This is a genomic window from Polynucleobacter sp. MWH-Jannik1A5, assembly GCF_018881795.1.
Classification (GTDB): domain Bacteria; phylum Pseudomonadota; class Gammaproteobacteria; order Burkholderiales; family Burkholderiaceae; genus Polynucleobacter.
Genome location: NZ_JACVPQ010000001.1, coordinates 1274721 through 1332004 on the forward strand (window position 1 = coordinate 1274721; position 57284 = coordinate 1332004).

At 45.6% G+C, this 57284-nt stretch carries 57 protein-coding genes and 2 tRNA genes (1 of these 59 only partly in view); 32 read left to right on the forward strand and 27 right to left on the reverse strand.

Features of this window, described 5'->3' with window-relative positions; all coding sequences use genetic code 11:
* The 4 genes from ICN23_RS06535 to ICN23_RS06550 all read left to right on the forward strand — a co-directional run.
* Window positions 1-338: CDP-alcohol phosphatidyltransferase family protein (locus ICN23_RS06535; RefSeq protein WP_370624760.1), on the forward strand; the 338-nt coding region annotated here is incomplete at its 5' end.
* 105 nt (window positions 339-443) lie between these two features.
* Window positions 444-519: transfer RNA gene (locus tag ICN23_RS06540), tRNA-Gly, on the forward strand.
* A gap of 49 nt (window positions 520-568) precedes the next feature.
* Window positions 569-642 (forward strand) — tRNA-Cys (locus ICN23_RS06545).
* 92 nt (window positions 643-734) lie between these two features.
* Entirely contained in the window at window positions 735-1196 is a 462-nt protein-coding gene (locus tag ICN23_RS06550) for a hypothetical protein (RefSeq protein ID WP_216231408.1), read from the forward strand.
* A 65-nt stretch (window positions 1197-1261) separates the two neighbouring features.
* Here ICN23_RS06550 and lexA read toward each other — a convergent pair whose 3' ends face one another.
* Complete coding sequence (gene lexA / locus ICN23_RS06555; protein ID WP_216231409.1) at window positions 1262-1981, reverse strand: transcriptional repressor LexA; 720 nt, start codon at window positions 1979-1981, stop codon at window positions 1262-1264.
* A 59-nt stretch (window positions 1982-2040) separates the two neighbouring features.
* On the opposite strand from lexA, the gene ICN23_RS06560 reads away from it, so the two are divergent.
* The 6 genes from ICN23_RS06560 to dnaB all read left to right on the forward strand — a co-directional run bounded on the left by ICN23_RS06560 (window position 2041) and on the right by dnaB (window position 6193).
* Window positions 2041-3117 carry an asparaginase gene (locus tag ICN23_RS06560; protein ID WP_216231410.1) on the forward strand — a complete coding sequence of 359 codons (1077 nt, stop codon included), beginning with the start codon at window positions 2041-2043 and terminating at the stop codon, window positions 3115-3117.
* Between the two features lie 134 nt (window positions 3118-3251).
* Window positions 3252-3626: a 30S ribosomal protein S6 gene (gene rpsF, locus ICN23_RS06565; RefSeq protein WP_215361101.1), complete on the forward strand. Its 375-nt coding sequence runs from the start codon at window positions 3252-3254 to the stop codon at window positions 3624-3626.
* Window positions 3627-3685: 59 nt separating this feature from the next.
* Window positions 3686-3979, forward strand: coding sequence for a primosomal replication protein N (gene priB, locus ICN23_RS06570; RefSeq protein WP_072583120.1), 294 nt, complete (start codon window positions 3686-3688; stop codon window positions 3977-3979).
* Between the two features lie 13 nt (window positions 3980-3992).
* Window positions 3993-4265 carry a 30S ribosomal protein S18 gene (rpsR, locus tag ICN23_RS06575; RefSeq protein WP_011902267.1) on the forward strand — a complete coding sequence of 91 codons (273 nt, stop codon included), beginning with the start codon at window positions 3993-3995 and terminating at the stop codon, window positions 4263-4265.
* Window positions 4266-4278: 13 nt separating this feature from the next.
* Window positions 4279-4731 (forward strand): 50S ribosomal protein L9, encoded by a 453-nt coding sequence (gene rplI, locus ICN23_RS06580; RefSeq protein ID WP_216231411.1) that lies wholly within the window; start codon window positions 4279-4281, stop codon window positions 4729-4731.
* Between the two features lie 64 nt (window positions 4732-4795).
* Window positions 4796-6193, forward strand: a complete 1398-nt coding sequence (gene dnaB / locus ICN23_RS06585; protein WP_216231949.1) for a replicative DNA helicase — start codon at window positions 4796-4798, stop codon at window positions 6191-6193.
* A gap of 108 nt (window positions 6194-6301) precedes the next feature.
* On the opposite strand, the gene ICN23_RS06590 is transcribed toward dnaB, so the two are convergent.
* The 11 genes from ICN23_RS06590 to ICN23_RS06640 all read right to left on the reverse strand — a co-directional run bounded on the left by ICN23_RS06590 (window position 6302) and on the right by ICN23_RS06640 (window position 16717).
* On the reverse strand, window positions 6302-6568 hold the full coding sequence (locus ICN23_RS06590) for a hypothetical protein (RefSeq protein WP_216231412.1): 267 nt from the start codon (window positions 6566-6568) through the stop codon (window positions 6302-6304).
* 103 nt (window positions 6569-6671) lie between these two features.
* Window positions 6672-7205: a C40 family peptidase gene (locus ICN23_RS06595; protein ID WP_216231413.1), complete on the reverse strand. Its 534-nt coding sequence runs from the start codon at window positions 7203-7205 to the stop codon at window positions 6672-6674.
* Complete coding sequence (locus ICN23_RS06600; protein ID WP_216231414.1) at window positions 7186-8844, reverse strand: PhoH family protein; 1659 nt, start codon at window positions 8842-8844, stop codon at window positions 7186-7188. The genes ICN23_RS06595 and ICN23_RS06600 overlap by 20 nt, the downstream gene beginning before the upstream one ends.
* A gap of 233 nt (window positions 8845-9077) precedes the next feature.
* On the reverse strand, window positions 9078-9545 hold the full coding sequence (locus ICN23_RS06605) for a peroxiredoxin (protein ID WP_216231415.1): 468 nt from the start codon (window positions 9543-9545) through the stop codon (window positions 9078-9080).
* 40 nt (window positions 9546-9585) lie between these two features.
* Entirely contained in the window at window positions 9586-10503 is a 918-nt protein-coding gene (locus tag ICN23_RS06610) for a polysaccharide deacetylase family protein (RefSeq protein WP_216231416.1), read from the reverse strand.
* 16 nt (window positions 10504-10519) lie between these two features.
* Window positions 10520-11566 carry a bifunctional UDP-4-keto-pentose/UDP-xylose synthase gene (locus ICN23_RS06615; protein ID WP_216231417.1) on the reverse strand — a complete coding sequence of 349 codons (1047 nt, stop codon included), beginning with the start codon at window positions 11564-11566 and terminating at the stop codon, window positions 10520-10522.
* A gap of 25 nt (window positions 11567-11591) precedes the next feature.
* Window positions 11592-12461 carry a formyltransferase gene (locus tag ICN23_RS06620; protein ID WP_216231418.1) on the reverse strand — a complete coding sequence of 290 codons (870 nt, stop codon included), beginning with the start codon at window positions 12459-12461 and terminating at the stop codon, window positions 11592-11594.
* Window positions 12462-13424: a glycosyltransferase gene (locus ICN23_RS06625; RefSeq protein ID WP_216231419.1), complete on the reverse strand. Its 963-nt coding sequence runs from the start codon at window positions 13422-13424 to the stop codon at window positions 12462-12464. It lies immediately after the preceding gene.
* Window positions 13425-13466: 42 nt separating this feature from the next.
* Complete coding sequence (locus ICN23_RS06630) at window positions 13467-14633, reverse strand: DegT/DnrJ/EryC1/StrS aminotransferase family protein (RefSeq protein WP_216231420.1); 1167 nt, start codon at window positions 14631-14633, stop codon at window positions 13467-13469.
* Between the two features lie 24 nt (window positions 14634-14657).
* Window positions 14658-16340 carry a glycosyltransferase family 39 protein gene (locus ICN23_RS06635; protein WP_216231421.1) on the reverse strand — a complete coding sequence of 561 codons (1683 nt, stop codon included), beginning with the start codon at window positions 16338-16340 and terminating at the stop codon, window positions 14658-14660.
* On the reverse strand, window positions 16340-16717 hold the full coding sequence (locus tag ICN23_RS06640) for an Mth938-like domain-containing protein (protein ID WP_216231422.1): 378 nt from the start codon (window positions 16715-16717) through the stop codon (window positions 16340-16342). The genes ICN23_RS06635 and ICN23_RS06640 overlap by 1 nt, the downstream gene beginning before the upstream one ends.
* A gap of 79 nt (window positions 16718-16796) precedes the next feature.
* On the opposite strand from ICN23_RS06640, the gene ICN23_RS06645 reads away from it, so the two are divergent.
* Genes ICN23_RS06645 through ICN23_RS06675 form a run of 7 tightly spaced genes read left to right on the forward strand, consistent with a single transcriptional unit; the run spans window position 16797 to window position 24535 of the window.
* Window positions 16797-18053: a pyridoxal phosphate-dependent aminotransferase gene (locus tag ICN23_RS06645; protein ID WP_215348581.1), complete on the forward strand. Its 1257-nt coding sequence runs from the start codon at window positions 16797-16799 to the stop codon at window positions 18051-18053.
* Complete coding sequence (locus ICN23_RS06650; protein ID WP_216231423.1) at window positions 18050-19360, forward strand: homoserine dehydrogenase; 1311 nt, start codon at window positions 18050-18052, stop codon at window positions 19358-19360. Before ICN23_RS06645 ends, ICN23_RS06650 begins: the two co-directional genes overlap by 4 nt.
* 19 nt (window positions 19361-19379) lie before the next feature.
* On the forward strand, window positions 19380-20822 hold the full coding sequence (gene thrC / locus ICN23_RS06655; protein ID WP_216231424.1) for a threonine synthase: 1443 nt from the start codon (window positions 19380-19382) through the stop codon (window positions 20820-20822).
* Between the two features lie 55 nt (window positions 20823-20877).
* Window positions 20878-22101, forward strand: a complete 1224-nt coding sequence (gene glp / locus ICN23_RS06660; protein ID WP_216231950.1) for a gephyrin-like molybdotransferase Glp — start codon at window positions 20878-20880, stop codon at window positions 22099-22101.
* Between the two features lie 18 nt (window positions 22102-22119).
* Window positions 22120-22377, forward strand: coding sequence for a molybdopterin converting factor subunit 1 (gene moaD, locus ICN23_RS06665; protein ID WP_216231425.1), 258 nt, complete (start codon window positions 22120-22122; stop codon window positions 22375-22377).
* 1 nt (window position 22378) lies between these two features.
* Window positions 22379-22843, forward strand: a complete 465-nt coding sequence (moaE, locus tag ICN23_RS06670) for a molybdopterin synthase catalytic subunit MoaE (protein ID WP_216231426.1) — start codon at window positions 22379-22381, stop codon at window positions 22841-22843.
* A 33-nt stretch (window positions 22844-22876) separates the two neighbouring features.
* Window positions 22877-24535 carry a carboxylesterase family protein gene (locus ICN23_RS06675; RefSeq protein ID WP_216231427.1) on the forward strand — a complete coding sequence of 553 codons (1659 nt, stop codon included), beginning with the start codon at window positions 22877-22879 and terminating at the stop codon, window positions 24533-24535.
* A gap of 29 nt (window positions 24536-24564) precedes the next feature.
* Here the strand turns inward: ICN23_RS06675 and ICN23_RS06680 are convergent, their stop codons facing one another.
* On the reverse strand, window positions 24565-24819 hold the full coding sequence (locus ICN23_RS06680) for a GIY-YIG nuclease family protein (protein ID WP_068322262.1): 255 nt from the start codon (window positions 24817-24819) through the stop codon (window positions 24565-24567).
* Window positions 24820-24912: 93 nt separating this feature from the next.
* Between ICN23_RS06680 and clpB the strand changes: the two genes are divergently transcribed.
* The 4 genes from clpB (at window position 24913) to ICN23_RS06700 (ending at window position 30933) form a co-directional block, all read left to right on the forward strand.
* The gene (gene clpB / locus ICN23_RS06685) at window positions 24913-27516 is read left to right on the forward strand and encodes an ATP-dependent chaperone ClpB (RefSeq protein WP_216231428.1); all 2604 of its coding nucleotides are present in this window, start codon (window positions 24913-24915) and stop codon (window positions 27514-27516) included.
* A gap of 52 nt (window positions 27517-27568) precedes the next feature.
* Entirely contained in the window at window positions 27569-28804 is a 1236-nt protein-coding gene (locus tag ICN23_RS06690; protein WP_216231429.1) for an MFS transporter, read from the forward strand.
* A 282-nt stretch (window positions 28805-29086) separates the two neighbouring features.
* A complete protein-coding gene (aceA, locus tag ICN23_RS06695; protein WP_215333544.1) occupies window positions 29087-30385 on the forward strand; it encodes an isocitrate lyase in 1299 nt (432 codons plus the stop codon).
* A gap of 107 nt (window positions 30386-30492) precedes the next feature.
* Window positions 30493-30933, forward strand: a complete 441-nt coding sequence (locus ICN23_RS06700) for an HIT family protein (protein WP_216231430.1) — start codon at window positions 30493-30495, stop codon at window positions 30931-30933.
* On the opposite strand, the gene ICN23_RS06705 is transcribed toward ICN23_RS06700, so the two are convergent.
* From ICN23_RS06705 to ICN23_RS06725, 5 genes are read right to left on the reverse strand one after another with little or no spacing between them, the layout of a single operon-like run.
* Complete coding sequence (locus tag ICN23_RS06705) at window positions 30930-31355, reverse strand: DUF1841 family protein (protein WP_216231952.1); 426 nt, start codon at window positions 31353-31355, stop codon at window positions 30930-30932. The two genes, ICN23_RS06700 and ICN23_RS06705, sit on opposite strands and share 4 nt — an antisense overlap.
* A complete protein-coding gene (nth, locus tag ICN23_RS06710; protein ID WP_216231951.1) occupies window positions 31348-32004 on the reverse strand; it encodes an endonuclease III in 657 nt (218 codons plus the stop codon). The genes ICN23_RS06705 and nth overlap by 8 nt, the downstream gene beginning before the upstream one ends.
* Window positions 32004-32690: an electron transport complex subunit RsxB gene (gene rsxB / locus ICN23_RS06715; RefSeq protein WP_216231431.1), complete on the reverse strand. Its 687-nt coding sequence runs from the start codon at window positions 32688-32690 to the stop codon at window positions 32004-32006. Before rsxB ends, nth begins: the two co-directional genes overlap by 1 nt.
* Window positions 32691-32744: 54 nt before the next feature.
* Window positions 32745-34025: a polyhydroxyalkanoate depolymerase gene (locus tag ICN23_RS06720; RefSeq protein WP_216231432.1), complete on the reverse strand. Its 1281-nt coding sequence runs from the start codon at window positions 34023-34025 to the stop codon at window positions 32745-32747.
* A 31-nt stretch (window positions 34026-34056) separates the two neighbouring features.
* Complete coding sequence (locus tag ICN23_RS06725; protein ID WP_216214096.1) at window positions 34057-35256, reverse strand: amino acid aminotransferase; 1200 nt, start codon at window positions 35254-35256, stop codon at window positions 34057-34059.
* Window positions 35257-35427: 171 nt separating this feature from the next.
* Here ICN23_RS06725 and uvrB point away from each other — a divergent pair, with 171 nt between their 5' ends.
* The 9 genes from uvrB (at window position 35428) to ICN23_RS06770 (ending at window position 43562) form a co-directional block, all read left to right on the forward strand.
* A complete protein-coding gene (gene uvrB, locus ICN23_RS06730) occupies window positions 35428-37569 on the forward strand; it encodes an excinuclease ABC subunit UvrB (RefSeq protein ID WP_370624761.1) in 2142 nt (713 codons plus the stop codon).
* A 152-nt stretch (window positions 37570-37721) separates the two neighbouring features.
* Window positions 37722-38291, forward strand: a complete 570-nt coding sequence (locus ICN23_RS06735) for a Fe-S cluster assembly transcription factor (RefSeq protein ID WP_216231433.1) — start codon at window positions 37722-37724, stop codon at window positions 38289-38291.
* A 28-nt stretch (window positions 38292-38319) separates the two neighbouring features.
* Entirely contained in the window at window positions 38320-39579 is a 1260-nt protein-coding gene (locus ICN23_RS06740; RefSeq protein WP_370624762.1) for an IscS subfamily cysteine desulfurase, read from the forward strand.
* A 37-nt stretch (window positions 39580-39616) separates the two neighbouring features.
* A complete protein-coding gene (gene iscU / locus ICN23_RS06745; protein ID WP_216231434.1) occupies window positions 39617-40003 on the forward strand; it encodes a Fe-S cluster assembly scaffold IscU in 387 nt (128 codons plus the stop codon).
* 12 nt (window positions 40004-40015) lie between these two features.
* Entirely contained in the window at window positions 40016-40339 is a 324-nt protein-coding gene (gene iscA, locus ICN23_RS06750; protein ID WP_216231435.1) for an iron-sulfur cluster assembly protein IscA, read from the forward strand.
* Complete coding sequence (hscB, locus tag ICN23_RS06755) at window positions 40317-40844, forward strand: Fe-S protein assembly co-chaperone HscB (RefSeq protein WP_370624763.1); 528 nt, start codon at window positions 40317-40319, stop codon at window positions 40842-40844. The genes iscA and hscB overlap by 23 nt, the downstream gene beginning before the upstream one ends.
* A 28-nt stretch (window positions 40845-40872) precedes the next feature.
* Window positions 40873-42738, forward strand: a complete 1866-nt coding sequence (gene hscA, locus ICN23_RS06760; RefSeq protein ID WP_216231437.1) for a Fe-S protein assembly chaperone HscA — start codon at window positions 40873-40875, stop codon at window positions 42736-42738.
* A gap of 38 nt (window positions 42739-42776) precedes the next feature.
* Window positions 42777-43115 carry an ISC system 2Fe-2S type ferredoxin gene (gene fdx / locus ICN23_RS06765; RefSeq protein WP_215348652.1) on the forward strand — a complete coding sequence of 113 codons (339 nt, stop codon included), beginning with the start codon at window positions 42777-42779 and terminating at the stop codon, window positions 43113-43115.
* 9 nt (window positions 43116-43124) lie between these two features.
* Window positions 43125-43562: a cupin domain-containing protein gene (locus ICN23_RS06770; RefSeq protein WP_216231438.1), complete on the forward strand. Its 438-nt coding sequence runs from the start codon at window positions 43125-43127 to the stop codon at window positions 43560-43562.
* A 171-nt stretch (window positions 43563-43733) separates the two neighbouring features.
* On the opposite strand, the gene ICN23_RS06775 is transcribed toward ICN23_RS06770, so the two are convergent.
* The 3 genes from ICN23_RS06775 to ICN23_RS06785 all read right to left on the reverse strand — a co-directional run bounded on the left by ICN23_RS06775 (window position 43734) and on the right by ICN23_RS06785 (window position 47498).
* Window positions 43734-44726, reverse strand: coding sequence for a tripartite tricarboxylate transporter substrate binding protein (locus tag ICN23_RS06775; protein WP_216231439.1), 993 nt, complete (start codon window positions 44724-44726; stop codon window positions 43734-43736).
* 23 nt (window positions 44727-44749) lie between these two features.
* A complete protein-coding gene (locus tag ICN23_RS06780; RefSeq protein ID WP_216231440.1) occupies window positions 44750-46447 on the reverse strand; it encodes a hypothetical protein in 1698 nt (565 codons plus the stop codon).
* A 73-nt stretch (window positions 46448-46520) separates the two neighbouring features.
* Entirely contained in the window at window positions 46521-47498 is a 978-nt protein-coding gene (locus tag ICN23_RS06785; protein ID WP_216231441.1) for an AAA family ATPase, read from the reverse strand.
* 142 nt (window positions 47499-47640) lie between these two features.
* On the opposite strand from ICN23_RS06785, the gene xsc reads away from it, so the two are divergent.
* Window positions 47641-49449, forward strand: coding sequence for a sulfoacetaldehyde acetyltransferase (xsc, locus tag ICN23_RS06790; RefSeq protein ID WP_216231442.1), 1809 nt, complete (start codon window positions 47641-47643; stop codon window positions 49447-49449).
* 54 nt (window positions 49450-49503) lie between these two features.
* Here the strand turns inward: xsc and ICN23_RS06795 are convergent, their stop codons facing one another.
* Genes ICN23_RS06795 through ICN23_RS06820 form a run of 6 tightly spaced genes read right to left on the reverse strand, consistent with a single transcriptional unit; the run spans window position 49504 to window position 56328 of the window.
* Window positions 49504-50079: a nitroreductase gene (locus ICN23_RS06795; protein ID WP_216231443.1), complete on the reverse strand. Its 576-nt coding sequence runs from the start codon at window positions 50077-50079 to the stop codon at window positions 49504-49506.
* Between the two features lie 9 nt (window positions 50080-50088).
* Window positions 50089-51024, reverse strand: a complete 936-nt coding sequence (locus tag ICN23_RS06800) for a DmsC/YnfH family molybdoenzyme membrane anchor subunit (protein WP_216231444.1) — start codon at window positions 51022-51024, stop codon at window positions 50089-50091.
* Entirely contained in the window at window positions 51024-51683 is a 660-nt protein-coding gene (locus ICN23_RS06805) for a 4Fe-4S dicluster domain-containing protein (RefSeq protein ID WP_216231445.1), read from the reverse strand. The genes ICN23_RS06800 and ICN23_RS06805 overlap by 1 nt, the downstream gene beginning before the upstream one ends.
* Window positions 51680-54568, reverse strand: a complete 2889-nt coding sequence (locus tag ICN23_RS06810) for a molybdopterin oxidoreductase family protein (protein ID WP_216231446.1) — start codon at window positions 54566-54568, stop codon at window positions 51680-51682. The genes ICN23_RS06805 and ICN23_RS06810 overlap by 4 nt, the downstream gene beginning before the upstream one ends.
* A gap of 11 nt (window positions 54569-54579) precedes the next feature.
* Entirely contained in the window at window positions 54580-55488 is a 909-nt protein-coding gene (locus ICN23_RS06815) for a bifunctional enoyl-CoA hydratase/phosphate acetyltransferase (RefSeq protein ID WP_370624764.1), read from the reverse strand.
* 39 nt (window positions 55489-55527) lie between these two features.
* Window positions 55528-56328, reverse strand: coding sequence for an IclR family transcriptional regulator (locus ICN23_RS06820; RefSeq protein ID WP_255532726.1), 801 nt, complete (start codon window positions 56326-56328; stop codon window positions 55528-55530).
* Between the two features lie 191 nt (window positions 56329-56519).
* On the opposite strand from ICN23_RS06820, the gene ICN23_RS06825 reads away from it, so the two are divergent.
* Window positions 56520-57284: the 5' portion of a tripartite tricarboxylate transporter substrate binding protein gene (locus ICN23_RS06825; RefSeq protein WP_216231447.1), read on the forward strand. The gene runs 222 nt beyond the window's last position; the window shows 765 of its 987 coding nt (coding positions 1-765); its start codon is at window positions 56520-56522; its stop codon lies off the right edge, out of view.

Here is a 57284-nt window from a genome sequence, read left to right on the forward strand (position 1 = left end):
TTGCGGCAGCATTATTGGTATTGCTCAATATGGATCGAGTACAAGTTTGGGTAGCACTCATCATTATTGGACGTGAAATTACTATTTCTGCTTTGAGGGAATGGATGGCTTTGTTAGGCGCAGGGAAAAGTGTGGCCGTTCATATGGTTGGTAAGCTGAAAACGACTGCTCAACTTATAGCGATTCCATTTTTATTGCTCAATGACACCTTATTTGGTTGGTTAAATTGCGCGCAAGTAGGTACTTGGTTAATTTGGATTGCCTCATTTTTAACGCTCTGGTCGATGTTCTATTACATGAAAAAGGCGTTGCCGCAGTTAGCCGGAAAAATCGACTAGGTATTCAAAAGCCCAGCTGGATAGGGTTTTCAAGGTAATTACATCCCCCCATTTTTGGGAATAATGCTTTCTTTGCGATTGTTTGTTAAACTATCGCCCTGTTATGCGGGAATAGCTCAGCTGGTAGAGCGATACCTTGCCAAGGTATAGGTCGGGAGTTCGAACCTCCTTTCCCGCTCCAAGTTCGATGGGAAGCCCTAAAAAGCTTCCCATTTTTGATTCAAGAGTATGGCGCGTTGGCCGAGTGGTTAGGCAGGAGCCTGCAAAGCTTCGTACGGGGGTTCGATTCCCTCACGCGCCTCCAGTAATTTGTCTTGACGAATTAGGGGCATCACCTAAAATGCTTTTAACTATTGCAAGTAAAAGCGATAACTACCTTAATCAAATTAAACACACATGATCACAACCCAAACTCTCAAAGTTAGTGCCCTAGCATTATTTATGGCAGCGATCTTAGGTGCGTGCGCTAGCTCAGGTGACTCTCCTTCTGGCTCGCCTCAAGAGGTGCAGGAAGTTCAATCACAGTTATTGGGCGATATGCTCTTGCCACAAGGTGCGCGATTGAATGGCACTGATTCGATCATTATCGGTCGTGGGAATGAGTGGGTTGGTAGAGCAATCGTTAATGCATTGCAAGGCTCAACAGATGTTTATGCTTTCTTCCAATCGGAATATCCAAAGGCTGGTTGGACAACGGTTACTGCTGTGAAAGCAAAAACTAGCATCTTGGTTTTCACAAAAGGTGATAGAACTGCAACTATTGAAATAGTAGATGGATCTTTAGGCGGACCAAAATCAGTGATCGTGATCACTTCTTCGCCTAAAAATGCAAACGTGGTTGCTCCAACTCGTAAGTAATTCGTTCGGTAGTGCAAATAAAAAAAGGCCTCTTAAAAGAGGCCTTTTGCTTTAGGGGCTCTAGCTTAAAGCCCTTCAGCCCTAATGAGACCAACTGCTTGACCTTCAATCGCAAAGTTAGGTTGACGGCTATCCACCAAAATATTTTTGAAGTCTGGATTCTCTGCTTGTAACTCAATGACCATGCCATCAGCAGTTTTCTTTTGCTGCCAACGCTTCACCGTGACTTCATCATCAAGACGAGCAACAACAATATCGCCATTGCGAACTTCAGTTGTTTTTCTGACAGCCAAATAATCGCCATCCAAAATTCCCGCATCGCGCATGCTCATCCCTTTTACTTTTAATAAGTAATCAGCGCCTTTACTAAACAGACTTGGATCAATTGGAACTTGTTTCTCAATATGTTCAACCGCCATGATTGGAGAGCCAGCAGCAACTCGTCCGATCAATGGCAGAGTCAGTTGTTGCAAAGCGCCTGATGGCAAAGAAAGTTGGCGATATTTATTGCTGTGGTGTGATTGATTAAATCGCTGTGGAATACGAATGCCGCGTGAAGTGCCCGGGGTTAATTCGATATAGCCTTTCTTCGCTAAGGCACGCAAATGTTCTTCAGCGGCATTGGCAGAAGCAAAGCCAAGTTGTGTTGCAATTTCTGCACGAGTTGGAGGTAAGCCACTCTCATCAATGGCTTTTGTGATCAACTCCAAAATCTCATTCTGACGTGGAGTGAGCTTGGGGAGGGCAGTCAGCTCCTCCGGAAAATCGACTGTGTTTATGTCCATACTGGGATTGTATACAGCAGTATTTGATATATCAAGCAATTTAGAGGGGATAATGGGGTATGAGCTCAATTGAAAACCATTTAGAAACTTCACCCCATATCCTGGTGCTAGGCATGGGCGGCACAATTGCAGGTTTGGCGCCGCACCCAACAGAAAAGCCAATGGAGTATGAAGCGGGCCAAGTTGAAATTACTTCCTTGTTAGCCCAAATCCAATCTGCGGTGCCCGAAGGCGTCAAGCTCGTTTCTAGGCAGTTAGCCAACATCAATAGTCGCAACTTGACTGAAGCCTTGTTAACGCAACTTGGTGATGCTGTTCAGGAGTCCCTTGCTCATACCTTGGTTAAAGGCATAGTGGTCACTCACGGAACTGACACTATCGAAGAAACAGGCGTCTTTTTACAGCTGACTTGCGGTAAAAATGCTCAAAATTTAGGCAAGAGGGTCATCTTGACCGGCGCCATGTTGCCGGCAAATGCGCCTAAAGCAGATGGCCCATCCAATTTGCTGGACGCTATTCGCTGGGCATCTACCCCAATCGATAACTGCCCCGGTGGTATTTATGCCGTTATGGATGGCAGAGGCTGTTTAGCTATGGATTTAGCCAAACGACACGGTAGCGCCTTAAATGCACCCATTCAGGGGTCTCCAAGCAGCTCAGTTGGGTTGATTAATCCTTCTTGGCTTTCTGGGGTAAAGGCGGTTCAAGCCCTTTGGGTAGAGGATTTGCCGATTCCTAAGGAGAATGAATGGCCTTGGGTAGAAATATTGACTAGTCATGCTGGCGCTCGTGCAGAGACGATTACCCAATGGCTAAGCTCCAAAGTAAAGGGTCTAGTGCTTGCCGGTACAGGCATGGGGGGCTTTCATGATGCCTGGAGGGATTCTCTGGTGGCGGCAGTCAAGCATGGGATTGCTCTGGTGCGAACTACAAGAACCGGGGCGGGAGAAACCGTTCCCAATCTCCCTGAAAAGGATATCTCTGGATGCTTGGCGTCCGGCAGTCTTTCGGCACCCAGAGCCAGAATTGCGCTTCAATTAGCTCTCAATGCTGAAAAACATGCTCAGGCCGCTGGTAAATCCCTGACTTGGCAGGATTTTTTTGCTAGAATAGCGGTCTTGCCTGTTATTCGGTAAGCGCTGAAAAGCGGCTGTAAAAGTGTTGTAAGTACTACCTACAATTTGTTACTACCTTGTCACACTGGCGCTGAGTTCACAACCATCAGAACTTAGCAAGACGCCCAGGTGACTTAATCCTTAAGGAGTGTTTGATGCGTCATTATGAAATCGTCTTTATCGTCCATCCGGACCAAAGCGAGCAAGTGCCAGCGATGATCGATCGTTACAAAGCTACATTAGCAGCTGCGGGCGGCAAAATTCATCGTATGGAAGACTGGGGTCGTCGTCAGATGGCTTACATGATCGACAAGCTTGCTAAAGCCCATTACGTTTGCATGAACATTGAGTGCGACCAGAAAACTCTGGAAGAGCTCGAGCATGCGTTCAAATTTAACGATGCTGTTTTGCGTCACCTCATTATCAAGACTAAGAAAGCTGAAACAGAGCCTTCCATCATGATGAAAGAAGTGCAACGCGAAGAAGCGCGCAAATCAGCTCAAGCCGACGCTCCTGTAGCGGCAGCCTAAGTTAGAAATTTGAAGAGGAATACACAGACTAGAAAACGTATCAGAGAAGCGGAGCGGCGTTGAATCATTTCACCCTAACTGCAATCTTGGTATCTAAAGACGCGATTCGATTTACACCAGCAGGAATACCGGTGATGCATTGTCAGCTAGAACATAGCGGCCAGGCAAACGAGGTAGGAGTAGCGAGGAAAATTCAGATGAACGTTGAAGCCATCACAATCGGTCCGATACAAAAGGATCTAGAGCGAATGGATTTAGGAACTGAGGCAGTGTTTGAGGGATTCTTAGCACCCAAGACTCTACGTAATCAAAGACTTGTTTTCCATATTACCCATATTCAATTGAAAAATTAAAGAGGAAATCATCATGGCGTTTGGAAAGAAACCCGATTTCAAAAAGAAACCAGCTCAGAACCCATTGTTCAAGCGTAAGCGTTATTGCCGTTTCACTGTTGCTGGCGTAGAACAGATTGATTACAAAGATGTAGATACATTGAAGGACTTCATTGGCGAAAACGCCAAGATCACTCCTGCTCGTTTGACAGGCACAAAAGCAAAGTATCAGCGTCAATTAGACACTGCTATCAAGCGTGCTCGTTACTTGGCTTTGTTGCCATTCTCCGATCAACACAAGAAATAATTAGGAGCCCTCAATGCAAATCATTCTTTTAGAAAAAGTAACAAACCTGGGCAACCTCGGCGACATCGTTCGCGTTAAAGACGGTTTCGCTCGTAACTTCTTAATCCCACAACGTAAAGCTCGTCGTGCGACTGAAGCAGCCATTGCTGACTTTGCAGTACGTCGTGCTGAGTTGGAGAAATTGGCTGCTGAGAAATTGGCTGCTGCTGAAGCAGTTGGCATCAAGCTCAAAGACTTGGTTCTCGAAATCGGTCAAAAAGCAGGTGTTGACGGTCGTTTGTTTGGTTCTGTAACCAATCATGACATCGCTGATGCTTTGAAAGCTAAAGGCTTCACAATTGAGAAGTCTTCAGTTCGCATGCCTACTGGCCCATTGAAAATGGTTGGTGATCACCCTGTAGCGGTTGCTGTTCATACCGACGTAGTTACAGACATCACTATTCGTGTAGTTGGCGAGCAAGCTTAAGTTAAGTCTGTAAACTAGCCTCATGGCTGAATCCCGTTCACGTTCCGTTACGCTGAATCCCGGCATGATAGGTTCTGGGGATGCAGTCGTGCAGGCTTTAAAAGTTCCACCGCATTCAGTAGAAGCCGAGCAATCTCTGCTCGGCGGTCTACTTATTGATAACTCCTCTTGGGACAACCTTGGCGGAGTATTAAACGATAAAGATTTCTATCGCCCTGAGCATGCTCTGATCTACAAGGTTATTGCTCGTTTAGTTGGCGACAATCATCCTGCTGATGTAATTACTGTTTACGACGCTGTGAAGTCTGAACAGGGCGGCGACTTAGTCAGTATTGACTATCTCAATTCTTTAGCGCAAAACACACCTAGTGCAGCGAATATTAAAGGCTATGCCGACATTGTTCGTGACCGCAGTATTTTGCGTCGCTTGATCGAAGTTTCAGACAGCATTGTAAATTCTGCATTCGTTCCAGAGGGGCGCACTGTCAGAACCCTGTTGGATGAAGCTGAGTCACGCATTCTTCAGATTGGTGAAGAGGGTAGTCGCAAAGCCGACTATCTTGAGATTGAACCTTTGCTTAAAGCTGTTGTTGCGCGTATTGATGAGCTCTATAACCGTCAAGGCGGTAGCGACATTACCGGCATTGCAACTGGCTTCTTAGATTTAGATAAGCAAACTAGTGGCCTACAAAAAGGCGACCTTGTAATTGTTGCTGGGCGTCCTTCGATGGGTAAGACTGCATTCGCATTGAATATTGCTGAGAACGTTGCGCTTGCTGAAGGCTTGCCAGTCGTTGTGTTCTCCATGGAGATGTCAGGCGAACAATTAGCTGCCCGTCTATTGGGATCTGTTGGGCGCGTTGACCAAGGTCGTATGCGTACTGGTAAGTTGCAAGATGATGAGTGGCCACGCGTCACTGATGCCATAGCCCGTTTAAGTAATACCCAAATTTTGATTGATGAGACTGGTTCTTTATCAAGCTTAGAGTTGCGCGCACGTGCACGTCGTATCGCCAGAAATTTTGGGGGCACACTTGGTTTGGTAGTGATTGACTACTTGCAGTTGATGAGTGGTTCAGGATCGGAAAACCGAGCAACTGAGATTTCAGAAATCTCTCGCTCCCTTAAGTCGCTTGCAAAAGAATTGCAGTGTCCAGTAGTGGCGCTCTCTCAGTTGAACCGTGGTCTTGAGCAACGTCCTAATAAGCGTCCAATCATGTCTGACTTACGTGAATCAGGCGCGATTGAACAAGATGCTGACTTGATTATGTTTATCTATCGTGATGAGGTATATCACCCAGACACTACAACCGATAAGGGGGTAGCTGAGATTATTATTGGTAAGCAGCGTAACGGCCCAATCGGCACTGTGCGCTTAAGCTGGCAAGGTCCGTATACCAAGTTTGATAACTTAGCAATGGGATCTATTGGCTACTCTTCTGGTGGTTACGAGCCGTTCTAATTCAAGAAATAATCAAAAAACTTCATAGAAGAGTAAACGGACAAACAAAAAGCCTCACAGTGTGAGGCTTTTTTAATGCACTGAATATATCAAGCTATGTCAGCAACCTTATTTGCCGCCCATGCATTTCTTAATGGATGCATCTTTAGCTGCGCCATAGAGTGGCTTGCCATCCTTGCTCACGGCTTTAGCTTCACAATCATTTGGTTTTGTATCACCCATACATTTCTTAATGGATGCATCTTTAGCTGCACCATAGAGTGGCTTGCCATCTTTGCTCACGGCTTTAGCTTCACAAGCGGCTTGATCAGCAAATGCATAAGTGGGAAGCGCAAAGCTCAGTGCAATACTTAAAGCGACGATAATTTTTTTCATGGAGATTCCTTAATTAAGTACTTCAGTTGATAGATTACTGTAATCAAAATTAGGCTTTTATATAAGATAGGGAAAGTGCTATTAGCCTTAAAGTATGAAGCCATTAAGGCACCATTCTCCGGGCTTCAGTGAACTTTGCTGCCCAATAAGGTGAGGTAATGTAGTCAAGACGTACAGTGCCGCCAGCACTTGGAGCATGGACAAATCTGCCCTGGCCCACATAGATGCCCGCATGAGAATATTTCTCGCCAGTGGTATTAAAGAAAACTAGGTCGCCTGGCGCTGGCGGTTGTCCATCAATACTTCTGCCTTTGCTGCTCATGAGCTGAATAGTCCGGGGTAGCTTGATCCCTGCCGCTTTGTTATAGACGTAAACAATCAGCCCACTGCAATCAAATCCACCTTTAGGGGTATTGCCACCATAACGGTAGGGGACGTCTACCAATCCTACTGCAGCAATCGAAATATCTTCGGTGCCAACACTAGTATCTTGTTTAAATTGAACTACTTTAGTTGATGGACTAGATTTACTACTGAATGTGCTGCATCCGCTTAGGATGAGTAAGCTGCAAATAAAAATGCCGCACCCTAGAAGAGTGCGGCATGAAGAGTGCTGCTTAGAGAGCGTCAGCTGCATGATCCGCAAGACGAGAGCGTTCGCCGCGAGCCAGAGTCACGTGACCGCCGTGACGCCATCCTTTAAAGCGATCAACCACATAAGTGAGGCCGGAAGATCCTTCAGTTAAGTATGGGGTGTCGATCTGGGCAATATTACCTAAGCAAACAATTTTGGTTCCTGGGCCAGCGCGGGTAACCAGTGTCTTCATTTGTTTTGGTGTGAGGTTTTGTGCTTCATCAATGATGACAAACTTACTTACGAAAGTTCTGCCTCGCATGAAGTTCATGCTTTTCACTTTAATGCGCGAGCGAATAAGTTCTTGAGTGGCAGCACGACCCCATTCGCCAGCTCCATCATCATTGCGCTGCAAAACTTCGAGGTTATCGTCAAATGCACCCATCCAAGGCTGCATTTTTTCTTCTTCGGTGCCCGGTAGGAAGCCAATGTCTTCGCCAACAGGTACTGTAGCGCGGGTGATGATGATCTCGTTATAACGCTTACTATCAAGTACCTGTTCAAGGCCTGCTGCTAATGCCAGCAAGGTTTTTCCTGTTCCCGCTTGCCCAAGCAAAGTTACAAAGTCTACGTCTGGATTCATGAGCAAGTTCATGGCAAAGTTTTGCTCGCGGTTACGTGCAGTAACACTCCAGACATTGTTCTTTTGATGTGAGAAGTCTCTTAAAGTTTGTAAGAGAGCAGTTTTGCCATTAATTTCTTTGACTTGGGCATAGAAAGGTGTGGAACCATCAGGATTTTCTTGATAAACAAATTGATTTACCAGCATGCTATTTACAGACGGACCAGTCACTCGGTAGAACATCGTGCCAGATTTGGAGTCTGCCCAGCTCTCCATATCCTTGCCATGCTTAGGCCAAAAATCTGCTGGCAATGTCATCACGCCGGCATACATGAGATCACGATCTTCTAATACTTGGTCATTGAAGTAATCTTCAGCAGGCAAGCCAAGTGCACGGGCTTTAATGCGCATGTTGATATCTTTAGATACCAGCACAACTTCTTGACCCTTACGTGTTTTTTGCAGCTCACTAACGACTGCCAGAATAAGGTTGTCACCTTTGCCTTCAGGTAAGCCCTCTGGCAAAGCCTGTGTAGTTAACTTAGTCTGGAAAAATAGGCGACCTGTGACATCTTGGTTGCCTAATTTATTGAGTGGAATACCATCATCCAAAGTGCCGCTGGTGCCAGCAATAAGCTGATCTAGAGATCTGCTGACAGTACGAGCATTACGCGCAACCTCAGTCATCCCTTTTTTATGGTTATCCAGCTCTTCTAGAGTGGTCATCGGTAAATACAGGTCATGCTCTGAGAAGCGGAATAGGGAGCTTGGATCATGCATTAGCACGTTAGTGTCTAAGACAAACAGGCTGGGTGGTCCAGTGCGGATTACGCGCTTTGGTTTTGCTGGAGCTGGCGCTTTACTTTCATTGCGCTCATTACGAAGAGGGCGATGATCCGCCTTAATTTTTTCGAGAGCTACTTCTGCCTCAGTTAAATCTTCTTCAGCATCATTGGTCCAATCAACTGCTTCTACTACCACTGGTTTTGCTGGAGCAGGGCGCTTCTTTAAGTCAGGAGTATCTTTGCGACTGAGTTTTACTTGATCAGCAATTTGAGTGGGGATTGGGGGCAGTGGCATGGACTCTCCTAAAAGAAAAAACCGCCAAGCGGAGTGCATTGACGGTTTATTACGAAACTGATTGCATCGAGACTTAAAAAACGGAGGGGGTTACTCTCCGCACCTGATCTGAGGTATTCAGGTTTCTGATTCAAACGGATTGTCAGACTTTCCCGTCGTTTACGGTGCATATGAATCACTTTACCCCAAATTTTGGGGTTTGCAAGCACCTCAGAACAAATTGTTGTAAAAAATTATTTGGTGACTTGGGCTGCTTGTAATACTTCTGTCACATGACCTGGAACTTTAAGTCCACGCCACTCTTTAACCAGATTTCCGGAGGAGTCAAATAAGAAGGTGCTGCGCTCTACACCGCGGACTTGTTTGCCATACATATTCTTCATTTTCATCACACCAAAGATCTGGCAAAGTTTTTCTTCGGTATCGGCAACTAGCTCGAAAGGGAGCTGCAATTTGCTGCGGAAGTTATCGTGTGACTTGAGGCTATCTCGGGAAACCCCTACCACCAGAGTATTAGCTTTGGTGAATGCTTCAATATTGTCTCTAAATTCTCCGGACTCGGCTGTGCAGCCAGGAGTCATATCTTTTGGATAAAAGTAGAGAACCAGTTTTTTGCCTTTGGCAGACGCAGGTGAAAACGTCAATCCAGAGGTTGCTGGAATCGCGCACTGCGGCATAGGTTTACCGATAGCTACTGTCATGATGATCCTTCTTTGGTTGTCTCTAATGCTTAATGGATTATTAATTATTTTGAATGATTAAATCGCCGCTGCGGTTAGGTATTTCACCCCATGTAAGCGGTAATACAGCTATTTTATCGAGTTGTTTAGTGGCTTCCCAGGATTTGTGAAGTTGACCCATAGTAACTAGATCATGGCCTTGATTTAGCCATCCAGCCAATAGCTGTTCAAAGGCAGGCAACAGCTTTTGCCCTTCTAGTTCAGCGTGCAGGGTGAAGACTTGGTCGTTAGGGTTGCTTTGGGTAATCTCTAAAAGCTTTTTCACTGCACCAAATTCATCTGCACCGTCGATGCCAATCAACTCATCAAAAGTGGGGAGTGTTGTCGGATATTGGACATGCTTAGCTTTACCTGAAGACAGATTAAGTCGATAGGGCATGAGGTTTGGTTCTGCTCTGCCATCAGAGGAATAAGCAATGCCCCATTGATCGAGCTGCTCAAAAGCTGCCTCATTCATTTGCCAACCAGCAGCACCATAAGTCACTGGTGCATGACCAAAAATTTCTACAAAGCGATCCCAGCTTTTTTGCATCATGGACTTTGTCCATTGCGGATTTTTAGTACGCACTGCATCTTGCCAGGCAACGTGATCCCAGGTATGAATACCCGTCTCATGGCCAGCTTGATCAATGGCACGCATTTCTACTGCAGCTTTCTTGCCAATATCCGGTCCTGGTAGCAGAACGCCATAGAGCAAGGTCTTAATGCCGTAGTGTTCTACAACAGAGGTGCGACTTACTTTTTTTAGAAAACCTGGGCGGAATACACGCTTTAAGGCCCAGCCAGTGTGATCAGGGCCAAGACTAAAGAGAAAGGTCGCTTTGAGTCCAAAACGTTCTAGAGTACGAGCTAGATTGGGTACACCTTCTTTGGTGCCGCGTAAGGTATCAACATCAACCTTGAGAGCAATCTTAGCCATGAACCCTTAAATTTATTTATTCTTTATCGACTAAGGTGCGCGCTTTTTCTACATCTTCACGATACGCTTCAAAAATATTCTTGAGCGCATCAGACATCGTGGTAGTTGGCTTCCAACCCAGTTCGTTCATTGTGTTGTCAATCGCCGGAACACGGTTCTGAACATCTTGATAGCCTTCACCGTAGTAAGCGCCAGATGTAGTTTCTACAATCTTCACTTCATTCGCAGTCTTAGCGTATTCGGGAATGCTACGAGCGATTTCTAACATCTGATTCGCTAGTTCACGAATAGAGTGATTGTTCTTTGGATTGCCGATGTTGTAGATCTTGCCATTTGCAACACCATCTTTGTTATCGATGATGCGCATTAAGGCGTCGATACCATCGTCAACATAAGTAAAGGCGCGCTTCTGGGCACCACCGTCAACCACGTTGATGGATTCGCCGCGAACAATATGACCCAAGAACTGAGTCACTACACGTGAAGAGCCTTCTTTTGGTGTGTAAATACTATCAAGACCTGGGCCAATCCAGTTAAATGGGCGGAAGAGGGTGAAGCGCAGACCTTCCATGCCATAACCCCAAATCACGCGATCCATTAACTGCTTGGAGCAAGCGTAGATCCAGCGTGGCTTATTGATTGGGCCGTAAACCATATTAGATTTGGCTGGATCGAATTCACTATCTTCACACATTCCATACACTTCAGAAGTGGATGGGAACACCAAATGCTTTTTGTATTTGACTGCGGAGCGCACGATCGGAAGGTTGGCTTCGAAGTCGAGCTCAAACACTTTGAGAGGTTGCTGTACATAAGTTGCAGGTGTGGCAATCGCAACTAAAGGCAGAATGACATCACATTTACGAATGTGATACTCAACCCATTCTTTGTTGATGGTGATATCACCTTCAAAGAAATGCATACGTGGATGATTAATTAAGTCACCAAGGCGATCGTTTTGCATATCCATTCCATAGACATCCCAGTCGGTTGTCTCGAGAATGCGCTTTGAAAGGTGGTGACCAATAAAACCGTTAACGCCAAGAATGAGTACTTTTTTCATCTTTACTGCCTCGTTTTAATCTAATTTATTTGCTTGCTGGAAACCATTCCAAGATTTCTACTACTTGGCGGTCGCCGCAAATGCCGAATACCCGATTATCAACCACTTGGATGCCGCAAACCCCAAGATCGAGATTGACTGGAAATGGTCCGTTTAGGCTAGTACGGGCGACGATCATGGTCTTATTGTCATGATCCGTAAAGGCGCCTGGATATGGGGGCGCAACTGCTCTAACGAGGTCATGAACCTGTTTGGCAGTCTGATTCCAGTGAATTTGACCATCTGCGGGCTTTCTACCGCCAAAATAACTACCTTTTTGGAGTTCATTAGGCTTTCGAGGAACTTTGCCCTCTAACAGGCTGGGCAAAGCTTGCTTAATGACGGTCACGGCAGCTTGGCTCACTTTGCCAAATACATCAGTAGCAGTTTCATCTGAGCCGATAACGACGGCTGCTTGCCCAACAATATCTCCTGCATCCGGCTTTGCCTCCATGACATGTAAGGTAGCGCCTGTTTCAGTTTCACCATGAAGGATGGCCCAATTCACTGGCGCACGCCCACGATATTTTGGTAGAAGTGAGCCATGCATGTTGAGCGCAGCAATTTTTGCGCACTTCAGTATCTGCTCCGGAATCATGAAGCGATAGTAGAAGGAAAAAATATAGTCGGGTGCAAGGGTCTGCAGTTTCGGTATTAAATCCTGCAACTCATTAGCCGCTGGTGTGATGTACGGAATATTTTTATCAGCACATAACTTTGCTACGCTCCCAAACCAAACATTTTCATTGGGGTCATCTTGGTGAGTAATTACAAGATCGATTTGTATGCCGGCATCGAGAAGTGCTTTGAGGCAATTGACGCCAACGTCGTGATAAGCAAAGACAACTGCGCGCAATTATTTTTTCTCTAAAACAGTTTGCACAACATAACGAGGACGTTTGCGAATTTGCTGATAGATGCGACCAATATACTCACCTAAAAGACCAAGCCCAAAGAGCATGACACCAATTAGGAAGAAGGTCAGCGCAAAGAGGGTAAAGACACCCTCAACCTCAGCGCCTAGAACGAAGCGACGCACTAGTAGATAGGCGAAAAGGCTGCCAGCAGCAAGGGATAAGAGCATGCCGAGAATCGAAAAGATCTGCAGCGGCATGATTGAAAAGCCGGTAACCAAGTCAAAGTTCAAACGAATGAGTTGATACAGGGTGTACTTAGATTCACCTGCAAAACGCTCTTCGTGTTTCACCGAAATTTCCACTGGGTTAGCAGAAAAGGTATAGGCCAGCGCCGGAATAAAAGTATTACTCTCATCACATTGACGAACCAAATCAACAATGCGACGACTATAGCCACGCAGCATGCAGCCTTGATCAGTCATCGTGATGCGGGTGATGTTTTCACGTAAGCGATTCATCGCACGGGATGCAAATTTTCTAAAGAAGCTGTCCTGACGATCGGCGCGAATAGTGCCAACGTAGTCATGACCTTTTAATAATTGCTCTGTCAAAGCATCAATTTCTTCAGGGGGATTTTGTAAGTCCGCATCCAAGGTAATGATGTATTCACCTTTGGCGTACTCAAAGCCAGCCATGATCGCCATATGTTGACCAAAGTTGCTGTGAAATAAAACTGCTCGAGTGACGTCGGGACGTAATTCCACTTGCTTAGAAAGAATGCCGGCGGAGCGATCTTTGCTGCCATCATTCACAAATACAACTTCATAGGTGATTTTGCGTTTAGCTGCTAGTGCATCTAAAGCGGGATAGAGGCGATCAAATAGAGCCTGGAGGCCATCTTCCTCGTTGTAAACGGGAATAACAATACTGAGTGTTGGGTTGGCAACTAAATTGGCAGTCATGCTGCAATTTTGCCTGATTCTCTGGGCTTAGCCCTAATAACACTAGTTTTTGCGGTATTTCAGCAAAATTCCTACCAAACCCCTGGCTATGCGGCCAATATCCTCATCTCCCATTGCAGGAAACAAGGGGAGAGTGAGGATGGATTTTCCTATGCGCTCTGCGATTGGCGTATCGGATGTTTTGTAGCCTTGGTTTTTGTACAGCGTAAAACCAGTTATGGCGGGGTAATGAACGCCGGTGCCGATACCTAGATCTTTTAACTCCGACATGACTTGGGAGCGATCTGTATTGAGCTGATCAAGTGGCAATACCACTTGAAACATATGCCAGTTGCTATCAGTAAAATTTTCTACCGGAAGCTCTAGCTTTAAATGATTTAGTCCGGATGTATTTAATTCAGAACGAATGACTTCAAAGTACTGTTTAGCTAAGGCAGTACGACGTGCTTGATATGAGGGAAGTTGCTTGAGTTGCTCAAGACCAATTGCCGCATTCACATCAGTCAAATTATCTTTGCCGCCCAATACATCGACGTCCATACCGTCCATACCCTGGCGGGTTAATCCTTGTAGGCGAAATTTCTCAGCAAGCTTTGCCTCATCTGCATTATTGAGAACAAGGCAACCACCTTCAACAGTGGTGAGATTCTTATTCGCCTGAAAGCTAAAGCTGACTAAGTCGCCAAAGCTACCAATCTTCTTGCCTTTCCACAGAGACCCAAAGGCTTGTGCGGCATCTTCGATCACGCGCAGATCATGTTGTTTGGCTAATGCGTAAAGTTGATCCATATCGACAGGCAGGCCGGCTAAATAGACTGGCATGATGGCGCGAGTCTTGGATGTAATTGCTGTCGATACTTTGCTGAGATCAATATTGCGTGTGACCGGATCAATATCAACAAACACCGGTTTAGCACCAACGCTCAAAATGACGTTCGATGTTGCCACCCAAGAAATAGGCGTTGTAATGACCTCGTCACCTTCACCAATGCCTGCGACTTGAAGTGCAATCTTCATAGTTGCTGTGCCGTTAGCAAAACAGCGTACAGGGCGACCGCCAAAGTAGGTGCTTAAGCTGGCTTCAAACTCTGCCAACTTAGGGCCTGAGGTCACCCAGCCAGAACGCAATACTTCTGAAACTGCATCAATCGTTTCTTGATTGAAGCTTGGGCGGGTGAAGGGGATGAATGGCTGGCGAGAGTCTGACATGATGACTTATATTACTTTAATGACTTACTGCGAAGCTTCCGGGTGCCTCACGATTACCCTACGAGAATCGCGGTCGACTTCTTGCATTGGAAAGTTTTGAGCCTTCAACGCCTCAAATTGCTCTGGAACCATGAGGGCATAGGCTGTTTGATCTTCCTTCCAGCGCGCAATAAATGCATCTAGAGTAGGCATCCAGAGATCTGGTTCTTGCTTAACGCCAAACTCGAGCTCATCTGGAGACTCCACCATGATCATAGTTCTACCTAAATAGAATGGCACGGTGTGATCCAAGAGTCGCACTGAATAGAAATTGACTTTTTCAGGAATGGAAGCTTTTACACGTTCAACTAAATCGATACCGGAGACTGCGCGACCTAAAGTCTCGTGACCAGTTCCCGCAATGATGGCGCAAAGAAAAAATCCACATGCAAAACTTACAATACTTTGAATGCCATTGCGCTTACTTTGCCAAGAGGCATAAATGCCAAAAATAACTAACGCTACCAATGCAGCAATTACCCAGTGTGTATATTGTGCATAAGCCTCAATCTCATCAGGCCTAGCTTGCTTACCAATGGCATCTAAAAAGAAAAACCCAATACAACCAAGAAGCGCAAAGCCAAGCGTTTGTAATTTCCATGGCACCGCCATGGTATTAGTGTGACCGAGCAAGCGATCTAAACGGTTGCCAATAATGAGAGCAAGGGCCGGGAAGATGGGGATGATGTAGCCAGGTAATTTAGAACGCGAAACACTAAAGAACGCAAAGATCACGACAAACCAGCAGACCAGCAACCACCCAGCAGAAAACTCGCGGCGGCGTTCGCTCCAGGCTTGCGCCATGGCTCCGGGGATTTGAAGTACCCAAGGAAGCAATCCAATTAACAGCAGTGGTACAAAGTAATAAATAGGACCAGTTCTGCTGTGGGCATCTTGTGTGAAGCGTTGTAGATGCTCATGAATGAAGAAGAATTCTAAAAATTCAGGATTGCGCTGCGTTACCAAAAAAAACCAAGGGGAGGTGATTACTAAGAACAAAATAGTTCCGCTAATCAAGCGTAGTCGAGTCCATATTTTCCAGTCCCAGGTGCTAATGGAGTAAGCAATAAATACCATCGCGGGAATCGCTGCACCAATAACGCCTTTCGATAAAGTGGCGAGCGCCATAAATATCCAGCAAGCCCACATCCAATTTCGGCAACTGTTTTTGTTGTGGGAAGTTTGGGAGAGTAATAAGCTACACAGAGCAGCCACCAAAAAAGCAGACAAGCCCATATCTAATGAATTGAAGTGGCCGCTGATGATCCACATTGGGCTTGAAGCTAATACCACCGCTGCTAACCATCCCGCTCTGGCGTTATAAATTCGGGCACCAGTAAATCCAACTAAGAGAATAGTCAGAAAGCCTGTTAATGCAGTCCACAATCTCGCTTGCCAATCACCAATACCGAATACTTGAAAAGCTGCTGCAGTTGCCCAAGCTTGTAGTGGTGGTTTTTCAAAATACTTATAGCCGTTGTAACGCGGTGTAATCCAATCGCCGGTGACCAGCATTTCTCGAGCAATTTCTGCATAGCGTCCCTCGTCTGATGGAATGAGGTGGCGGTAGTTGAGAGTGCCAAACCAGAGCAGGGCGTAAATGATGACCAAGAGCAAAATCTTGCCCGGATGGAGGGCTGATGACTGCCGAATTTGGCCAAATTGCATTAAACAGGCTCCACAATCAGGGCCAGTAAGACTTGACGTCCTTCACCCACCAGAATGTTGTAAGTACGGCAGGCGGCTTGAGAATCCATGATTTCAAAGCCAATTTTGGCGGAAATCAGAGCTTTTAGGAGTTCTGGTTTGGGAAAGCGCTGGTGTTTTCCAGTCCCAATAAGAATTAATTCTGGTTTTAAATCAACGAGTTGCGAGAAGTGATGGGCTTCCAAGTTATCAAATGACTGGGCTGACCACTCTGAGATGGCACCATCCGAGCTCAGGACAACAGCATGGGCGTAAGGAGTCTTATTGATCTCTACGTAACCATCGCCGTAGCCAGTGATCGTATTCGCTCCGGAATGGGGGTCAGATTGAAGCTTCAAGTGGACTCTCTGTCATAATTATGTGGATTATAGCTAGCTGTTTTTTCTCATATTTCAAGAACTTACCCTTTAATTTATTGTGAAACCAATCCGAAAGTCCCAAAAGCTCGATAACGTCTGTTATGACATACGTGGGCCGGTGCTCGAGCTTGCTCAGCGCATGGAGGAAGAGGGTCACAAAATCATCAAATTAAACATCGGAAACGTAGGGGTTTTCGGTTTTGATCCTCCTGAAGAGATTCAGTTGGACATGATCCGCAATTTAAGTAATGCCTCAGCATATTCCGATTCCAAAGGAATCTTTTCTGCTCGTAAAGCAATCATGCAGTATTGCCAGGAAAAGGGTATCCAGGGTGTGACCTTGGATGACGTCTATACCGGCAATGGCGTTTCTGAGCTCATCGTGCTGTCGATGAATGCGCTATTAAATGATGGCGATGAAGTATTGGTCCCAACTCCAGACTATCCGTTATGGACAGCTGCAGTGAGTTTATCGAGTGGCACGCCTGTGCACTATCTTTGTGATGAATCCAAAGATTGGGCTCCAGACTTAAATGATCTGCGTAAAAAAATTACACCTCGCACCAAAGCAATTGTGGTGATTAATCCCAACAATCCTACTGGCGCAATTTATTCCAAAGAAGTTTTGCTTGAGCTGACGCAGATTGCCCGCGAACACGGTTTGATTTTGTTTGCTGATGAGATTTACGACAAGATGTTGTATGACGGTGAGAAGCATATTTCTCTTGCGTCTTTATCGACAGATGTAGTCACTATCACCTTTAACGGCCTATCCAAGAATTACCGTTCATGTGGATACCGCGCTGGCTGGATGATTGTTTCTGGTGATAAAGAAATGGTCCGTGATTACATTGAAGGTCTGAATATGCTGGCTTCGATGCGCTTGTGTGCAAACGTGCCAGGCCAATATGCAATTCAAACTGCACTAGGTGGTTATCAAAGTATTAATGACTTGGTGGGCGACGGTGGTCGTCTTGCAAAACAACGTGATCTCGCATGGAAATTGATTACTGATATTCCGGGTGTGACTTGCGTGAAACCTAAATCAGCTTTGTATCTATTTCCAAGGCTGGATCCTGAGGTATATCCAATAGAAGATGATCAGCAGTTTGTTGCCGATCTTCTGAAGGAAGAAAAAGTATTGTTAGTACAGGGCTCTGGTTTTAACTGGGGCAAGCCTGACCACTTCCGTGTAGTGTTCTTGCCTCACGAAGATGTGCTTAAGGAGGCTATTGGCCGTCTCGCACGTTTTCTGGAGCGTTATCGTAATAAGCACAGCCGTAAGGCTTCCTCAACTGCAGCAAAGGCATCATGAAACCGATTCAAGTAGGTCTATTAGGTATTGGCACTGTTGGTGGTGGCGTATTCACCGTTCTCGAACGTAACCAGGATGAGATTACTCGTCGCGCTGGCCGTGGTATTCGTATTAATACCGTTGCTGATCTCAATGTAGATCGTGCCAAAGAGTTGGTGAAGGATCGCGCACAAGTGGTGAGTGATGCCCGCGCAGTAATTAATAACCCAGAGATTGATATCGTTGTTGAATTGATTGGTGGTTATGGAATTGCTAAGGACTTAGTTCTAGAAGCGATTGCCGCTGGTAAGCACGTAGTGACAGCCAATAAGGCATTGATCGCGGTACACGGCAATGAGATTTTTAAAGCAGCACATGCCAAAGGTGTGATGGTGGCTTTTGAGGCTGCAGTTGCAGGTGGTATCCCCATTATTAAAGCTTTGCGCGAGGGCTTAACTGCCAACCGCATCGAATGGATTGCCGGCATCATTAATGGCACAACGAATTTCATCTTGTCTGAGATGCGAGACAAAGGTTTGGATTTTCAAACAGTTCTGAAAGAAGCGCAACGCTTAGGCTACGCGGAGGCAGACCCAACTTTTGATATTGAAGGCGTAGACGCAGCGCATAAAGCGACCATCATGAGTGCGATTGCATTTGGCATTCCAATGCAGTTTGAAAAAGCACACGTTGAAGGCATCACTAAGTTAGATGCGATTGATATTAAATACGCCGAGCAATTAGGCTATCGCATTAAGTTGCTAGGTATTGCTAAGAAAACACCAATCGGTGTTGAATTGCGCGTACACCCAACACTCATTCCATCTAAGCGTTTAATTGCAAACGTTGAGGGCGCCATGAATGCCGTGCAAGTATTTGGTGATGCAGTTGGCACCACCTTGTATTACGGTAAAGGCGCGGGTTCTGAGCCAACTGCTTCTGCTGTAATCGCTGACTTGGTTGACATCACCCGCTTATTAAATGCAGATCCTGAGCATCGTGTTCCATATTTGGCCTTCCAGGCAAATGCTGTGCAGGACACCCCTGTATTGCCAATCGGCGAGATCACTACTAGTTATTACCTACGCTTGCGCGTGGCCGATCAAGCCGGCGTCTTGGCTGACATCACCAAAATTTTGGCTTCACATGGTGTTTCAATCGATGCGCTCTTGCAAAAAGAAGCTGACGAAGGTGAGAGTCAAACGGATTTAGTAGCTTTGACTCACGAAACCAAAGAAAAGAACATGCTTGCTGCAATTAAGGAGATTCAAGCTCTCAAAACTGTTGCCGGTGAAGTGGTGAAGATCCGTTTAGAAAATTTGTCTTAAGTTAAATTCAGCAAAATACATGCGTTACCAATCTACTCGCGGCAATAGTCCGCAACAATCCTTCTTAGAAATTTTGTTAGGTGGATTGGCGCCTGATGGCGGCTTGTATTTGCCTGTCCAATACCCAAAGATCACTGCAGCACAATTGGATTCATGGCGTGGTTTGTCATATGCCGATTTAGCTTATGAAGTATTAAGTCTTTATTGTGACGATATTCCTGAGGCAGACTTACGCGCACTCTTGCGTAAAACTTATACCGAGCAGGTGTATTGCAATGGACGTCCACAAGACAACGCCAAAGACATTACCCCAATACATTGGTTGGGTGAGGAAAAGGGTACACGTATTGGTTTATTGAGTCTCTCAAATGGACCAACATTAGCCTTTAAAGATATGGCCATGCAGTTGCTTGGCAATCTGTTTGAATACGCTCTTAAGAAAAAAGGCCAGCATCTCAATATTTTGGGCGCAACTTCTGGCGATACTGGCAGTGCTGCAGAATATGCAATGCGCGGTAAAGAGGGTGTAAAGGTGTTTATGCTTTCACCGCGCGGCAAGATGAGTGCATTCCAATCTGCACAAATGTATTCCTTGCAAGATCCGAATATTTTCAACTTAGCGGTAGCGGGCGTCTTTGATGATTGCCAGGATATCGTGAAGGCGGTCAGTAATGATCATGCTTTTAAAGCGAAGAATCAGATTGGTACCGTGAACTCCATTAACTGGGGTCGTGTAGTGGCTCAAGTGGTTTACTACTTCCAAGGTTATTTATTGGCTACCAAATCTAGTAATGAGAAGGTTTCATTTACTGTGCCATCAGGCAATTTTGGTAATGTTTGTGCCGGACACATTGCCCGCATGATGGGTTTGCCCATCGAACATTTAATTGTTGCTACCAACGAGAATGACGTTCTTGACGAGTTCTTCCGAACTGGCGTCTATCGCGCTCGCAAGTCAGCGGAAACGCTGCATACCTCCAGCCCATCTATGGATATCTCTAAAGCGAGCAACTTTGAACGCTTCGTATTTGATTTCATGGGTCAAGATGGCAAAGCAACTGCTGCTATGTTTAAGCAAGTGGATGTGGCTGGCGGCTTTGACATTTCCAAAGATACTGTTTTTAAAGAAATTGGTAAGTACGGCTTCCAATCAGGTCGCAGTACACATGAGAATCGCCTTGCAACTATTCGTGATGTTGATCAGCGCTATGGCGTCATGATTGATACGCATACCGCTGATGGCGTGAAAGTTGCACGTGAGCACTTACAAGCGGGTATTCCAATGATCGTCCTTGAGACGGCATTACCCATTAAGTTTGAAGAGACGATTGAGCTTGCTCTAGCTCGTCCCGCCGAGTGCCCGCCTGCTTTTAAAGATATTAAATCGAAGCCGCAGCGCGTAGAGGATATTGACGCTGATGTAGATCAAGTTAAAGCTTTCATTACTACGCATCTTGGTTAATTGATTTAACCCAAAGCTTTAAGCAATCAGGAATCACCTTATGACTAAGCCACCGATGTTGACAGCGCAGCAGGCCTTAGACCATTTACTCTCTCATGCAGTAGCGGTCAAAGAGAGTGAGAAGGTCAATACACAAGCCGCTTTGGGAAGGGTGCTTGCTGAAGACTTAAAAAGCTTGGTGGATGTTCCGCCGCTGGATAACACCTCAATGGACGGTTATGCTGTTCGCTGTGCGGATACTGCAACTCCAGGTCAAGCGCTCAAGATTGCGCAACGCATTCCAGCTGGTTCAGTAGGAGTGCTATTAGAGCCCGGCACAGTTGCCAGAATTTTCACGGGCGCCCCAGTTCCTCCCGGTGCTGATGCGGTAGTGATGCAAGAAGATTGCACGGTTGATGGTCAGTCCGATCAAGTGACTATCAATATTGCTCCGACGTTGGGTCAGTGGATTCGTCGTAGAGGTGAGGATTTAACGGCGGGTAAGACATGTCTGGTCGCTGGTACATTCTTGCGCCCGCAAGAGTTGGGTATGGCTGCTTCAGCAGGCCAAACTCACCTCAATGTTAAGCGTCGTGTAAAGGTGGCTGCATTCTTTACAGGTGACGAGTTAGCACTTCCAGGCGAGCCCTTAAAGCCAGGAGGCATCTACAACTCGAATCGCGATACCTTATTAGCCTGCTTGAAGTCCCTGGGTTGCGATGCAACGGATTTAGGTATTGTTCCCGATCGTTTGGACGCAACTCGTGAAGCATTGCGTAAAGCAAGCAAAGATCACGATTTAATTATTACCTCCGGTGGTGTCTCCGTTGGTGAAGAAGACCACATTAAACCTGCGGTGACTGTGGAAGGAAGATTGGATCTGTGGCAAATCGCAATCAAGCCTGGAAAGCCTCTGGCATTTGGAGCGGTACGCAAATCAAATGAGTCAATAGACGGTGAGGCTTGGTTTATTGGCCTACCTGGTAATCCAGTTTCTAGTTTTGTGACCTTCTTATTGTTTGTTCGCCCTTTTATTTTGAAGCTGCAAGGACGCGAAGCCAAACTCCCTCAATCGTATTTAATGCGTGCTGACTTTGATTGGCTAAAAGCCGATCGTCGCAATGAGTTCTTGCGGGTCAAAATCAATGATCAAGGCGGTCTGGATTTATTTCCTAATCAAAGCTCAGGCGTTCTTACTAGCGCATCTTGGGGTGATGGTTTGGTTGATTGTCCGCCAAATCAGCCAATCAAAGCTGGTGATTTGGTGAAATACATTCCTTTTGATGCGCTTCTCAAATAATCGGTTTACGATTAACTCATGAAACTTGAATTACGATTCTTTGCCTCATTGCGTGAAGCGCTTGGTCTCTCGCAAGAGAGTGTCACTGTTCCTGCAACAGTGAAGACGATTGCCGAACTTCGGGAGCATCTCATTGAGCGCGGCAACCCTTGGTCTGAAGTATTGGCTGAAGGTAAGGTATTGCGCTGTGCCCTTAATCAACACATGGTTGATGCTGGTACTCCATTGCAAGATGGTGCTGAAGTAGCTTTCTTTCCTCCGGTGACCGGCGGCTAGTATGTCCAATTCATCTATTCGTATTCAGGAAAACGATTTCGACCTTAGTGCTGAAATAGGGGCGCTTCGTAAGAATGATCCACGTGTTGGTGCGGTGGTGTCTTTCCTGGGAACGGTCCGGGATATGAATGACGGTAGCCAAGTGAAAGGCATGACGCTGGAGCACTACCCTGGCATGACTGAAAAAGCGTTGCAAGAAATTTTGGACCAGGCTAAAGCGCGTTGGGACATCTATCAAACTCTAGTGATTCATCGAGTGGGTCCGCTCCTACCCGAGGATCAAATTGTTCTGGTTGCGGTTACTAGCGCTCATAGGGGAGAAGCTTTTGCTGCCTGCGAGTTCATCATGGACTACTTAAAAACAGCAGCCCCATTTTGGAAAAAAGAAGACACACCTGAGGGTGCTCGTTGGGTGGATGCCCGCGTGACTGACGAGGCTGCAATGGCGCGTTGGAATAAATCCTAATTTGTATTGCATTTTTCGTAAGAGAGATTTCAAGTGAATAAATTAGTTGCCTTGCTGTTGACTACTATTGCTTTCAGCGTATCTGCCGCAGAGAGGCCTGTTGTTAAGATTGAAACAGGTAGCTTGCAAGGTGTGATCGAGCACAACATGCAGGCGTTTAAAAACGTTCCTTATGCAGCCCCTCCGTTGGGTGAGCTGCGTTGGCGCCCTCCACAACCAGCGCTTGCTTGGAGTGGAACACGTGATGCTAGTAAGTTTGGTGGTGCTTGTCCGCAGCAATATATTAAAAATCTTAACGATGGTCTTGGGCTTCCAGGTAGTGAGGATTGTTTAAAGCTCAACGTTTTTGCGCCCTCAAAACCTAATAAGAATTTGCCAGTCATGGTTTGGTTCCATGGTGGCGGATTAATCGTAGATGGCGCTAAAGATCCACAGTTCACCCCAATCAATTTGGTGAAGAATGGTGTCATCGTTGTTACGGTTGACTATCGCCTTGGATCATTAGGCTTCTTTGCTTCAAAAGAGTTGATTGAAGAAGCAAAAGCTAAGGGTGAGCCAGTAGGCAATTACGGCACCATGGATCAAATTGCCTCTTTAAAGTGGGTCAAAAAGAATATTGAAGCATTTGGGGGAGATCCCAATAACGTAACAATCTTTGGTCAATCAGCTGGTGGTAGAAGTGTGACCTGGTTAATGGTTTCTGATGCAGCTAAGGGGCTGTTCCATAAGGCGATTGCCCAAAGTGCGCAACAAAGTCCTTTAAGGGGAATGACTGAAAAGCGTTTTGGCTTAACACCAGAAGTGGATATAGGCGCTAAATTTATGGCTGCACTTGGCGCAAAATCATTAGCCGAGTTAAGAAAATTACCAGTTCAAAAACTAATCCTTGATGGCAACTCTTACTATGCCGGTGAGTTTGGCGGTCCTTTTGTGGATGGTCAGATTTTAAAGGGCGACCCCATTCCTTTGTTTGCCGCTGGTAAGCAGGCAAAAGTTCCTTTCATGATTGGTACAAACTCATTTGATAGCGATTTCATGTTGCCTGGCGAGCCTGCCTTAGATGTCTTTTTGAAGAATGTGCACGAAGACCCAAAGATTATTGAGCAGCTTTATGCCAATGTAAAAGATAAATGCATTTTGAATTCTTTTGTAATCCAGGATCTGATGTATCGCGCCAGTACCAAATTATTGGCAAATAGCATGAATGGCATTGCCCCCGGCTATGCCTATTACTTTGATTACTTAACTCAGAATATTCGAGCCGCTTTACCGGGTGCGCCTCATACTTACGAGATACCTTATGTCTTCGGTAGCTTGGGGTTAGTAACCCAAGCTCCTAAGCAGGCCTTAACGGGTGTGAATCAATGCGATCGAATTGAAAAAGATATTGCTGGGTTCAAGAAAACGCATGTCTGGCCAAAAGACTGGTTTCCGATTGTGGATAAAAATAACCCTCAGGATCAAGTAATGTCAGAGAGGTTATCTACTAGTTGGGCAGCATTTGCCAAAACCGGCAATCCAAATGTGAGTGGTCAGGCAAACTGGCCCATATACAACCTGAATGCAGACGTTATGAGAAATTTTTCACCTGGCTCTGAAACGATTACGGGATTATTTAAAGATCGGGTGGCTTATCAAGCTCTGCATTTAAGAGAAATCTATGCGATCGAACGTGTAAAAGATGCTTTCTAAAATTCAAGTAAATAGCAAACCAACCACCCTCAAGGGTGGTTTTTGTTTTTAAAGAATGCCAACTTTTCAGAACGGGGAAGTTGCTTTAATTTGATCTCTGCCTTTGAGGCTTCAGATCGATCCGGGTGTTCTTGTGTAGCTAAAAGGACAACTGGTCTGCGAGCTCTTGTATAGCGAGCGCCTTGCCCTGAGTTGTGAGCTTCTAGGCGATGCTCTAGACGGTTTGTTATGCCGGCATAGTACGTGCCGTCAGAGCATTCTAGGAGGTAAACAAGCCAGGTCAAAATGGGTCAAATTCGAGTGAAAAAGGGCTCAAAAACCCTTGAAATTGGCAATATTGCCCTTATATTCTATAGATAGATATATGGAGTGCATAAATGAGAATAGATAAATTAACAACTAAGTTTCAAGAGGCCTTAAGTGAGGCCCAAAGTATCGCTTTAGCCAAAGACAACCAATATATTGAGCCAGCCCATGTCTTGCTGGCAATGTTGCGTGATTCTGATGGTGGCGCAAAGAGCTTGCTAACAAGAGCGGGCGTCAATGTGGCCGGTCTCGAAAAAGGTGTGGAAAAAATTATCAGCAACCTTCCTGAAGTGCAGGGCACTAGCGGGGAAGTTCAGGTTGGCCGAGATCTCAGTAATTGGTTGAACTTGTGCGAAAAAGAAGCTAACAAACGCAATGATCAATTTATTGCTGGCGAGTTGTTCTTGTTGGTGGTTGCAGATGACAAAGGCGAGCTCGGCAAGGTTGCTCGCGAGAATGGCTTAAATCGTAAATCGTTAGAAGCGGCTATTGATTTAGTGCGCGGAGGAGAATCAGTGAATAGTGCAGATGCTGAAGGTCAACGTGAGGCCTTAAAGAAATACACAGTGGATTTAACAGAGCGTGCTCGCATGGGCAAGCTCGATCCAGTAATTGGTCGTGACGATGAGATTCGTCGCACCATTCAGATATTGCAGCGCCGCGGTAAGAATAACCCCGTACTCATTGGTGAACCGGGTGTAGGTAAGACTGCCATTGTTGAGGGCTTGGCGCAGCGTATCGTCAATGGCGAAGTGCCTGAGACCCTAAAGAATAAGCGTGTCTTGGTATTGGATATGGCCTTGCTATTGGCTGGCGCGAAGTATCGCGGTGAGTTTGAAGAGCGCCTGAAGGCGGTTCTTAGTGATGTAGCTAAAGATGAAGGTCAAACCATCATCTTTATTGACGAGATTCATACGATGGTTGGCGCTGGTAAGGGTGATGGCGCAATGGATGCCGGTAATATGCTCAAACCTGCCTTAGCTCGTGGCGAATTGCATTGCATTGGCGCTACAACCTTAGATGAATATCGCAAGTACATTGAAAAAGATCCTGCGTTAGAGCGTCGTTTCCAAAAAGTCATGGTGGAAGAGCCTAGTGTTGAAGCAACCATCGCTATCTTGCGTGGTCTGCAAGAGCGCTATGAGCTTCATCACGGTATTGAAATCACTGATCCAGCAATTGTGGCTGCTGCTGAGTTGTCACATCGCTACATTACTGATCGTTTCTTGCCGGATAAGGCAATTGATCTGATCGATGAAGCTGGTTCACGCATTCGGATGGAAATTGATTCCAAGCCTGAAGTAATGGATAAACTCGAGCGTCGTTTAATTCAACTCAAGATTGAGCGTGAAGCGGTTAAGAAGGAAAAGGACGAAGCCTCCCAAAAACGCTTAGGCCTCATTGAAGAGGAAATCAAGCGTCTTGGTGCTGAGTATGCCGATTTGGAAGAAATCTGGAAAGCAGAGAAGGGTGCCGTACTGGGCGCTGCCAATCTGAAGGAAGAGATTGAGAAGGTTAAGGCTGATATCGCCAAGTTGCAGCGTGATGGCAAGTTAGAGCAAGTTGCTGAGTTGCAATATGGCAAGCTGCCTGAGCTCGAAGCTAAGCTTAAATCTGCTGCAGCTGCAGAGGCAAAAGGCGACAAAGATGGCGTAGTGAAAAATAAATTACTACGCACCCAAGTGGGCGCCGAAGAAATCGCTGAAGTAGTTTCTCGTGCGACAGGTATTCCGGTTTCCAAGATGATGCAGGGCGAGCGCGATAAATTGCTCAAGATGGAAGAGCTCTTGCATAAGCGTGTTGTTGGTCAAGAGGAAGCTATTCGTGCAGTGTCTGATGCGATCCGTCGTTCTCGTGCCGGTTTGGCAGAAGAGAATCGTCCTTATGGCTCATTCTTATTCCTTGGGCCTACTGGCGTTGGTAAGACCGAGCTTTGCAAGGCATTGGCGGGCTTCTTGTTTGATAGTGAAGACCACCTCATTCGTATTGATATGAGTGAGTTCATGGAGAAGCATAGTGTTGCGCGTTTAATTGGTGCGCCTCCAGGTTATGTTGGCTATGAAGAGGGTGGTTATTTAACTGAGCAAGTACGTCGTCATCCGTATAGCGTGATCTTGTTCGATGAAATCGAGAAAGCACATCCAGATGTGTTTAACGTACTCTTGCAGGTATTGGATGATGGTCGCTTGACTGATGGTCAAGGCCGGACTGTGGACTTCAAGAATACGGTGATTGTGATGACCAGTAATATCGGTTCCCATTTGATTCAATCAATGACTGATAAAAAGCAATCGGAAATCAAAGAAGCAGTGTTCGAAGAATTGAAAAATCATTTCCGTCCTGAGTTCTTAAACCGTATCGATGAGATCGTGGTATTCCACGGCTTAGACAAAGGCAATATTGCCAATATCGCGAAGATATTGCTCAAAAACTTGTCGGATCGCTTGGCAAAAGTCGATATGCAGCTTGAGGTTAGTGATGCGGCTTTGAATAAGATTGCTGAAGTTGGGTTTGATCCAGTCTTTGGAGCAAGACCGCTGAAGCGGGCCATCCAGCAGCATATTGAGAACCCGGTTTCCAAGATGATTCTGGAAGGCAAGTTCGGTCCTAAGGATGTAGTGCCTGTGGATGTGGATAAGGCGGGTGAATTTAGCTTTTCTCGCCAGGTCCATTAAGTAGTAAAAAAGTATTTCAGCAGGAAAATTCCTGCGCCAGTAAACTCGGAGCATGACTGTTGCGCTTAGTAGGCGTGCCAGTGATGTCCGGGTTATTGGTCTCATTAGCCTAGCTCACGGCAGCTCTCACTTTTTTCATTTAGTTCTTCCTCCCATGTTTCCGTGGTTGAAGGACGCTTTTGCATTGAGTTACGCTGAGCTCGGTTTACTCATGTCAGTTTTCTTTGTGGTGTCTTGCATTGCGCAAGCTGCCTCAGGATTTTTAGTAGATCGTATTGGCGCAAGACCGGTATTATTTTCTGGGATTGCTTTACTAATACTCGCTGCACTCACTTACTCACAAAGCAATGGTTATGCGATGCTCATATTGGGAGCAGTGATTGCTGGTTGCGGCAACGGAATATTTCATCCTGTTGACTACACCCTCATTAATCACAAGGTATCACCCCCCAATCTTCCATATGCCTATTCAATGCATGGTGTAACAGGGTATTTGGGGTGGGCTGCAGCCCCAGCCTTCATGGTGGCCATTGCTCAATTCAGTGATTGGCGTATCGCATTCCTATGCGCTGCCTTACTAGAGGCTTGTATTCTGGTGTTTCTGTGGCTCAATAGAGGTTATCTCGTTGATGACGTTAAAGAGCGCCATGAGAATACCCAGGCAAGTACCCAAACTACCAGCCCTGGAGCTCCGTCAGAAAGTACATTTGCATTTCTGAAATTAACTGCCGTTTGGTTGTGCTGGATTTTCTTTTTCTTTAGTATGGCATCCACTTCAAGCTTGCAATCCTTTGCGCCGAGTGCATTGTTCTCTATTTATCAAGTGCCTTTGGATGTGGGAAGTTATTACATTACTTTGTTAGCACTCGGCAGTGCTGGTGGAGTTTTATTTGGCGGTTATCTAGCAGCAAAGTTACAAGCGCCTGAACGTATTGTTTCTTCATGTTTATCTGTAACGATAGTGATGTGTTTGTTACTTGGCACGGGATTCATTCCAGTGGCGCTGATTCCTTTCCTTTTTATTGGATTGGGTTTTGGTTACGGCGTTGTTGCTCCTTCACGAGACCTTCTGGTGAAGACGGTAACTCCAAAAGGTGTTGCTGGACGTGTTTACGGAATCGTTTATTCAGGAATTGATTTGGGTGCTGCAGTAGGACCTTTTATCTTTGGCTTCTTTATGGATGCTGGCCTTCCAAAAGCATTATTCCTGGGTATTGTCGCCTTCCAGCTCATGATCATTCCAACGGTATTTAAGGTGTCAGCCGGAATTACTCCTAAAAGTCCTTAATTAGTTAGTAATAATTTCATAATATGAAATGTCATTACACTGAGTAAAATTCTACGTAGTCAGCGATGCCTGATTTCATTCCAAGCAGTGGACGTTCATTCCACATAGTAAAAAAATAAACATAAGTTATTGAATTTAAATAACTAAATATTTTTATAAATGCTCTATATTTCTCTTGCTTGCTTTTGTTAACTGTCTAAACTCTTATATAAGACATAAGACTTGAACTGGTCTTAAGAGTCCTCAAATTTTGAAGTACTTGTTTAACTTAGGGAGAAAAACATGGCAGATCGCAAAGCAGAAATCGCAGCATTACAAAAAGACTGGGATACCAATCCACGCTGGAAGGGCATTACTCGTGGCTATACAGCTGAGGACGTAGTACGCCTCCGTGGTTCATTGAAGATTGAGCACACTTTAGCTAAGCATGGCGCAGAGCGTCTTTGGGAATTGGTTAACAACGAGGCTTACGTTAACTGTTTAGGTGCTTTGACTGGTGGTCAAGCAATGCAACAAGTTAAAGCTGGTGTACAAGCTATTTACCTGTCAGGTTGGCAAGTTGCTGCTGACGGTAACTCTTATGCAGCGATGTATCCAGATCAATCTTTGTATCCAGTTGATTCAGTTCCTAAGATGGTTGAGCGTATCAATAACTCATTCCAACGCGCTGATGAAATTCAAACTGCTAAAGGTATTAACAAGGGTGATGCAGGTTATATCGAGTACTTCGCTCCCATCGTTGCTGACGCAGAAGCTGGTTTTGGCGGTGTATTAAACGCATTTGAATTAAGCAAGGCATTGATCAAGCAAGGTGCTGCTGGCGTTCACTTTGAAGACCAATTGTCTTCTGTTAAGAAGTGCGGTCACTTGGGTGGCAAGGTATTGTTGCCAACTACAGAATCTGTACAAAAATTGATCTCTGCACGCTTAGCTGCTGACGTAATGGGTGTTCCAACTATTATTTTGGCTCGTACCGATGCTGAAGCTGCTGATTTATTGACATCTGACTACGATGCAAATGACAAGCCATTCTTGACTGGTGAGCGTACAGCTGAAGGCTTCTACAAAACACGTAAAGGCTTGGATCAAGCGATTTCACGTGGTTTGGCATACGCTGCATATGCTGATATGGTTTGGTGCGAAACAGGTACTCCTGATCTTGAGTTTGCTCGTCAGTTCGCTGAAGCAATTCGTGCGAAGTTCCCAGGCAAGATGTTGGCTTACAACTGCTCACCATCTTTCAACTGGAAGAAAAACTTGGACGATGCAACCATCGCTAAATTCCAACGTGAATTAGGCGCGATGGGTTACAAGTATCAGTTCATCACATTGGCTGGTATCCACTCTATGTGGTACAACATGTTCGACTTGGCACAAGACTACATGCAGCGCGGTATGACTGCATACATCGAGAAAGTACAAGAGCCAGAATTCGCTGCTCGTGATCGTGGATACACATTCGTTTCACATCAGCAAGAAGTTGGCACTGGTTACTTCGACGATGTGACTACTGTGATCCAAGGTGGCAAGTCTTCTGTAACAGCGTTGACTGGCTCAACTGAAGAAGAGCAGTTCCACTAAGAAATCCCTAAGTAGTAAGTAGCAAGCAGTAACACATCAATACTGCCGCGGCATCTAAATGACCCCACAAGGGTGACTTAGATGCCGTTTTCGTTTACATTCTTCCCATGACTAATTGCCTACTCTGTAAAGACGAACTCAAGCCCGAAGAGGGGCAGATCATTTGGCGCGGAGATGACTGTCGAGTCATTCTGGTAAATGATCCCGATTTGCCTGGTTTCTGTAGAGTCATTTGGAATCGTCATGTAGCTGAGATGACCGATCTCAGTCATGGCGAGCGTGATCACTTAATGGCCTTGGTATTTGCCGTTGAAGAGGCCCTGCGTCACGTTATGCATCCTGATAAGGTCAATATTGCTACTTTGGGCAATATGGTTCCCCATATACATTGGCATGTCATTCCCAGATTTAGGGATGATGCTTTCTTCCCAGGCTCTGCTTGGTCTCAGAAGACACAGGAAACTCCAAAATCAGTCATAGACTCTAGAAAGCAAAAAGCTGAGCAGTTACCTGCAGCGATAAGAGCCGTAATCGCTAATCTTGCCTAGACTAATTTTTTAAGCGCTTCGAGATATTTCTCCGGACTAAGAGCTTGACCCTCACGTTGTGCCTCCCACATCACTTGCCCTAGGCATTCCATCATGAGGTGCTGGGCTTCATGCATTGAGCCTGCCTTCAATGACAGCTTGTCGGCGATCTCCTTAATGCCAGGTGGTTGATTAATTGAGATTTGCTCGCTAATTGATAAATGCATTGATAAATGAAGGAAGGGATTTGTTTCTCCACGCTCTGGTGTGTAGTCCTGCGCTAGGGCGCCTTCTGGATCGGCGAGGAGAGCATGGTATTCCGGATGTTCTGACATCCAATCGCTAGCAAGCGTTTCCATCGGATCAAGAATATGATTCTCCGTCTTCTTTTTCCAGGTATCGCAGAAAAAGCGACGTACTTCTTCACGGGTTGGATTAAATATCGCCACGAACTTTTCCTTTGCCAGTTTTTTGTTTGAATCCACATAGTGGCTCCACTATGCATTCTGCGCAATCAGGGTTGCGCGCCTTACAGGTATATCTACCATGCAGAATAAGCCAGTGATGGGCATCATGTAGATACTCTTTTGGTACGCGTTTAAGTAATTGCTCCTCCACCTTGACGACATCCTTGCCTGGCGCTAAGCCTGTTCGGTTGGAGACTCTGAATATATGAGTATCAACAGCGATGGTAGGTTGACCAAAAGCGGTATTGAGAATCACATTTGCGGTTTTTCTGCCGACGCCTGGTAAGGCTTCTAATTCTTCACGAGTCTGAGGTACTTCACCTCCATGTTTTTCCAATAGCAGTCGACAGGTTTCCTGAATATGCTTACCTTTAGAATTAAATAAACCAATATGCTGAATGTAGGGTCTTACACCTTCTTCACCAAGATCCAAAAGAGCTTGCGGGGTATTCGCAACCTTATAGAGTTTGCGTGTTCCCTTGTTAACAGATACATCTGTTGCTTGTGCAGAGAGCAGTACTGCAATAAGAAGTTCAAAGGGTGAACTGTATTCCAGCTCGGTTTCTGGTTTAGGATTATTTGCTTTGAGCTGCTCAAAAAAAGCACGACGCTTTTCTAGATTCATCATTTCTTTTGTTGAGCACGTGCAATCGCTGCGGCAATGATGGCGCGTTTACGCTCTTGCTCTTTTAATGCTTCTTCAGATTGAGGTGACTCATTATTTACAGACTGCAATTTAGCGGCAGCCTTTTTGGCGAGTCGATCATCATTATCTTTTTGCTCTCGATCTAATCGTACGTCACGTTCGTGATAGCGCTTACGTGCGATATCAGCAAGATCGGGTGACCAAGCGTCCCAACCAGTTTTGTCTCCGGTGACATTAATCATGCTGATGCAATCTACTGGGCACGGCGGAATGCAAAGGTCGCAACCTGTGCACCACTCAGTCAGCACGACGTGCATTTGTTTAGAGGCGCCAACAATAGCATCAACAGGGCATGCCTGAATACAGAGTGTGCAGCCAATGCATTTCTGTGGATCTATATACGCAACTGGGCGAGGGCGTTCTACACCGCACTCTGGATCAATGGTGGGGTGGAGTTCAAAGGCATCCTGTGAATAGATGGGCACAAGAACCTTGCTCAGTCGCTGAATGCCCTCAATACCGCCAGGAGGGCATCGATTCGGTAAGGCTTCACCACTGGCCATGGCTTCTGCATATCCGCGGCAATCCGGGTAGCCACACTTAGTGCATTGTGTTTGCGGAAGAATATCCTCAAGTTGATCAACGAGGTTATTGGCTTGGCTCATGGGCATTACTTACAAGGGTCCTCTTAAAATTAAAGGCCCCGAAGAGCCCTTAATTTATGCAGACTTAGTAGTTTGAGTAGCGGTTTTCTTCGTGTTCTGATGTTCGCGAATAAAGGCTTTGATTTTTGGATAAACCTTATCGCGCCAACGACGTCCAGCAAAGATGCCGTAGTGACCTGCACCCGCAACTTCATAGTGGTCTTTGTTCTCTTTTGGAATGCCTGCACACAAACCATGGGCTGAACGTGTTTGACCGCTTCCAGAAATATCATCAAGCTCACCTTCAACAGTAAGGAGGGCAGTCTTTTTGATGTCTTGTGGTTTCACGAGCTCACCAGCAACTTCCCATGTTCCATTAGGCAATGCATAGTCTTGGAACACAGTCTTGATAGTGTCTAGGTAGAACTTGGAGTCTAAATCCAATACGGCGTTGTATTCATCGTAGAAGCGAATATGTGATTCAGCATCCTGTTCGTCGCCACGTACCAAGTTTTGGAAGTAATCCCAATGAGACTGCAAATGGTTTTGCGGGTTCATGGCAATAAAGCCAGTATGTTGCAAGAAGCCTGGATACACTTTGCGACCAGCGCCTGGGTAGTTAGGTGGTACGTTATAGATCACGTGACTCTCAAACCACTCATATGACTTCTGATCCGCCAAGTTATTCACGGCAGTTGGTGATTTACGTGCATCAATTGGGCCGCCCATCATGATCATCGATGCTGGGGTTGCCTCACCGGCAGATGCCATGAGAGAGATTGCACCTAATGTTGGAACGGTAGGTTGACATACAGAAATCACGTGCAAATCTTTTGCGCCGATAGTCCGAATAAATTCTTGTACATAGTGAACATAGTCATCGAGACCAAATTCACCATCTTCAACTGGAACCAAGCGTGCATCAATCCAATCGGTGATGTAAACCTTGTGATCTTGCAAGAGTGTGCGCACAGTGTCACGTAACAATGTGGAGTGGTGACCTGATAAAGGTGCCACTACTAAAACTACAGGATCTTCTTTGAGTTTTTTGATGACTTCAACATCATCGGAGAAGCGCTTGAAACGAACCAACTTGCAGAAAGGTTTTGCAAGGGTGGTGATTTCATGAATAGCCACTTCGCGACCATGTGCCTGCACGGAGCGAATACCAAATTCTGGTTTTTTGTAATTCTTGCCTAAGCGGTAGAGGAGTTCATAGCTAGCAGCCAAACGCTCGGAGCCTGGAACCATTGATGCAGGATTAGAAGCGTTAATAAAAGCTTCAGAAGCAGCGCGTGCCCATGAGCTAACAGGCTGAAGTAAGGCTTTTTGGAATTCGTGTAACTGATATAGCATGGTGCCTCCGGTAATTCAGGGTATCCGCTTGTTACGCTAAGACGCGGGCGATTGCTTTAGCCACTTTATCAATATTTTTAGTATTGAGGGCCGCCACACAAATGCGTCCAGTAGAGAGAGCATAAATGCCGTCCTCTTTCTGTAAGCGCTCAACTTGCTCAGCCGTTAAGCCTGAGTAAGAAAACATTCCACGCTGCTTTTCGATAAAAGCAAAATCTTGCTTGACACCAGCAGCAGCGAGTTTTTCCACCAGACCATGACGCATTGCTTTAATGCGATCACGCATCTCTGCCAACTCATCTTCCCAGAGCTTGCGCAGTTCTGGTGAATTTAAAACAGCAGCAGCAATTGCTGCGCCGTGAGTTGGTGGGTTGGAGTAGTTAGTACGAATCACGCGTTTCAATTGTGAAAGCACGCGAGTAGATTCATCTTTGCTTTGTGTCACGATGGACAGTGCGCCAACACGCTCACCATAGAGTGAGAATGACTTAGAGAAAGAGCTTGATACAAAGAAAGACATGCCTGATTCGGCAAACAGGCGAACTGCAACACCATCTTGCTCAATCCCAGCTGCAAAGCCTTGGTAGGCCATATCCAAGAAAGGAATCAAGCCCTTATTTTTGCAGATATCAATTACTTGACGCCATTGCGCTTCAGTAATATCTGCGCCAGTTGGGTTGTGGCAGCAAGCATGCAATAACACGGTGGTGTTCTTTGGGAATGATTCTAAAGATTTCACCATGCCATCAAAATCGACGCCACGAGTTTTGCCGTCGAAGTAGGTGTACTCAACTACTTCAAAGCCAGCAGATTCAAAAATGCCGCGATGGTTTTCCCAAGTTGGATTGCTAATCGCGCATGGCGCATTTAAGTTGAGGCGTTTAATAAAGTCTGCGCCAACACGTAATGCACCTGTGCCACCAAGGCACTCAGCTGTTACAACACGACCATCCTTAATGAGTGATGAGTCAGCGCCAAACAATAAGTTTTGCACTGCGCTGTTATATGGATTTGGGCCTTCGATGGGAATGTAGCTGCGTGGAGAGTGCTTCGCAACAATTGCCTCTTCAGCTTTGATTACCGCTTTTAAAAGGGGAACCTTGCCTTCATCTGTGTAATACACGCCAACACCTAAATTCACTTTGTCAGCACGTTGGTCTGCAACGTAGGCTTCTGTGAGGCCAAAAATAGGATCTTTAGGGGCTAGTTGAACTGAGGCAAACAGGGTCATTTGAGCTTGAAATTGAGGGTTAAAGGATGGTTTTGTTCGTAATTGACGTTAAATTCAGTTTAATTGTCGGTTTTTGAGGCCAGAATCAACTATTTCCTAAGAAAAACGGCAAAATCATTGTTTGTACAAAATTCGCTGTGAAGAAATCTCACAGGTGAAATGATAGCCGAGATGCCCCCTAAGTTGCCCAAAATTGCTCCAAATTCCGAAGTAAAAACGGTAAATAAAAGCCCGGCGGCAGATCCATTGGGCGAGGCCGGCCACGACCTTGATCCTACTAAGTTTGTGACCTTCCCAGACTCCCCTTATCAGCTCTATCAGCCATTTGCACCTGCTGGCGACCAACCTCAGGCGATTGATGCCCTTGTGGAGGGTATAGAGGATGGATTGACCTTTCAGACGCTTTTAGGGGTTACTGGGTCTGGAAAGACCTTCACGATGGCCAATGTGATTGCCAGAACAGGTCGCCCAGCCATCATTTTTGCCCCGAATAAAACCCTGGCTGCCCAACTTTATAGTGAATTTAGGGAGTTTTTTCCCAAAAATGCCGTTGAGTACTTCGTCAGTTACTACGACTATTACCAACCTGAGGCTTACGTACCTCAGCGCGATCTCTTTATTGAAAAAGACTCTTCAATTAATGAACACATCGAGCAGATGCGTTTGTCGGCTACCAAGAGTCTTTTAGAGCGTCGTGACGTCATCATTGTTGCTACTGTTTCTGCAATCTACGGTATCGGTAATCCGGGCGACTATCACAGCATGGTGATGACGTTGCGCCCTGGTGACAAGATGAGTCAGCGCGATATTTTGATGCGACTCATTGCCATGCAGTATGATCGTAATGAATTAGATTTCAAGCGTGGTGTATTTAGAGTACGCGGTGACACGATTGATATTTTCCCTGCCGAACATAATGAGTTGGCAGTGCGTGTTGAGTTGTTTGACGATGTTATTGAGAGCTTACAGTTCTTTGATCCGCTCACTGGAAAAATTCGTCAGAAGATCCCACGTTTTACGGTGTATCCAAGTTCGCACTACGTTACTCCGCGCGACACAGTTCTGAAAGCCATCGAAACAATTAAAACAGAATTGCGTACTCGCTTAGATGAGTTCGTTAAAGATGGTAAGTTGGTTGAAGCACAACGTCTTGAACAGCGCACCCGTTTTGATTTGGAAATGCTCAATGAATTGGGTTTTTGTAAAGGGATCGAGAACTACTCTCGCCACCTCTCTGGCGCCGCGCCTGGCGAAGCTCCGCCTACGCTGGTGGACTACCTGCCTAATGATGCTTTGATGTTCCTTGATGAAAGCCACGTCTTAATTGGACAGCTCAATGCGATGTATAACGGCGATAAATCGCGTAAACATACCTTGGTAGAGTTTGGTTTCCGTTTACCTTCTGCGATGGATAACCGTCCACTCAAATTTGCTGAGTTTGAAACGAAGATGCGTCAAACAATTTTTGTTTCTGCAACGCCAGCAGATTATGAGAATACGCATCAAGGTCAAGTTGTTGAACAAGTAGCTAGACCAACTGGATTGGTAGATCCAGAAATCGAAGTCTTACCTGCAAGTACACAAGTGGACGATTTGTTAGATCAAATTCATGCACGAGTCAAAGTTGGCGAACGTGTTTTGGTAACTGTATTAACCAAGCGCATGGCAGAGCAATTAACCGATTATCTTTCTGATAATGGTGTGAAGGTGCGTTATGTTCACTCAGATATTGATACGGTGGAGCGCGTAGAAATTTTGCGCGACTTACGTTTGGGCGTCTTTGATGTCTTGGTTGGTATTAACTTATTGCGCGAAGGATTGGATATTCCTGAAGTCTCACTGGTTGCCATTTTGGATGCCGATAAAGAAGGCTTCTTGCGTTCTGAACGTAGTTTGATTCAGACCATTGGACGGGCAGCTCGTAACGTGCGCGGCAAAGCGATTTTGTACGCCGATCGTATTACCGATTCCATGAAGCGGGCGATGGGGGAGACCGAAAGACGCCGAACTAAACAAATTGCCTTTAATAAACTACATGGAATAGAGCCAAAAGGGGTTCAAAAGCGGATCAAAGACATCATTGACGGCGTCTACGATGTCAAAGAGAAGCGTCAGGAGATGCAGGTTGAGCAGGAGCGGGCTCGCTATGAGGATATGGGCGAGAAGGACCTGGCGGCTGAAATTAAGCGCTTAGAGAAGCAAATGAACGCTGAAGCCAAGAATTTGGAGTTTGAAAAGGCTGCCAGCACCCGTGATCGACTTACTAAAGTCAAAGAAATGGCCTTTGGGGCTAGGTCCAGGGACTCGGTCTAAAGGCCTAACCAGCTAATTCCCGGTTTGCCTGAGGGATTTTTGGGATAATTCCCGAGCAGATTGCTAGGGATTATGTTAAAGTTGAGTGGAATGGTCGGGTATTACCCGCCCGACTGTGAGCTGTCCATAACAATCCATTACCAAGGTGACATATGAGACTTACAACTAAAGGTCGTTTTGCAGTAACCGCAATGATTGATTTAGCCCTGCGTGAAACGCATGGCCCTGTAACTTTGGCTGGAATAAGCCAAAGGCAAAAAATTTCCCTTTCTTACCTCGAGCAATTGTTCGGCAAATTACGCCGTTTCAATATCGTGGAAAGTACTCGTGGTCCTGGCGGTGGTTACACCCTGGCGCGACCATCTTCCGAGGTGAGTGTTGCTGACATCATCGTTGCAGTTGACGAGCCACTCGATGCGACTCAATGTGGCGGTAAAGGCAATTGCCATACCGATGAAGAAAATCATGGCCGCTGTATGACGCATGATCTCTGGAGTAATCTCAATTCCAAAATGGTTGAGTACTTGAGTTCAGTGAGTTTGAAAGATTTAGTGCAACAACAAGAAGGACGCGGCATTGTGATTCAAGATATGCGTCAAAAGAAAATCAAAGTTGAAAGCGCTAAAGCAGATAAGCCTGCTCCTGCGCTTGCGGCTAAAAAAGAAGTAGCCCCTAAAGCACCATTAATTAATTCAGTATTTAATTTGGCGCGACAAAGTTAATAACGTATTACCTACCGATAGATAAACCATGAACGCCCCAAAAGATCTTCCAAAGCAACCGGTTCCGATGTTTAGCCCTAAGCACTTCCCGGTTTACATGGACTATTCCGCTACTGCGCCGATTGATCCTCTTGTGGTCGACAAAATGTTGCCTTATCTGCGCGAGCAGTTCGGTAATGCTGCGTCACGCAGCCACGCTTATGGCTGGGCCGCAGAAGAGGCGGTGGAGTGGGCGCGTTCAGAAGTTGCCCTTTTGGTACATGCTGATCCACGGGAAATCGTATTTACTAGCGGCGCGACTGAAAGTATTAATTTGGCATTAAAAGGCGCTGCGCATTTTTATAAAGATCGTGGCAATCACATCATCACCGTAAAGACTGAGCACAAGGCTACTTTAGATACATGCCGCGAATTAGAGCGCGAAGGCTTTGATGTCACTTACTTAGATGTACTGCCGAATGGTTTGATTGATTTTGCGCAACTTGAAGCTGCAATGAAGCCGGGAACAATTTTGGCCTCAGTGATGTATGTCAACAATGAAATCGGTGTTGTGCAAGATATTCCTGCGATTGGTGAATTGTGCCGTTCACGCGGCGTCATTTTTCACGTAGATGCAGCGCAAGCGACCGGCAAAATAGAAATTGATTTAGAAAAGACCAAAGTAGATTTGATGAGCTTCTCCGCTCATAAGACTTATGGACCCAAAGGTATTGGCGCCTTGTTTGTGCGTCGTAAGCCCCGTATTCGCATTGAGGCTCAGATTCATGGTGGCGGTCATGAGCGTGGTATGCGCTCTGGTACCTTGGCCGTGCATCAGATTGTTGGTATGGGCGAGGCATTCCGTATTGCTCGCATCGATATGGCCGAAGAAAACAAGCGTATCCGTGCTTTGCGTGACCGCTTATTAAATGGCTTAAAAGATATTGAAGAGGTTTATGTCAACGGCGACATGGACAATCGAGTGCCTCATAACCTGAACATTAGCTTTAACTATGTTGAGGGGGAGTCCATGCTGATGGCATTGAAGGATTTAGCGATCTCTTCCGGTTCGGCATGTACTTCAGCATCTTTGGAGCCTTCGTATGTATTGCGTGCCCTTGGCCGCAATGATGAATTAGCCCATAGCTCTATTCGTTTTACCTTAGGCCGCTTTACGACTGAGGAAGAAGTGGATTTCACCATCAAGTTGGTGAAAGAAAAGATTGCCAAGTTGCGTGAGTTATCACCACTGTGGGAAATGTACAAAGATGGAATCGACTTAAGCACGATTCAATGGGCAGCACACTAAAGAAATATAAAGATAAAGAAATTAAAGAGGAAATACCATGGCATATAGCGATAAGGTCATCGACCACTACGAAAATCCCCGCAACGTTGGTTCATTTGAAAAAGGTGACGACAGCGTAGGTACCGGCATGGTTGGCGCACCTGCATGTGGTGACGTGATGAAGTTGCAAATTCGCGTGAATGAAAAAGGTGTAATTGAGGATGCTAAGTTCAAGACTTACGGCTGCGGCTCTGCGATTGCTTCATCTTCATTGGTAACCGAGTGGGTTAAAGGTAAGACTTTGGATCAAGCGCTTGAGATCAAGAATTCATTGATCGCTGAAGAACTTGCATTGCCACCAGTAAAAATTCACTGCTCCATCTTGGCTGAAGATGCCATCAAGGCTGCGGTAGCCGATTACAAAGAAAAGCATCCAGCGAAATAAGCAGATACCACTATGGCAATTACCTTAACCGACAAAGCAGCTGCACACGTAAACCGCAATCTACAAAAACGCGGTAAAGGTTGTGGCTTACGCTTGGGCGTTCGTACTACAGGATGTTCTGGTTTGGCGTATCAACTTGAGTATGTAGATGAGCCCGCCGCTGAGGATCAAGTATTTGAGTCCAATGGCATTAAGGTGTTTGTAGATCCAAAAAGTTTGGCTTACTTAGATGGTACAGAGCTGGATTTTGTACGCGAGGGTTTGAACGAGGGATTTAAGTTTCAAAATCCAAACGTAAAAGATGAGTGTGGTTGTGGCGAATCCTTCCGCGTCTGACGATTACTTTCACTTCTTTGGTTTAAATCAGCAATTCAAAATCGATTTGCCTGCATTAGATCAGGCTTACCTAGCAATTCAGAAAGAAGTACATCCTGATCGCTTCGCCCGCGGAAGTGACTCTGAGCAGCGCCTTGCTATGCAAATGGCGACCTTAGCGAATACCGCTTACCAGACGCTTAAAAATCCCATCCAACGTGGCTTGTATATGTGTCAACTTCATGGCGTTGATGCCAAGTTGGAGACCAATACAGCAATGCCTGCTGCTTTTCTGATGAAGCAGATGGAATGGCGTGAAAATCTAGACGAACAGGCGGAAGACTTGCCTGCACTTGAGGACTTAATGTCTGAAGTTGAGGAATCTAAAGCAGATACTCTTGCAGAAATCACTCAGGCTATTGATGGCGCTAAGAATTATCAGCGAGCAGCAGAGCTACTGCGTGGTTTGTTGTTTATCGATAAGTTTGCGGTTGAGCTTGACGACACTATTGCGGCCTTAATCTAGTCCTTACCCAAGCTAAACTCTATCTCCTATGGCCTTATTACAAATCTCTGAACCCGGTAAATCGCTAGCGCCTCATCAGCGTCGTATTGCCGTGGGCATTGATTTGGGCACTACTAATTCTTTGGTAGCGATTGTGCGCGATGCCTTGCCAAAAGTCTTGGCAGATGCTCAGGGTCGTGAGTTGCTTCCATCAGTGATTCGCTATCTACCCAACGGTAGAACTCAAGCTGGTTTTGAGGCCCTTGAAAGTATCGTGCTTGATCCAAAAAATACGATTGTTTCAGTGAAGCGTTTTATGGGTAGAGGTTTACTTGATGTGGAGCATATTGAAAGTGCTCCATATGATTTTGTTGATCAGCCCGGAATGCTTAAATTAAGAACAGTGGCTGGGGACAAGAGTCCAATTGAAGTTTCTGCTGAAATCTTGGCACGCTTGCGTCAGTTGGCAGAAGACTCTGTGAATGATGAAATCGTCGGTGCTGTAATTACAGTCCCTGCATACTTTGATGATGCTCAACGCCAAGCAACGAAAGATGCTGCGAAATTAGCTGGTATTGAAGTCCTCCGTTTATTGAATGAGCCAACTGCGGCAGCAATTGCCTATGGCTTAGATAATGCCTCGGAAGGGGTATACGCCGTCTACGATTTGGGTGGTGGCACTTTTGATATTTCCATACTGCGTATGAGTAGGGGTGTCTTCGAGGTTCTTTCTACTGGGGGTGACTCTGCTCTAGGTGGTGATGACTTCGATCATCGCTTGTATTGCTGGGTCATTGAGCAAGCTAAGCTTCCGCCACTATCAATACATGATCATCGTACGCTCTTGCAGGCCTGTAAACATGCGAAAGAGCAGCTTAGCCACAATCCGTTAGCGCGCGTTCATGAAACGCTTGCTGATGGCACGGTAGTTAATGTCGGTATCAGCCAAGCCCAATTTTTTGAGATCACTCAGAATCTCGTTACCAAAACTCTCATGGCTTGTAAAAAGGCCTTGCGAGATGCAGGACTCAAATCTGAGGATGTTAAAGGCGTGGTGATGGTGGGTGGTTCAACCCGCATGCCAAATGTGCAGCGTGCTGTTGGAGAGTTATTTGGTACGCAGCCATTAAATAATTTAAATCCTGATCAAGTTGTTGCATTAGGCGCAGCAATGCAGGCTGATCTGCTGGCTGGTAATCAGAGTAAAGATGATGAGTGGCTCTTGTTGGATGTCATTCCACTTTCTCTTGGTGTGGAAACCATGGGCGGCTTGGTAGAAAAGATTATTCCTCGTAATACGCCAATTCCAGTAGCTAGAGCGCAGGATTTCACAACCTTTAAAGACGGCCAGACTGCCTTGGCAATTCAGGTGGTACAGGGCGAACGTGAGTTGGCACAAGATTGCCGCTCTCTCGGTAAATTTGAGTTACGCGGTATACCAGCCATGGCTGCGGGAGCTGCACGCATCCGCGTTACCTTCCAAGTGGATGCTGATGGCCTTCTATCTGTAAGCGCAACCGAGCAAGGCTCTGGCGTTAAAGCGTCAATTGATATTAAGCCTTCTTACGGCTTAACTGACGCAGAGATTACACGCATGCTGCAGGATGGTTTTGCCTCTGCTAAAGAAGATTTGCTTTCTAGATCCTTGCGTGAAGAGCAGGTTAATGCTCAGCGCTTGCTGGACGCAGTACAAACAGCTCTCAATAGTGATCGCAATCTTCTCAATGCAGAAGAGCAGAATAAGGTCGATCAAGAAATGGCATTGCTTCAAAAAATATTGAATGAAGAGAAGGATAGCGAAATCGTTCGCAAGGCAGTTGACCGAGCTGCTAAAGCTACCGATGACTTTGCACAAAAACGCATGAACGCTAGCATTCAGAAGGCTTTGTCCGGAAAAAATGTTGCTGAAATTTAAGCAAGAAAATATTAATAGAACATAAGTAGAAAAGAATCATGACCCAAATCGTTGTCCTACCGCATAGTGAGTATTGTCCTGAAGGAGCAGTTGTTGAGGTTGCTCCGGGTACGTCGATTTGTGAGGCTTTGTTGGAGAACGATATTCCAATTGAGCATGCTTGCGATATGGTGTGCGCCTGTACTACCTGTCATGTGATTGTGAAAGAGGGCTTTCAAAGCTTAAATCCTCCCGATGAGAATGAAGAAGATATGCTGGACCGTGCCTGGGGTTTAAATCCTCAATCTCGTTTGTCTTGCCAGGCTATTGTGGCAAAGCAGGATTTGGTGATTGAAATCCCCAAATATTCAATCAACCATGCTAAAGAAAATCACTAAGATTTCATTATGAGATTGGTGAAATTCTCGCTACCCCTATTTACTTTAGTTTTTGCTTCACTTACTCCTGTACACGCGGATGAAAATCATCCTGGAATAGTGACGGACTTGGTGGTTCGCAGTGGTAATGATTGGACAGGTAGCCCATTGCCTCCTTATTTGATGAGTGCGCCAGAGGTTGCTGTAATGCGATTTACTATCCCTCCAAATACTGCGTTACCAATTCACAAGCATCCCGCTATTAATGCTGCTTATGTAATTGATGGGGAGCTGACAGTCTTTCAAGAGGGCGGTATGCAGCGCAACTTTAAAAAGGGCGATGTTGTGATCGAGATGGTTGAAAAGTGGCATCACGGCATCAATCAAGGTTCCGTACCCGTGGAATTGGTGGTTTTCTACGCCACCACCAAGGATCTGCCTTTGGCAATTAAGAAGCCCAACCCCTAAAAACTAGGGATTGATGCACCAACTTGATGCATTAATCCCTGTAATCATGCAAATGCTATCAGGAGGAGATTTCTAGAGTATTAATATGAATTCGTAGTTCATTCTTTAGGTAGTACCTCCAAAAAAATCTTTTAAGCCATCCTTCGGGGTGGCTTTTTCTTTGATGGTTTTTTATTGGGTTGGAATATTTCGAGCCTTAATGACTTTTTCCCAGTTTGCAGACTCGGCTTGTATTTTGGCATCCACATCTTTGCTTTTCATCATCATTGGCGTTAAACCGTTGGTATCCAAATTGGCAAGCAGGGTTGGAGCTTTGAAAGATTTTTCGGTGGCCACATAAATTTTGTCAATGATTGATTGTGGTGTGCCCATTGGAACTGCCAAAGCAAACCAACCAGTATTTTCAAATCCAGGAATCGCCGCTTCAGAGACGGTAGGGACATTGGGTAATTGCTTTAATCGCTTGCTACTTGTAACGGCAAGTGCTTTTACTTGTCCTGCTTTAGCAAAACCGCCGGTTGCAGGGAAGTTACCTGCCATGAAATCAATTTGCCCAGCTATCAAATCATTCAAAGCAGGGTTCTCACCTTTATAAGGCACGTGAGTTGCCTGAATTCCGGCTGCATAAATAAAGTTTTCATTGGCCATGTGTATCTGGCTGCCGATACCTGCGGATCCAAAATTCAGTTCTTTGGTTTTAGCTAAGGCGATCAGTTCGGGGAGTGTATTTACTGGAAGCTTCGGATTTACAGCAATGACCATCGGCACCGTTGCAATAGTGGTGATGTAAGTTAAGTCTTTTGCATAGTTAATGGCTGCCTTTTTGTAGATAAAGGGATTCACTGTCATCATGCTGCCAGAGGCTAGGAGAATGGTGTAGCCATCCGCTGGAGATTTGGCTACTAGTTCTGCCCCAATATTTCCGCCTGCTCCCCCGCGATTTTCAACAATCACGTTTTGTCCAAGATTCTTGCCAAGCTCTTGGGAAAGGATTCTGCCTAAAATGTCTGCGCTTCCGCCTGCGGCAAATGGAACAATCATCTTGATAGGTTTATCGGGCCATGATTGTGCGGCTAGATTGCTAGAGCCTAATATGCCAAGTGCATAACAAAGCACGGCAACCCATTTTTTCTGCTTAATAAAAGTACTCTTGAAAGATGACATAGTATTTTTCTCCGATTGCTTTGTTATAAATATTTTTTGTTTGTAAAAGATAATGCTTTGAATTCGCTTGCCCAGTTTTTTAAGGTGCTGGCGATATTGTTAGGATCTTCATCCCAGCTAAGGCGATGTTGAAAGACTGGACGTAGTTCGGAACCAATGCCGCAGCCCCACAACTGAAGATTGGGCTGTTGCTCGCACCAAGCAATAGCCTGTAGAAGGTGATTCTTTAGAAATTCCTCGCCATTTGCCTCAATAGTTGCTCTATCCATTGGGCAGCCATCAGAAAATAAAATCAACGTATTGTTGCCATGTCGATTGTTGCTGCTATTTTGTAATCGTTCAGTCGCCCATATGAGTGCCTCACCATCAACACTCTCTGCATAAATTTCAGGGCGCAGCAGAGCGGCGACCCCTGCTCGAGATCTTCTCCAGTTTGTATCAAAGTCTTTAAAAATCCAGTGAGCTCGTTCATTGAGGCGGCCGGGATTTGGGGGTTGACCATTTTTACGCCATTCTTTAAAGGGTCTTCCGCCTTGCCATGAGCTGGTGCTGTAGCCAAGAACCTCAGTTTTAATGCCTGCTTGCTCTAGTATTCTCACTAATGAATCTACACAGGCTGCAATTTTGACGCGCTGCTCTTTCATTGATCCTGAGCAGTCAATAAGCAGTGTAGTTTTTGCATTTACCTTGCTGGTAGTTGCAAGCTGCTTATATAGAGCTGGCTGTAATGGTGAGGTAGCGGCGCGTATCAGGTAGCGGCGATCAAGCAAACCTTCTGCCTCAGTGGTTTGCCAACGTTTTGGGAGCTGACTAGCGAAGATTTGCTGATAAATTCGAATGAGCTTGGCCCAAGGAATATTTTGTTTGGCAATTTCTTGATTCAGTTGATCTTGATAGGTGGCTAATTGAGCAGACCGAATTTTTTTCTTGGCCTCAGCTTCGCTATCGTAGCTAGAGTTGTAGACATGATATTTTTCGAGTGACTTTTTGAGCAAAAGACGCTGCTCACTCGAGTTGCTGGCGGGACTCTTAATGTCTACCGCTACTTTTCCAGCGTGAGGGGGTACCCATTCGATTTTGAGATGGGTAGCACTTTGATTTTTGCGTTTAGTGCGAATACTGGGGTTATTGCGATACTCGTCTGCAATTAATCCAGAAGCTAAGCTAATTACTTCGTGAACTACTTGTGCATACTCTTCCTGAGTATTGCGACTTGCTTTCAGCTTGACCAACAAAGGGCCCATGTCTTGAGCTATACCTGCCCTAGTGGCTTCAACAATATCTTGCATGAGCTGTGGAATTGGTTGGCTATTAAGCTTCATCCATACGGTTGAAAAGATGGTGACAAGCAGCAGGCCAATACTGCCTTCAACGCCACCACTGGCAATAAATTGCTGCATCCAGGCAATAAATTGAGTCTGAGTATTCTTGCGGCATCCTTTGAGCTCATCTGGGCAGTTACTTTCTACCCGGATCTGCTCCAAGACCTCAAATATCAAAGATTCGATCATTCCTTCTGGAGCGAGTGAAGTATGCAAGGCTGCATCCGAATGGCGCAGGCGTAATGCGATGCCATCCAATACACCGCGTGGATAAGCCCATGATGCTTTTAGATTTTCAAGGCTGAGGTGCGGAGCGATTGACTCCAGCGGAGCTGCATTATGAAAGAGCTGCCAGTCTCTAATTTGCGCACTTTTTTCCCTGGACAATGATCTAATCATTGCTCCATATTGTTGCTGTTGTTCGAAGTCTAGGTGGGTTTGGGTTTGCAAGGTGGGTGTAAAAATCTCTGGTTTATTTGTTGTTTAAATCCAGCTCGCTGTCAAAGCAGCGTTGATAGTATTCGGCTACCAAAGTTTTTTCTTCTGACTCACATTTATTTAAAAATGCCAGAGAAAATGCAATCTGCAAGTCCTTAAAGATGCGCCAGTTTTCACCCCAAGTAATCAGCGTTCTGGTCGACATTAATGTGGAAATATCACCTGCGGCAAAGCCGCTTCTAGTAAGGTTGGCAAGGCTAATCATTGCCTTTGCCTGAGCATCCGATAGCTCTGGTACTTTAGCCATCAAAATCTTTTGTTCTTCCTGTGGTTCCAGGTAATTCAATGCCGCTACGATGTCCCAGCGATCCATCTGACCGTGATTTAGTAATTGAGTACCTTGATATAAGCCATTCCAATTGCCAAGACCAACAGTATTACTGGTGGCAAAGATTCGAAAAGCAGCATTAGGATTGATCACTCTATTTTGATCAAGTAAGGTGAGGCGACCTTCGCGCTCCAACATTCTTTGAATCACAAACATCACATCTGGTTGGCCCGCATCGTACTCATCGAGGATGAGAGCAACAGGACGTTGCAAACTCCAGGGAATGAGTCCTTCTTGAAAGCGGGTAATTTGCTTGCCATCTTCCAGGCTAATGACATCTTTGCCGATGAGATCCATACGCGTAATTTGGCCGTCTAGATTGATTCGCAAACAAGGCCAATTTAATCGGGCTGCTACTTGTTCTATGTGTGTAGATTTCCCAGTCCCATGCATTCCTTGCAACATCACTCTGCGATTGAAAGCGAAACCCGCCAGAATGGCTAATGTGGCCTCTGGATTGAGTTGGTAACTTGGATCAACCGCAGGTACCAGTTCACTAGCTTGATTAAATGCGGGGATCTCAAAATCCGCAAAGCCTCGGCATGCCGGGAAGGCTGAGTGCAGGGAAACCCGTTTTTCAGGCTGCAAACCTAGTAAATCTATTGAAGAAGTGCTTTCAGCCATTTCCTTGCCTTTAAAAGTCTTAATATGTTGTCAAATATATTCCAGATTGGGGTTTATATGCTTGACTTTAGTAAAAATACGCTATTATTATTCATATTGTAGAACAAAATGTTCCATTTAATTGAATACCTAGGAGAGCTTTATGTCTAAGTCTGGCGCTAATTTGCCTACCGGCCCACAAAAAATGACCCCTTCCGAAGCATTTGTGGAGACCATGGTCGCTAACAAGGTCAAGGATATCTTTGGAATCATGGGCTCAGCCTTCATGGATGCAATGGATATCTTTGCTCCAGCAGGTATTCGTTTGATTCCGGTTGTTCATGAGCAAGGCGCTGCACATATGGCCGATGGCTATGCGCGTGTTAGCGGAAGTCATGGCGTGGTGATTGGGCAAAATGGTCCTGGCATTAGTAACTGTGTCACTGCAATTGCTGCTGCTTACTGGGCGCATAGTCCAGTGGTAATCATTACTCCTGAAACAGGAACAATGGGTATGGGCCTAGGTGGGTTCCAAGAAGCCAATCAATTGCCGATGTTTGAAGAGTTCACAAAGTATCAAGGACACGTGAATAATCCAAAGCGTATGGCTGAATTTACTGGCCGCTGTTTTGATCGCGCTCTATCAGAGATGGGTCCAACTCAGCTGAATATTCCACGTGATTATTTTTATGGTGAGATCGAAGTTGAGATTCCGCAACCTAATCGTCTCGATCGCGGTCCTGGTGGTGAAAAGAGCTTGGATGAGGCGGCAGAGCTATTGGCTAATGCTAAGTTCCCAGTCATTATTTCTGGTGGTGGCGTAGTGATGGGTGATGCGGTTGAGGAATGTAAGGCATTTGCTGAGCGTCTTGGTGCCCCAGTAGTTAATAGCTATTTACACAATGACTCCTTCCCAGCTAGCCATCCATTATGGTGCGGCCCTCTTGGTTATCAAGGCTCTAAGGCTGCTATGAAATTGATGGCACAGGCTGACGTGGTGGTTGCATTGGGATCACGTCTTGGACCATTCGGCACATTGCCACAGCATGGCATGGATTACTGGCCAAAAAATGCCAAGATTATTCAGATCGATGCAGACAATAAGATGCTCGGCTTGGTGAAGAAGATTTCCGTAGGTATTTGCGGTGATGCGAAAGCTGCTGCTGTTGCATTGACTAAGCGTTTAGAAGGTAAGAAATTGGCTTGCGATGCAACTAAAGCAGAACGTGCCAAAACAATTGCCGCTGAAAAAGCTGCATGGGAAAAAGAGTTGGATGAGTGGACTCATGAAAAAGACCCATTCAGCTTAGACATGATTGAAGAGCAGAAAAAAGAAGTGACTCCTACGGGAGGTCATTACTTGCATCCACGTCAAGTGTTGCGAGAGCTTGAGAAGGCTATGCCTGCTGATGTAATGGTGTCTACTGATATCGGTAATATCAACTCCGTTGCTAATAGCTATCTCCGCTTTGAGAAGCCACGTAGTTTCTTTGCCCCAATGAGTTTTGGTAACTGCGGTTACGCATTGCCAACGATTATTGGTGCCAAAGCAGCAGCGCCAAATCGTCCAGCGATTGCTTACGCTGGTGATGGCGCATGGGCTATGAGTATGGTTGAGATTTTGACTGCCGTTCGTCACGATATTCCAGTTACTGCAGTTGTGTTCCATAACCGTCAGTGGGGTGCAGAGAAAAAGAACCAAGTGGACTTCTACAACCGTCGCTTTGTGGCGGGTGAGCTTGAGAGCCCAAGTTTTGCCGGTATCGCGCAATCCATGGGTGCTGAAGGTATCGTGGTTGACCAGCTCGACCAAGTGGGACCAGCTCTGAAGAAGGCAGTTGAAATGCAGATGAAGGAAGGTAAGACCTGTGTGATCGAGATTATGTGTACTCGTGAACTTGGTGATCCATTCCGCCGTGATGCGTTGTCTAAGCCAGTACGTTTCTTGGATAAATACAAAGATTACGTATAAGCCAGAAGATTGTTAAAAAGCCCGGTTTGTCCGGGCTTTTTTATTATGATGTACTTAAAAAATGGAGTGGTATTCAGATAGGCTTGGTCGAATACGACCGGGCTTATTTTTTAATACTGTGCCGATCGTAATAAAGCAAATGGGCTCTTCGTCATCGGTGAGTTGGAATAACTTCCTAATGCGATCACTTTGTAGCGCTCTCCCGCTCGATAATCCCGAGCCAAAACCAAAGGCGTAAGCACTTAAGAGAATATTTTGAATGGCGCAGCCAAGAGATATTAATTTTTCTTGCCTACTGATGTCTTCATTGCTGTCTTTGTAGTTCGCCATCGCCAGTAATAGCAGTGGTCCACGTGAAGCCTTATCAAGCGCTTCCTGCTGTTGTACTGAAGTAGCCTCTTGATCGCGATCTAACAGGCATTGACGAAAGACTTCGCCCAATGCGGGGCGACTACTTTCTTGAATCTCAATGAAGCGCCATGGCACCATCCTGCCGTGATCGGGGGCAGCATTGGCCGCCAAGAGGATAGTTTCTTTTTGAGTTTGACTGGGCCCTGGGTTGCCCAGTCTTTTCGGCGATATGTGAGTCCTGCCGTGGATAAGCTGTTCGGCGAATTGATCTATCGGCATCAGATGTATTTAGGAAACTCTTTGGTAATACAAATTCTGCGGGTGGTTGGCTTCAGCAAAAAACATCCATCTTTCAGCAAGCAAACCCACATAGTTAATTAGTAATGCAAATGTAATCACCAAGAAATTAGGTGAAGAAATAGCATAAGCCATCAATATCATGGGGATAACATATGCGCAAAGCAAAATGATCTTACGTAAATTTGCGATTACTTTATCTGTTTGGTGGTGAAAGAATTCACGGGTATTGAAGCTACCTCCCATAAGACCCATAGAGGTTTGGCGAATATTGCTGCCTTTGATGCCGGTTGCTGTAGCTAGATTTGATTTTGGTTTTAGCTTGCGATTGCGACTCCAAATCCAAAGCTTCAGATTGAATGATAAAAATAAGAGTAAAAAAGCAATGATGGAAAGTGGGGCATCAATCATTTGCACCGAAGCATCACCCCAAACCGCAATCAATAGCTCTAACAAAATCCAGCCCGACGTCATCCCCAGCAGAATAAAGTTAGTTAGGGTGGAAGGATGTGACCACTCCTGAATGAAGCGAATGCACTGATAGATCTTTGCGGTACATATCCAAAGAGCCATGGTGGTGAAAAGTAGAGCAAGCCATAGCCACTGCGGTACTTGGCTAAAGCGCGCATAGAGGTAAATGATTACTGTGACAGCCATAACTGCTGGAAGAGCGATAACCTCTCTCGATAGCCAGGAAGTTCTCCACATCATGGCAGCGCGCCATGCTCGCTCGGGGTGACCTAGGTGAAAGAATGAAGCAACTAAGCCCAGAGCTAGCAGAACAAAAGCAACCGGTAGAGCGAGGTTGGTAAGAAATGCGCTTGGGGTGGCTTGGCTATGTAGATTTGCTAAAGCTATAAAAAATAGCAGTCCTTGAGCCATTCCCGCTAAGGTGGTAAAGAAAATAATTGAAAATTGTGGGCGCATTATTTGTCATTCCTTGCTGCATCAATCGTTTCCATAATGGAGCGCGGTAAATAGTGATTGGCTGGTTGAGTTTCCCATTCAGGCATCAGTGCATAGCCTGAACGTTCTTCTATGGCTTTGCTAGCGTCAGACTCAGGATCATGGACATCACCAAAGATGCGCGCACTAGTAGGGCAGGCAAGAACGCATGCTGGCTTTTTCTCAGCCTCTGGCAAGGTCTCGCTATAAATACGATCTACACAGAGCGTGCATTTAGTCATTACCTGACGTTCTTGATCAAGCTCGCGTGCACCGTAAGGACATGCCCAAGAGCAATAGCTACAACCAATACATTTGTCGTAGTCAACAAGTACGATGCCATCTTCTTTGCGTTTATAGCTTGCGCCTGTAGGACAAACAGGAACACAGGGAGGCTCTTCGCAATGTAAGCAGGACTTTGGAAAGTGAACTGTCTGTGTATTTGGAAAAGTGCCCGCTTCAAAGGTTTGCACTCGGTTGAAGAAGGTGCCACTTGGGCTCGCGCCATAAGCATTGAGATCAGTCAGCGGACCAGCTGAGCCAGAGGTGTTCCACTCTTTACAAGAGGTAACACACGCATGGCAACCTACACATACATTTAAATCAATAACGAGAGCTAGTTGTTTATTTTTTTTGCTCATTTTGTCTCCCCCGATTTTTTGAGGGCCATTCCGGGTACTTCAAATGCTTTTACTTGTGGCCAAGTTTCTTTTGGTTCATTTTCGTCTGCTGGGGCCAATCGAACTCTGACGTCATACCATCCCGCTTGACCAGTGATTGGATCAGAGTTGCTTACAGTAAATCCACCTAATGGAAGTTCTTCCGAGATAAGGTGATTTAACAAGAACCCTTTTTTAGATTCATCCGCATCGTTTGTAAGGCTCCAAGCAGATTCTGCTTTGCCAATAGCGTTCCAAGTCCACACTGTCCCTGGATCAACCGCCTCAGAATGTCTCGCCATGCAGCGGACTTTACCCCATTGTGATTCAATCCACATCCATGCACCATCAGCAATACCACTCTTAAGTGCAGTAGCAGTATTAACGTATAAATAGTTATGACTATGAATTTGTCTTAACCAAGCATTCTGTGAGTCCCAGGAGTGGTACATCGCCATTGGACGCTGGGTAATTGCATTCAATGTAAATTTGGTGAGATCAGTTGCCTCATCTTCCAGTGGCGGGTACCAGAAAGGCAACGGATCAAAGTATTTATAGATGCGCGCTTTGAGATGTTCTGGAGGTTGTGCGCCCGGACGTTTTCCAGTCGATGCCAATCTAAAGCGTTGCAAGATATCCGAGTAGATTGCAATCATGATTGGATCATTTTTCTGGCGCAGAGCATTTTCTTTTGAGAAGTCTAGATAGCCCTTGTTCCAGTTGCGCATGTATTGATGCTCTGGAGGCATGTGATATTGATGAACACAATTATTTTCAGCGTATTTTTGCCATTGATTTGGATTAGGTTCGCCACGCAATGGCTTATCCCCGTCCTTGCCGCGCCAACCACTTAAGAACCCAATACCTGAATCTGGAGTAGTTTGGAATCGGGTAATAAAGTCTGGGTAATCCTTAAACTTACGTTCACCCTCCGGAGTGGTAAAGGCTGGGAACTTTAAGCGGGAAGCCAGCTCAATCAATACCTCTTGGAATGGTTTGCATTCACCTAGAGGCTCAAGAACAGGGATGCGAACAGAATCAACAGGACCATCAAATTCTGAAATTGGCCTATCAAGCATGCTCATGACATCATGGCGTTCGAGATAGGTGGTATCTGGAAGAACTAGATCTGCAAAGTCCACCATCTCTGACTGGAATGCATCACATACCACTAAGAATGGGATCTTAAATTCACCATCATCATTTTTTGCATTGAGATGTTCACGAACTTCCATGGTATTCATGGTGGAGTTCCATGACATATTGGCCATGAAAATCATGAGCGTATCAATGGAGTAGGGATCACCTTTAACTGCATTAGTAATGACGTTATGCATTAATCCGTGCGCTGCTAACGGATGCTCCCAAGAATAGGCTTTATCAATACGCAGCGGTTTACCATCAGAATCCAGTGCTAAATCTTCTGGCTGTGTTGGCCATCCGAGCGGAGGTTTAGCTAGTGGAGTATTTGGCTTGATGTCATTTTCAGAAGAAGGGGGTTTTGCATTAGGCGGTACCTGTCTTGGGTAAGGCGCTTTATGCCTAAAACCACCCGGACGATCAATGGTGCCCAATAGCGACATGAGCACAGCAAGGCCACGCGTTGTCTGAAATCCATTAGAGTGGGCAGATAAGCCGCGCATGGCATGGAATGCAACTGGCCTACCAGTTACAGAGTCATGTTTTTCGCCCCAAGAGTCTGTCCATGGAATCGGTAATTCAAATTCTTGCCCGAATGCAGTGTCTGCCATTTCAAGGGCAAGCTTGCGAATGCGTTCTGCTGGAATGCTAGTGATTGCTGCAGCCCATTCAGGAGTAGTTTCACTAACTTGTCGTTTGAGAAGTTCAAATGAAGGAGTTACTTTTTTGCCTTGGTGTGGGCCTGGGCCCATCACATATTCACCGAGCAAGGCAGGCGATGTTCCTTGCGCAAAACAAGGTTTAGCGCTTTGTGACTTTTCATCCCAGATATATTTGTTGTGCGGCAAATCAGTATTGAGCGGGTCAGAGTCAGGGTCATACAGAAATAAGCCTTCTTCTGGACCTGAATCCATGCAAACTAATTGTGCTGAGTTGCTAAAACGCTTTAAGAATGGGGCATCGTACTTCTCAAGGCGAATCAGTTCATGCATTAAGGCCATAAACAGTGCGCCATCAGTTCCAGGCTTAATCGGAATCCACTCATCAGCAATAGCAGAGTAGCCAGTTCTTACTGGGTTGATGGAGATGAAGCGGCCACCAGCACGTTTAAATTTCGATAAAGCAATCTTCATTGGATTGCTATGGTGATCTTCCGCTGTGCCAATCATGACAAACAATTTCGCTTGATCTAAATCTGGCCCACCGAATTCCCAGAAGCTTCCGCCGATGGTATAGATCATGCCTGCAGCCATATTTACCGAGCAAAAGCCGCCGTGCGCTGCATAGTTAGGTGTACCAAACTGCCTTGCAAATAAACCAGTCAAGGCCTGCATTTGGTCGCGACCAGTAAAGAGAGCAAACTTCTTTGGATCGGTGGCGCGAATTTTCGCAAGACGCTCAGTCAGAATATCAAAAGCTTTTTCCCAGCTAATAGGTTCAAATTCACCATTACCTCTTTCGCTGCCTGCCTTACGCAACAGGGGTTGTGTAATGCGCGCAGGAGAATTCTGTTTCATGATTCCTGAAGAACCTTTGGCGCAGATAACGCCTTGGTTTAATGGGTGTTCAGGATTGCCGTCGATATAGACTAATTTGCCATCACGCAGATGCGCTCGAATGCCACAACGACAGGCACACATATAGCAGGTAGTTTTTTTAATTTCCGTTGCAGGTGCTTGCTTATTAATCGGGTCATGCACGGGATCATTGGAAAATATTTTGAACATGGTCTTCTCAATTATTGAGGGTTTTTGGCAAGCAGAATGGCCATTGCTGTAGATGCCACTCTAGAAAAAACAGAATCAGATCTCGATGTCAGGGTGATTGGAACTTGTGCGCCCAGAATAGTTCCCGCGCATTCAGCGCCGGCCATATAGACAAAGGACTTGTAAAGAATATTGCCGACTTGCAAGTCAGGCATTAATAGTAGATCAGGATCACCCGCTACCTTTGAGTAAATCCCTTTTGTTCTCGCGGACTGTGCTGATATCGCATTATCAAATCCAAAAGGGCCTTCAATAATCGTATCTGGAAATATCGGATGAGCAATATGCTCATCCACAATTTCTTTTGCATCCGTAGTAGATGACATTGCTGGATTAATCACCTCAGTAGCAGCAATGATTGCTACTTTGACGTTGCTGATGCTTAACCTCTTTAAGGCATCTAAGCTGTTGGCTAGAATTTCTCTTTTGAGTTGAGCATTTGGTGCGATATTGACAACGGCATCTGTGACGCCAAGTAGCTTATGGTAGCGAGCAAGCTCAAACAAGAAGAGGTGACTAACGCGTTTATCAGTACGCAATCCATCGCGATGCACAATCGGCCCCATCAGATCTTCAGTGTGCAAAGACCCCTTCATTAGAACCGCTAGCTTTCCTTCTTTCACCATCTCAACTGCTTTCTTGGTTGCCAGGATCGGATCTTTAGGTGTATCGACAATCTGTATGCCATCTAGAGAAAGTTCTTCGATTGCTGCTAGCTCTTCTATTTCCTTTTTAGGGCCTATCAAAATTGGAGTGCATAACTGTCTTTTAATAAGATCAAAAACAGTTTCTAGTGCTGGCGCACTGAGGGGGTAGACCACCCCAAGAGGCAGATTACTCTTAGCCTCCTCAATCATTTTTTCTAAGAGTGGATATTTCACGTTTAGATTTGTCCTGAGGTGGCTTTGATGCTGTGCTAATTAGGAGAGAGTTTGAGAGATACGCTCAGACGCTTCTTTTAGCTTAGGAATATGTTCCATCGCTTGATTTAGAGGGAGTCTTGCTGTTGCTGCATGAACCGCAATCGCTGCTACTACCTCACCTAGAGAGTCTTTGACAGGTACCGCTACACAAGAAACTCCCAATACATATTCTTCGTTATCTACTGCATAACCAGTGCTCACAATTCTTTCCATCTCCGACTCCAATAGGTGGCGATCGGTAATAGTTCTATGTGTAAATTGTTGTAGTGGCAAGCTTTCTAAAATCTTGGTGCGCTCATCTACGGGTTTGTAGGCGAGAAGTAATTTTCCGCTAGCGCTGCAGTGTGGGGGCAGTACTGTGCCCGGTGGAAGGTGAAGACGTAAAGCCCAGTCAGCCTCAACGCGATCCAAGTAAAATAATTCACCGCGTCTTAAGACGGCAAGATTGCAGGTTTCACCTAGATCAGCGACTAAGCCGCGCAGGATGGTGTGGCGAATGGCAGATACGCTATCGTGCGTCATAGTAGACATTGCTAAATGAGACAAACGCTCACCAGGAGCATAAGTTCTTCCGCCTGGCTCTCTTGCTACTAAACCCGCTTCTTCAAAAATGGCTAAAGTTCTGTGTAGGGATGCTTTTGGCATGCCAGTAATCTGCATGAGCTGGGCCAGGGTGGCAGGTTGCTGTAAAGCCGCTAAAGCTTCCAAAATCACCACGCCTTTCAGCATGGAGGAGTTTTCGCTGGAGCTATCTCTTTTGGTGATATCTGGCTGTTCGATGGTATCTAGTTCAAGCATGGGCCTTAAATCTCATGAAATGTGTCATTTTGTTCATTCTAATAGAACAAGGTTGTAAATTCTAGGGAAAATGTTAGTATTTTTACTTATACGAAACAACTTGTTCCGTTGAATAAGATCATTTATGCTTACTAAAACAGTAAATAAGGGCTAAGATAAGCCTCAAAGTTGTACTAAATAGGAGATTGGTCATGCGTAGAAGCAATCTATTAGCCGCTGTACTGTCAACAATCCTCGCTTTTATGGGCTCTCTTGGCTGGGCGCAGTTTGCTCAAGCACAGGCTTGGCCAACTAAGCCAATTAAATTCATAGTTCCTTACCCGCCCGGCGGTGGTACTGATGTGATTGCGCGTATCGTGCAAGAGCCATTAAGCCAAGCGCTCGGTCAACAAGTCATCATTGATAACCGTGGCGGTGCTGGCGGTTCGATTGGTACCGATATTGCAGCTAAGGCTCCATCTGATGGCTATACCGTTTTATTTACGCTTTCATCACACACCATCAATCCGGCAATCTATCCAAAGCTTGCATTTGATACCGAAAAAGATTTTTTACCAGTTTCATTAGTAGCTTCGTTGCCGCAAATCTTGGTTGCTAATCCAGATTTCCCAGCCAAGTCTGTCAAAGAAGTAATTGATATGGCCAAGGCAAAACCAGATGCGGTTTCATATGCTTCGGTGGGTAATGGATCACCTGGCCACCTAGCTGGCGCCATGATGGCCGGCTCTGCTGGGGTTTCAATGATGCATATTCCGTATCGTGGAGGTGGTCCTGCTATTACTGATGTGATTGCCGGTCAAGTACCCCTGCTTTGGGTTTCAATTCCTGCTGCAGCAAACTATGTCAAAGCGGGAAAGCTGCGTGCCTTAGCGGTATCTACCGTAAAGCGCTCACCAGTTTTCCCGGATGTACCAACTATGGCTGAATTAGGTTTTAAGGATTACGAAGTGGACTCT

Excerpts from the sequence above, each read along its gene's own strand:
- ICN23_RS06550 (WP_216231408.1), top strand. The coding sequence starts at position 735 with ATGATCACAACCCAAACTCTCAAAGTTAGTGCCCTAGCATTATTTATG.
- rpsR (WP_011902267.1), top strand. The coding sequence starts at position 3,993 with ATGGCGTTTGGAAAGAAACCCGATTTCAAAAAGAAACCAGCTCAGAAC.
- ICN23_RS06635 (WP_216231421.1), bottom strand. The coding sequence starts at position 16,340 with ATGCAATTTGGCCAAATTCGGCAGTCATCAGCCCTCCATCCGGGCAAG.
- ICN23_RS06725 (WP_216214096.1), bottom strand. The coding sequence starts at position 35,256 with ATGACCCTGTTTGCCTCAGTTCAACTAGCCCCTAAAGATCCTATTTTT.
- rplI (WP_216231411.1), top strand. The coding sequence starts at position 4,279 with ATGCAAATCATTCTTTTAGAAAAAGTAACAAACCTGGGCAACCTCGGC.
- rpsF (WP_215361101.1), top strand. The coding sequence starts at position 3,252 with ATGCGTCATTATGAAATCGTCTTTATCGTCCATCCGGACCAAAGCGAG.
- fdx (WP_215348652.1), top strand. The coding sequence starts at position 42,777 with ATGACCCAAATCGTTGTCCTACCGCATAGTGAGTATTGTCCTGAAGGA.
- ICN23_RS06735 (WP_216231433.1), top strand. The coding sequence starts at position 37,722 with ATGAGACTTACAACTAAAGGTCGTTTTGCAGTAACCGCAATGATTGAT.
- lexA (WP_216231409.1), bottom strand. The coding sequence starts at position 1,981 with ATGGACATAAACACAGTCGATTTTCCGGAGGAGCTGACTGCCCTCCCC.
- ICN23_RS06600 (WP_216231414.1), bottom strand. The coding sequence starts at position 8,844 with ATGCCACTGCCCCCAATCCCCACTCAAATTGCTGATCAAGTAAAACTC.
- clpB (WP_216231428.1), top strand. The coding sequence starts at position 24,913 with ATGAGAATAGATAAATTAACAACTAAGTTTCAAGAGGCCTTAAGTGAG.
- ICN23_RS06700 (WP_216231430.1), top strand. The coding sequence starts at position 30,493 with ATGACTAATTGCCTACTCTGTAAAGACGAACTCAAGCCCGAAGAGGGG.
- ICN23_RS06770 (WP_216231438.1), top strand. The coding sequence starts at position 43,125 with ATGAGATTGGTGAAATTCTCGCTACCCCTATTTACTTTAGTTTTTGCT.
- rsxB (WP_216231431.1), bottom strand. The coding sequence starts at position 32,690 with ATGAGCCAAGCCAATAACCTCGTTGATCAACTTGAGGATATTCTTCCG.
- hscA (WP_216231437.1), top strand. The coding sequence starts at position 40,873 with ATGGCCTTATTACAAATCTCTGAACCCGGTAAATCGCTAGCGCCTCAT.
- ICN23_RS06810 (WP_216231446.1), bottom strand. The coding sequence starts at position 54,568 with ATGTTCAAAATATTTTCCAATGATCCCGTGCATGACCCGATTAATAAG.
- dnaB (WP_216231949.1), top strand. The coding sequence starts at position 4,796 with ATGATAGGTTCTGGGGATGCAGTCGTGCAGGCTTTAAAAGTTCCACCG.
- ICN23_RS06690 (WP_216231429.1), top strand. The coding sequence starts at position 27,569 with ATGACTGTTGCGCTTAGTAGGCGTGCCAGTGATGTCCGGGTTATTGGT.
- ICN23_RS06775 (WP_216231439.1), bottom strand. The coding sequence starts at position 44,726 with ATGTCATCTTTCAAGAGTACTTTTATTAAGCAGAAAAAATGGGTTGCC.
- ICN23_RS06800 (WP_216231444.1), bottom strand. The coding sequence starts at position 51,024 with ATGCGCCCACAATTTTCAATTATTTTCTTTACCACCTTAGCGGGAATG.
- ICN23_RS06610 (WP_216231416.1), bottom strand. The coding sequence starts at position 10,503 with ATGGCTAAGATTGCTCTCAAGGTTGATGTTGATACCTTACGCGGCACC.
- ICN23_RS06795 (WP_216231443.1), bottom strand. The coding sequence starts at position 50,079 with ATGCCGATAGATCAATTCGCCGAACAGCTTATCCACGGCAGGACTCAC.
- iscU (WP_216231434.1), top strand. The coding sequence starts at position 39,617 with ATGGCATATAGCGATAAGGTCATCGACCACTACGAAAATCCCCGCAAC.
- ICN23_RS06590 (WP_216231412.1), bottom strand. The coding sequence starts at position 6,568 with ATGAAAAAAATTATCGTCGCTTTAAGTATTGCACTGAGCTTTGCGCTT.
- moaE (WP_216231426.1), top strand. The coding sequence starts at position 22,379 with ATGTCCAATTCATCTATTCGTATTCAGGAAAACGATTTCGACCTTAGT.
- xsc (WP_216231442.1), top strand. The coding sequence starts at position 47,641 with ATGTCTAAGTCTGGCGCTAATTTGCCTACCGGCCCACAAAAAATGACC.
- ICN23_RS06820 (WP_255532726.1), bottom strand. The coding sequence starts at position 56,328 with ATGCTTGAACTAGATACCATCGAACAGCCAGATATCACCAAAAGAGAT.
- ICN23_RS06780 (WP_216231440.1), bottom strand. The coding sequence starts at position 46,447 with ATGATTAGATCATTGTCCAGGGAAAAAAGTGCGCAAATTAGAGACTGG.
- uvrB (WP_370624761.1), top strand. The coding sequence starts at position 35,428 with ATGCCCCCTAAGTTGCCCAAAATTGCTCCAAATTCCGAAGTAAAAACG.
- moaD (WP_216231425.1), top strand. The coding sequence starts at position 22,120 with ATGAAACTTGAATTACGATTCTTTGCCTCATTGCGTGAAGCGCTTGGT.
- ICN23_RS06740 (WP_370624762.1), top strand. The coding sequence starts at position 38,320 with ATGAACGCCCCAAAAGATCTTCCAAAGCAACCGGTTCCGATGTTTAGC.
- ICN23_RS06615 (WP_216231417.1), bottom strand. The coding sequence starts at position 11,566 with ATGAAAAAAGTACTCATTCTTGGCGTTAACGGTTTTATTGGTCACCAC.
- nth (WP_216231951.1), bottom strand. The coding sequence starts at position 32,004 with ATGAATCTAGAAAAGCGTCGTGCTTTTTTTGAGCAGCTCAAAGCAAAT.
- ICN23_RS06720 (WP_216231432.1), bottom strand. The coding sequence starts at position 34,025 with ATGCTATATCAGTTACACGAATTCCAAAAAGCCTTACTTCAGCCTGTT.
- aceA (WP_215333544.1), top strand. The coding sequence starts at position 29,087 with ATGGCAGATCGCAAAGCAGAAATCGCAGCATTACAAAAAGACTGGGAT.
- ICN23_RS06630 (WP_216231420.1), bottom strand. The coding sequence starts at position 14,633 with ATGTCAGACTCTCGCCAGCCATTCATCCCCTTCACCCGCCCAAGCTTC.
- ICN23_RS06805 (WP_216231445.1), bottom strand. The coding sequence starts at position 51,683 with ATGAGCAAAAAAAATAAACAACTAGCTCTCGTTATTGATTTAAATGTA.
- ICN23_RS06605 (WP_216231415.1), bottom strand. The coding sequence starts at position 9,545 with ATGACAGTAGCTATCGGTAAACCTATGCCGCAGTGCGCGATTCCAGCA.
- ICN23_RS06625 (WP_216231419.1), bottom strand. The coding sequence starts at position 13,424 with ATGACTGCCAATTTAGTTGCCAACCCAACACTCAGTATTGTTATTCCC.
- ICN23_RS06560 (WP_216231410.1), top strand. The coding sequence starts at position 2,041 with ATGAGCTCAATTGAAAACCATTTAGAAACTTCACCCCATATCCTGGTG.
- ICN23_RS06785 (WP_216231441.1), bottom strand. The coding sequence starts at position 47,498 with ATGGCTGAAAGCACTTCTTCAATAGATTTACTAGGTTTGCAGCCTGAA.
- glp (WP_216231950.1), top strand. The coding sequence starts at position 20,878 with ATGTTGACAGCGCAGCAGGCCTTAGACCATTTACTCTCTCATGCAGTA.
- ICN23_RS06595 (WP_216231413.1), bottom strand. The coding sequence starts at position 7,205 with ATGCAGCTGACGCTCTCTAAGCAGCACTCTTCATGCCGCACTCTTCTA.
- ICN23_RS06650 (WP_216231423.1), top strand. The coding sequence starts at position 18,050 with ATGAAACCGATTCAAGTAGGTCTATTAGGTATTGGCACTGTTGGTGGT.
- thrC (WP_216231424.1), top strand. The coding sequence starts at position 19,380 with ATGCGTTACCAATCTACTCGCGGCAATAGTCCGCAACAATCCTTCTTA.
- iscA (WP_216231435.1), top strand. The coding sequence starts at position 40,016 with ATGGCAATTACCTTAACCGACAAAGCAGCTGCACACGTAAACCGCAAT.